Here is a 57671-nt window from a genome sequence, read left to right as displayed (position 1 = left end):
TAACTATATGGACTGCACCCAGCTCAGCCAGCTCCTGCTCCAGAAATACTTGTGAGGCCGTACCAAATCCGATAACGAACGTTACACGTACGCCCCGTTTTTTGAGCTCTTTACCAAGGTAATATAACGGCGGAACACCAATGCCGCCTCCGACGAGCAGCACGTGCTCGCCAGCTTTTCGTCCTTCTATCGGAAATCCTTCTCCCAACGGACCAAGAATGTCTAGCGGCTGACCCGGTACGTATTGGCTTAATACATGTGTGCCGTGACCTTCCGCACGATATATCATCGTCATTCTGCGGCGTTCGATGTCCACATCACAAATACTGATAGGGCGGCGTAATAAAGGATCGATGCCTGTGCCGCACTTAACGTGTACGAACTGGCCGGGCTGCGTCATGCAGCCCACCAGCTCTCCTTCCACTTCCAATCGGAAAATCCGTTCGGCAATACTCAAATTAGAAATGACGTTCAACACGCCCTTATTCATGCACATATGCCCCCTCTGATGCTGCAAAGCGCGGCATAGACTCTGCGCTGAACGTAATTGCTTCGAGCACACGGAGCAGCGCTTGTGCCGTATCAAGCGATGTCAGACAGACGACGCCGTTCTCCGCTGATTCACGACGAATACGGAATCCATCACGTTCAGGCGTTTTACCTTTCGTCAATGTATTCAATACGAAGCTTGCTTCTCCTTCACGGATAATATCGAGCATATTCGGCGAGGCTTCGTTTACTTTGCGCACACACGTTACGTTCATTCCTTTGCCCTCCAGGTAACGCGCCGTTCCTTCTGTTGCCAGCAATTTAAAACCGAGTCGATGGAAGCTTTGAATAATATCGACCGCTTCTTCTTTGTCTTTGTCGGCAACCGTCACCAGCAGCGAACCGTGTGTCGGAATGCTCATACCGGAAGCAATAAGTCCCTTATATAGTGCTTTAGCTAGATTTGTATCGCGCCCCATGACCTCGCCCGTCGACTTCATTTCCGGTCCAAGCGTTGTATCAACCCGACGCAGCTTGGCGAAGGAGAACACCGGAACTTTTACGGAAACATGATCCGCTTCCGGATGGTACCCCGGAGTGTAACCAAGTTCTGGAATCGTATGGCCGAGAATCACTTTAGTAGCAATGTTGGCCATCGGCAGGTTAGTGATTTTGCTTAAGAAAGGTACGGTACGGGAAGAACGCGGGTTAACCTCCAGCACATATGCCTTATTTTTATGGATGACGAATTGAATGTTAAGCAAGCCTTTGATTTGCAGGCCCCGCGCGATGCGGGTCGTCATATCAATCAATTCTTCTTTTAGTTGGCCCGGAATGGTCTGCGCTGGATATACAGCGATCGAATCGCCCGAGTGAACCCCGGCCCGTTCGATATGCTCCATAATCCCGGGAATCAGCACATTTTCGCCATCACTAATCGCATCCACTTCCACTTCCGCACCCATCAGGTACGTATCGACAAGCACTGGATGATCCGGATTGATTTTAACTGCTTCACGCATGTATGTTAGTAATTCCTGCTCGTTATAGACGATTTCCATGGCGCGGCCGCCCAATACATAGGACGGACGAACAAGTACCGGATATCCGAGAGAATCCGCAGCTTCTACCGCTGCTTCTACCGTCGTTACCGTTTTACCCGGCGGCTGTGCAATATCAAGCGAACGAAGCAGCTTTTCGAATTTCTCCCGATCTTCTGCCGCATCGATATTGGCTAGGTCGGTTCCGAGAATTTTCACACCGGCCTCTTCAAGGTCAGCCGCTAAATTAATGGCTGTCTGGCCTCCGAACTGTACGATAACACCTTCCGGCTTCTCCTTCTCGATGATATGCAGTACATCTTCAATGTAAAGCGGTTCAAAGTAGAGACGATCCGAGGTGCTGAAGTCGGTCGAGACTGTCTCTGGATTGTTATTAATAATAACCGCTTCATAGCCCATTTCTTTTAATGCCCAAACGGCATGCACTGTCGAATAGTCAAACTCAATGCCCTGTCCGATACGAATCGGACCAGAGCCAAGTACAATGACGCGCGGTTTGCCCGTCTCTTCTCTCTCATCCTCATCTTCATAAGTAGAATAGTAATACGGTGTTGCCGCTTCGAATTCCGCAGCGCATGTATCTACCATCTTGTAAACAGGGGTGAGGCCGGCTTCTTTGCGTCGGGCTTCAACGTCCGAGGAAGCAAGCCCGGTCACCTCTGCGATTCGACGATCTGTAAAGCCCATGCGCTTAGCCTGGCGCAGCATTTGCATATCGAATGTGCGGGAAGCTATTGCTTCTGCCATTTCCTTTTCGAGATGAATAATATTTTTAAACTTCGCAAGGAAGAAGTAATCAATTTTGGTTAATTCATGAATCTTCTCCTCAGTCATACCACGGCGCATTCCCTCCATGATAAGGAATAAGCGCTCATCATCCGCTTTTACTAGACGGTGTTCCAGCTCTTCCTGACTGAGTTCTTTTGCTTCTGGCAATTCGAGGCTATGCAGGCCGATTTCGAGCGAGCGCACAGCTTTATGCAGCGACTCTTCCAACGTACGGCCAATAGCCATAACCTCGCCGGTTGCTTTCATCTGCGTACCGAGTTTACGGTTGGCGGAGATGAATTTATCGAACGGCCAGCGCGGAATTTTCGTGACAATATAATCGAGCGTCGGCTCAAAGCATGCATATGTCTGCTCTGTTACTGGGTTTTTCAACTCATCCAGTGTGTAGCCCACTGCAATTTTTGCTGCCATTTTCGCGATGGGATAGCCAGTTGCTTTGGAGGCCAGGGCAGATGAGCGACTTACACGCGGGTTTACCTCAATGATGTAATATTGGAAGCTGTCCGGGTCAAGCGCCAGCTGTACGTTACATCCGCCTTGAATGTTAAGCGCCCGAATAATCTTCAATGAAGATGAACGCAGCATTTGATATTCACGGTCTGACATCGTCTGGCTCGGCGCTACGACGATACTATCGCCGGTGTGAATGCCGACCGGGTCAATATTCTCCATATTACATACGACGATGGCATTATCAGCTGCATCACGCATAACTTCGTACTCGATTTCTTTAAAACCCGCAATGCTTTTCTCTACAAGGCACTGAGTAATCGGGCTGTATTTCAGACCGCTGGCAACAATTTCTCGCAGTTCTTCTTCGTTCGTTACAATACCGCCGCCTGTACCACCCAGTGTATAAGCCGGACGGACAATAATCGGGTATCCGATACGTTCAGCGAACTTCAACGCTTCTTCTACCGTGTGAATAATATCGCTCGGCGGTACCGGTTCACCGATTTCCTGCATCAAGCTACGGAACAAATCGCGGTCTTCCGCTTTTTTAATGGCTTCAAGGTCTGTTCCAAGCAACGCTACGTTCTCTTCCTCCAGAATGCCGGCTTCATCCAGTTCCATCGCAAGATTTAGCCCTGTCTGCCCCCCAAGGGTAGCCAACAAACCGTCCGGTTTCTCCTGGCGGATGATGCGTGTGACGAACTCTTTCGTCAGCGGTTCGATATACACTTTATCGGCCATATTCGTATCGGTCATAATCGTCGCTGGATTACTGTTGACCAGAATGACTTCGAAGCCTTCTTCTTTTAAGGCCTGGCAAGCCTGGGTTCCGGCATAATCGAATTCTGCGGCCTGTCCGATGACAATCGGGCCTGAGCCAATCACAAGGATTTTCTTGATGTTATCGAGTCGTGGCATGCGCTTTTTCCCCCTTAACAAATGTGGCTACCTGCTCTAGGAAGCGGTCGAATAAGTAATTGGAATCGTATGGTCCCGGCGCAGCTTCTGGGTGGTACTGCACAGAAAACGCCGCATGTTTTTTATGAATAAGGCCTTCTACTGTCCCGTCATTAAGTGCGATATGGCTAACTTCAAGCTCAGTGTTTGCCACTGAATCAGCGGATACAGCATAGCCGTGGTTTTGCGAAGTAATATGCGTGCGGCCGGTAACAAGCTCTTTCACCGGGTGGTTGCCTCCCCGATGACCAAACTTCATGCGCTCCGTATCAGCACCGCAGGCCAGTGCAAACAATTGATGACCGAGACAGATACCGAACAGTGGATATTCCCCAAGAATCTCTTGAATCATGCGGATTGCTTCCGGAACATTCTTCGGGTCTCCAGGTCCGTTAGATAACAGAATTCCGTCGGGACGAATGCGGCGAATTTCATCAGCGGTAACATTATACGGGGCAACAATAACGTCACAGCCTCGGTTAGTTAGCTCTCGCAGAATACCGTACTTGGCTCCGAAATCGACCAATACGATACGCGGCCCTCGGCCTGGCACCGGAAAAAGATTTTTCGTGGAAACCCGAGCTACCTGATCCTCCATAAGCGGAGCTTTCAGCTTTTCAAGCAGTGATTCTACGGATTCACCTGATGTGGTAATTACACCTTTGAGCGTACCGTGCTGACGAATAATGCGTGTTAATTTGCGTGTATCCACTTCTGCAATGCCTGGAATTCCATACTCCTTCAGCATTGCATCAACTGTTTGCTCATTGCGCCAGTTGTTTGGCACTTCGCAATGTTCACGTACAACGAATCCGTGTAAAAATGGACGCATGGATTCAAAATCGTCACGGTTAATCCCATAGTTTCCGATCATAGGATAGGTCATCGTAACAATCTGTCCGCAATACGACGGGTCGGACAATACTTCCTGATAGCCCGTAATCCCGGTATTGAATACGACCTCGCCGAGCGACTCTTCTTCCGCTCCGAACGACTTTCCAATGAATACTGTACCGTCTTCCAATACGAGTCTCGCTTGTTTTACCATTATTGTCTCGCTCCTTCGCTGTTCATCTCATCTGCCTGCCATACCACTTGACCTTCTAGCATGGTCAATACCGGCCAACCTTTTAATCTCCAGCCAGTGAATGGCGTGTTGTGTCCTTTGCTTGCAAAATCTTCAGGATTTACCTCTTTTTCTGTTTCCAAATCAATGACCGCAATATCGGCAATTGCGCCTTCCTGCAAAGTACCCCATGGCAGATTAAATACGTCCGCCGGCACTTTTGTCATGCGTTCAACAATCTCTTGCAGCGTGAATGAACCTTCAAGTACTAGCTTAGTGTAAAGGAGCGGAAAAGCCGTTTCCAGGCCGACGATGCCGAATGGCGCAAGCTCCATGCCACGCTGTTTTTCTTCTGCTGTATGCGGTGCGTGGTCGGTAACAATCATATCGATAGTACCATCTTTTAATCCTTCAATAAGCGCGTCACGGTCGCGGCGAGAGCGCAGTGGCGGATTCATTTTATAATTGGCATCTAAGGCTGGAATATCTTCATCGCATAGCAAGAGGTGATGCGGACATACTTCCGTTGTCACTCGTGCGCCACGCTGTTTTGCTTCACGTACCAGACGTACTGATTCAACCGTACTGATGTGACATACATGGTAGTGTACGCCTGTCGCTTCGGCCAGCAGGATATCACGGCCAACATGAATGGATTCTGCTTCGGACGGAATTCCTTTTAACCCGTGCTTTTCACTAAATACACCTTCGTGTACGCAGCCTCCTTCAGCCAAACTATCATCTTCGCAATGTGCAATAACTGGCAGGCCCAGCCCTGTTGCCACTTTCATCGCATCTTTCATCACTTGACTTGTCTGTATACCTACCCCATCATCAGATACTGCGATAACTCCTGCTTCCTTCAATGCTGACATGTCCGTCAGCTCTTTACCGAGTTCTCGTACTGTGATTGCGCCAATCGGCAGAACGCGGGCACTGCCTTCCGCCTTTGCTTTGCTGAGAATTTGTTTTACCGTTTCCGGCGTGTCAATGACAGGACGAGTATTCGGCATACATGCTACCGTAGTAAATCCGCCGCGCGCTGCAGACGCCGTTCCTGTAGCAATCGTCTCCTTCGCCTCGAATCCCGGCTCCCTCAGATGAACGTGCATATCAATAAAACCTGGTGTAACCAGCTTGTCTGTTGCATCAATTACTTTGTGGTCAGCAATTTCTAAACCGTCCCCAATTTTTTCAATGGTGTTTCCCTCGATTAAAATATCTTTTATTACTAATTCTCCGTTTACTAGCAATCGACCATTTCGTAAAATTGTACCCATCGTATTCTCCCCTTTATCATAAAATCATGTTCAATTTGCACTGTTTTGGTATACGCCAAGCAAAAAGGGCTTCCTACCGTCCCGTTCGGTAAGAAGCCCTTTTGTATATGCACTCGGAAAAAAGGAGCCTGTCTTTCCCAATCATCCGTCTTTGCGACCAGATGAAGGCTGCTTTCTCCTGTTTCATATACACCACGGCATCCTTACCAGGCTCACGGGACTGTTTTAAAGGATGATTATGATGCTTGCTTATGCAATTGTTCATTTTTTTTACCGTTGTTTCCAAAAGCGACCTCTTTATTCGGCAATACTGCGTGCAGCAGCATGCCGAGGAAGGTAGCCATTGCAATATTATCGACAGTCAAGTGTGCTATGAAATTGCTGAACGTTATTTCGTGGAAGTCCAATTTGAACCCTCCAATTCCAGTTACGAGCACAATTGCTGCAACCACCATATTTCGCTTATGAGCAAAGTCAATATTATGTTCAACATACATGCGCATACCTTGTACTGCGATAATACCGAACAGCACAATGGTGACACCGCCTAATACCGGCTTTGGAATCGTCATGAGCAGGGCACCGATTTTACCTACGAAGGCGAACAAAATCGCGAAGCAGGCCGCACCACCAATAACCACGCGACTGTACACTTTCGTCATGGCCAAAACTCCCATGTTCTCTCCATATGTTGTGCTCGGCGGCCCTCCTAGAAAGGAAGCGAAAATAACCGCTACACCATCGCCTGCAACCGAGCGGTGCAGGCCCGGGTCGCGCATCAAGTCACGATTCATAATATTGGCTGTCACCAGTAGGTGACCGATATGCTCAGCCAGTGTAACGAAGGCTACAGGTGCAATAATAAGTGCAGTCATCCATGCAGTTGGAGACGTAAACGCATCAAGCACCTGGCCTGTAACAAAATGTTCTTTCATCCACATACTCGGTGTAATAAAGAGCGGCGCTGCCGCTACGCTTTTAAAGTCAATCCATTCCGGATGACGAATGTACGTATAGATATAACCAACAACCATTCCCATTAGAACCGGAAGTACAGATAAAAAACCACGGAAGAACAGATTAGCGATTACTGTCATCGCTAATGTCACAAACGCTACTTCTACTGCAGCAAGTGAGTATGCGGGCTTAGCCGGGTCACTTAGCGGGTCATTCAATGCCCAGCCGACCGCTACACCGGAAATGCTCAGACCGATAACGATAATAATCGATGCGATAAGCACAGGCGGAAGCAGACGATTGAGCCAATTAATCCCTGCCATTTTGACAACCAGCGCTACCACGAGGTAGACCAGACCTGCAATGAAGCAGCCAAGCATGGCCGTTCCAACTCCCTGACTTGCGCTTACGGTAATAATCGGACCGATGAAAGCGAAGGATGAGCCGAGATAATTCGGTAGCTTGCCCCTTGTAATCAGCAAAAACAGGAGCGTGCCGATCCCACTTGTCAGCAGCGCGACAGATACATCAAGCCCAGTCAGAAGCGGTACCAGCACAGTTGAGCCAAACATGGCGAACAAATGCTGCAAGCTCAGCGGTATAAGCTTCTGGATAGCAGGCGTTTCGTGTACATCAATATAGTCCTTCTTGATCATTTTGTTTTCTCCTTCCTTACCAGTCTCACAGGACTGAGTTAAAGGGTATGTTTGGATTGACTTATCTTAATTCTTTTACTTGCTTTTCTCTAAAATTGTGACACATTCACGATTATCGACTTCCGCAAGCTCTACAACAATCATCTCTTCCTTAGAAGTCGGCACATTCTTACCAACATAATCCGGGCGGATTGGAAGTTCGCGATGTCCACGATCGATAAGTACCGCTAGCTGAATCATTTCTGGACGTCCAATATCCATCAACGCATCCAGTGCAGCCCGTACCGTACGACCGGTAAAAAGTACATCATCAACAAGAATAACTTTCTTATTCGTAATATCCTCGCTAATCTCACTGCCTTTAATCGTCGGCTGTTCCTGTTTACGAGTCAAATCGTCCCTATAAAGCGTAATGTCCAGCTCTCCAACCGCGATTCTCTGGCCTTCGATTTGCGCAACGCGCTCTGCCAAACGTTGCGCCAAGTAAATTCCTCTTGTGCGAATGCCGATAAGAACACAGTTTTCTACGCCTTTATTTCGTTCGATAATTTCATGGGCAATCCGGGTCAGCGCCCGGCGCATAGCAGCTTCATCCAAAAGTACGTTTTTTTCTTTCCATTCACTCATCGTCGTCACGCTTCTCTCCTTACGCACATAAATTTATTTTGTCCGTAAATAAAGTAATCAGGCATAAAAAAAGCTTTCTGCGAGAGGCAGAAAGCTTTTCAAGTTCAGGAAAAATGCAGGAGCTATACAACTCTCCCCTTTTTTCACCAAACGTGTCCGATTTCCTTGCCAGCCTCACAGGACTGAATTAAAGGTTTCTTTGTAATTAAATGAATTATGACATGAAATCGGGAAACTGTCAACATCATTTATTCAAGTCTAAGCTGAGCTAGAATTGCTTCTATATCATGCGGCAACTGTGCATGGAACTCCAGGTGCTCCCCTGTTGTAGGATGATTAAACCCGAGCGTTTTCGCATGCAGCGCCTGCCCTTCGATAGAAAACAAATTCTTCGGTCCATATTTCGGATCACCAACCAATGGATGCCCGATATATTTCATATGCACACGAATCTGATGCGTTCGCCCTGTTTCCAGCTTCATTTCAACAAGCGTATGTTCTTTAAAACGCTCCAGCACAACGAAGTGCGAAATCGCAGGCTTGCTGTTTTCAAATACGACCGCCATTTGTTGACGGTTCTTCGGATCGCGGCCTATCGGTGCATCAATGGTTCCTTTTTCATGCGAGATAACCCCGTGTACCAGCGCAATATAGCGCCGGGTAACCGTATGGTCTTTCAATTGATTAGCCAACGACTCATGTGCCTTATCATTTTTGGCTGCCATTAGTAAACCGGATGTATCTTTATCGATTCGGTGTACAATACCTGGACGAAGTACGCCATTAATGCCTGATAAATCCTGACAATGATACAGCAGCGCATTGACCAATGTGCCCGAATAATGGCCTGGTGCTGGATGAACGACCAGTCCACGCTGCTTGTTCACAACAATAACGTCACTGTCTTCGTACACAACATCAAGCGGAATATTCTCCGGCTGAATATCGACTTCGCGAGCCGGAGGTACCATCAGCGTTACTTCATCGTCCCCCTGGAGGCGGTAATTTCCTTTAATCAGCTTTCCGTTTACCGTAAGCAATCCAGCTTTAATCCAGCTCTGGAGCTGGCTGCGAGACCATTCTTCCTGCATAGTGGCAAGGAATTTATCTACACGCTCTCCGATATCTTCCGGCTCTACTAGCCAATCGTGGCGTTCATAACGTTCTTCGTTATTCATATTTGCGATCCCGTCCGTTCATCAATAACTCCCGTATGCCATCGATTACAAATAGACTGACACCGATGACAATGGCCGAATCGGCGATATTAAAAATCGGGAAGTTAATTAGCGTAAAGTCCAAAAAGTCGACCACTTCTCCTGTTAGCACACGATCATAGAAATTGCCGATCGCGCCCCCTAGAATAAGTGCCAGTGCTAAGGAGACAAGCTTGCTCTCCTTATATGCCTTCCGCAAATACCATATAATCCCGACGATAATCGCTATGGTAATGACAATAAAGAAACCGCGCTGATTCTCTAAAATTCCGAATGCTGCCCCTCTATTTCTGTGAGAAGTCAGATGAAATACTCCTTCCCACAAGGGGATGGACTGGCCAAACTCCATATAAGTCACGACCAGCCATTTCGCTATGCGATCGGCAAAAAATACGAGCAGCGCAAGCACATAATAATAAATCAAAAGACTTCCTCCCGCCTCCGCGCGTCGCTACGCATTTACTTCCTGTTTAACAACCGATGCGCAGCGCGAGCACAATGTTGGATGGTCAGCATCGCTTCCCACTTCAGGCGTGATGATCCAGCAGCGTTCGCATTTCTCCCCGTCCGCCGGCTTCACCGCAACTGCAAGTCCTTCAAGCTGTACAGCAGTCTCTGGCGCCTTTTCGGAGGAAGGGTAAAGCGTGACATGCGAAGCGATAAACAGTTCTTTCAAACGAGCTTCTGCTTTCTTCAACGCTTTTTCTGCCGCTTCCCCCGGATAAATCGCTACGGAAGCGGAGAGCGATTGACCGATGACTTTTTCACGGCGCGCTTCCTCAAGCGCTTTGTTCACTTCATCACGAATTTCCACCAGACGGTCCCATTTCACTTCAAGCGCTTCATCCAGTTGCTTCATATCAGCTTCAGGCATATCCGTCAATTGTACGCTTTCAACGTCTGTACCCGGGATGTAGTTCCATACTTCATCCGCCGTGTGCGGAATGATAGGAGCAACCAGCCGGACAAGATCCAGAAGAATATCATACATAACGGTCTGTGCCGAGCGGCGACGCAGCGACTTTTCTGCATCTGCATACAAACGGTCCTTAGAAATATCAAGATAGAATGAACTAAGCTCAATCGAGCAGAAATTATGGATTGTGTTATACACTATATGGAATTGATATTCCTCATATGCTGTACGTACCTTCTGAATCACCTTCTGGTTTTTCAAAACCATGTAACGGTCAAGCTCATCAAGCTGTTCATATGACAAACGATCCGTCTTCGGATCGAATCCCTCCAGATTGCCGAGCAGGAAACGGAATGTATTGCGGATTTTACGGTATGCTTCTGCAATTTGCTTCAGAATAGCATCAGAGATGCGCACATCCGACTGGTAATCCACAGATGCTACCCACAGACGCAATATATCTGCACCAAGCTGATCCATGATTTTCTTCGGCACGATAACATTGCCCAGAGATTTGGACATTTTACGTCCTTCTCCGTCCAGCGTAAAGCCATGGCTTAATACGGCTTTGTACGGCGCGCGTCCATATACGGCTACCGCAGTCGACAAGGACGAGTTGAACCAGCCACGGTATTGGTCCGATCCTTCCAGGTACAAGTCAGCCGGCCATGCCAGCTCTTCACGTTCTCTTAATACCGATTCATGACTAGAACCCGAGTCGAACCAAACATCCATAATGTCCGTCTCTTTGCGGAAGTGCTTGCCACCACAGTGCTGGCATGTCATGCCTTCCGGTAGCAGTTCATCAGCTTCCTTGGCGAACCATACAGAAGAACCTTCACGACGAAATAAGTCAGAAACATGATTAATCGTATCATCATTAATCAGTGCCTCATTGCAATCCAGGCAATAGAAAATCGGAATCGGAACACCCCAGACACGCTGACGGGAAATGCACCAGTCTCCACGATCAGCAATCATATTATGCAGACGTTGTTCACCCCAGTGCGGCATCCATTTTACTTCCTTAATAGCAGCAAGCATCTCCTGGCGGAAGCCATCTATGGATGCAAACCATTGCTCAGTCGCACGGAAAATAATCGGCTGCTTTGAACGCCAATCATGCGGATATGAGTGTGTAATGAAATTCATATGCAGAAGAGCGCCGACTTCTTTTAACTTTTCCGTAATTAGCTTATTGGCGTCATCATAAAATACGCCCTCAAAACCTGGTGCTTCCTTCGTCATGACTCCTTTGCCATCTACTGGACATAAAATATCAAGTCCGTACTTCTGTCCAAGATAGAAGTCATCTTCCCCGTGTCCTGGGGCAGTATGAACACAACCGGTACCAGCTTCAAGCGTAACATGCTCACCTGGCAGAAGCGGGGATCTGCGATCATAGAATGGGTGACGACATACGACACCTTCCAGTTCGGCACCTTTATATTCAGCTACGACCTCATATGTTTCCCACCCGATCGTTTGTGCCACATTTTCTAGTAAACCGGAAGCGATCAGGAACTTTTCCCCGCCTGTTTTAACAAGCGAGTATTCCAGCTCAGGATGGATAGCAACTGCCAGATTAGCCGGCATGGTCCAAGGTGTGGTCGTCCAAATTACAACTTTGTCGCCTTCCGCCAGTTTGCCGTTCCCCTCAATAACCGGGAACGCCACATAAATCGAAGCAGAGCGCTTATCTTTATATTCAATTTCGGCTTCTGCCAGTGCTGTCTCAGATGAAGGAGACCAGTACACAGCTTTAAGCCCCTTGTAAATATAGCCTTTTTTCGCCATCTCTCCGAAAATTTTAATCTGGCGTGCCTCATACTCAGGCTTTAGTGTAATGTATGGATTGTCCCAGTCGCCACGTACGCCAAGACGTTTAAATTGCTCTTTTTGCTTCTCAACATATTTGTAGGCATAGTCCGCGCAGCGTTCACGAAATTCAACGATGCCAACTTTGTGGCGGTCAATTTTTTCGTTTTTGATAATGGCATGCTCTATCGGAAGACCATGGGTATCCCACCCTGGAACATACGGAGCGTCAAAACCTAACATCGACTTGGAGCGAACGATAAAATCCTTCAGCACTTTATTCAGCGCATGCCCGATATGAATATCACCGTTAGCATACGGCGGTCCGTCATGCAGAATGAATTTCGGACGCCCATTAGTACGAGCTTGCACTTTTTTATAAATATTATTCTCTTCCCATTGGGCCTGCATCTCAGGCTCACGGGTTGGCAGACCTCCCCGCATCGGGAAATCCGTCTTTGGCAGTTTCAAGGTTTTACTGTAATCCATCCTCGTTTCATCTCCCACAGTGAATATACTAAATAACAAAATAGCCTCCCCAGCCCATCTAGACGGGACGAGAAGGCTACTAAATATCCCTTTTGAAGAAACCTGGTTATCTTAAGAATTATAGACCAGTTATTACCCTAACGTCAACTAACACGGGGCGTGCGCGGTATTACTCTGTCATATTTTTTGCAAGGTCTTCCTCAATTTTCTCGAAGTTCTCCCAATCGCCATTATCAAGCATTTCCAGTTGCGCTTCTAAAATGGAACGAAAACGCATGCGATATACGGAAGCCCGGCGTTTAAGCTCGTCAATCTCGGAGACAAGCTTACGTGATTTTGCGAGCGCATCATTAATAAGGCGATCCGCGTTCTTCTCCGCTTCCTTAACGATAAGCTGTGCTTCTTTACGTGCATTGGCTTTTAATTCATCCGCCGTTTCCTGTGCCATGATAAGCGACTTCTTCAACGTCTCTTCAATGTTGGCGAACTGTGAAAGCTTTTCATTCAGCGTTGCGACCCTCTCTTCGAGCTGACGCTTTTCTTTCAGCATAATATCAAATTCTTTAATAATTTGATCAAGAAACTCATTTACTTGATCTTCATCATATCCGCGGAATACGCGGCTAAATTCCTTATTATGAATATCCAATGGTGTTAACGACACACCGGTCCACCTCCTATAAAGTGAAACTTCATTACGTGATTCAATCAAAAACCGCAACTTCCATTTTTATTCGCCCTTTTTTCGTTTCTCCGCCAATCCCGCTCACCTTAAATCTGCCAAAACCTTTGAACGAGACAACATCTCCTTCTTCAAGTCGAAACGCAGGATCATTGACCTCTCGCCAATTCACCTTCGCCCTTCCATTCTGAATGGGTGCGATAACTTTTGCCCGTGAAAGGCGGTATACATCTCCAATTACAGCGTCAAGCCTTGGGGATTGCACGGTAAACGAAAGCGGGCGAAACGACTGCTCGGGTACATTCACCTCATCAAGCAGTTTAGACTCCACTGTAACATGAATCCGGTGAACCTGGGTCATATGTAAACGCACATACTCGGCAATTTCTTCTGCAACAATAAGCTGTGCGCTGTCCTTATGGACAAGTATATCTCCAAATTTTTCCCTTTTTATACCTAGACCGAGCAACGAACCAAGATAATCGCGATGCTCAAGTGAAAGAAACTCATTGCTTCCCTTTACTTCAAGCAGCTGTACTCCAAACTCTTCTCGCTCCGGCTCCATATACTCTGGATGGAGGATTCCGCGTACGCGCTCGGCCCCTTCATATCCACCGCATAGTGCAAAATATACGCCGACTTCCCGACCTGCGAGCGCCCGTACGATAAATGCCTGACGCGGATCAAGAAAATCCGTGCGAATGACTTCGTATCGGTCGCTGACACGGCTTGTCCACTCCAGCACCCGTTCCACGAACGGATGCTCATCCCGCCGGAAATGCTGATGTAAATCCATTTATACTACACCAGTGAATACAAGATGCTTAAAAGTCCACGTTGCGCAAAATGCAAAGCAAACAGTGCAACAATCGGCGAAATGTCAATCATGCCAAGGGGCGGAATAAAGCGGCGGAAAATCTGTAAATACGGTTCCACCAATCGGCCCAGCATTTCCCCAAACGATGTCTCACGTAATTGGGGAAGCCATGACATTAAAATATAAATAATGATCATGTAATAATAAATATTAAATGCAAATCCTATAATCCCAGTAAGTTGAACCATTTTTTCACCTCGGCTGCTTAACCTCTATCATCAAACATCATTTCTGTAATGTTGCCCTGCACCTCCATATACTCGGGCAGGCACAAAAACGTCTTATGCCCAATACGCTGAATCGTTCCATTAATAGCGTACACTGTACCGCTCAAAAAGTCGATAATTCGCTTTGCCTGTTCTGCTGGGACACGCTGCAAGTTAATGACGACCCCTCGTCTGGAGCAAAGATGGTCCGCAATCTCCTGAACCTCTTCATAAGATTTCGGCTCCACCAGCATGACACGGGGCGCCTGTTCTTTGACGGCATGCAGGCTAACAACATTATTACCCTGACGGTTTTTGCGCGGCTTTACGTATGATTCTTCCTCTTCTTCATACTCTGTACGTTCGTCGATGACTTCTTCCTCATAATATGCCGCATCGCCACCAAGCCCCAAAAACTCCTTGATTTTGTTAACGACGCCCATGTACATCGCTCTCCTTACATAAGTAATCTCAATTTCGTTCGTCACCAACCAACGTAGAGCCCAACCGAATGAACGTAGCTCCTTCTTCCACGGCAATATGATAATCGTTCGACATGCCCATGCTCAAATGTTCCAGCGAAAGCTTCGGATATTGCTGTTGCATACGTTCACGAAGCTCGCGAAGTTCCCGGAAAACCCATCTTACCTCTTCAGGATCTTCCACATACGGCGCCATTGTCATGAATCCATTCGCCTTGATGTAAGGCATATCATGAATAGCTGCAAGAAAGTCCGGTACCTCCTGTGGTGTGAGACCATGCTTGGTCTCTTCTCCTGAGATGTTAACCTGAACCATACAATGGGTTATACTCTGCTGCTGTTCACTGCGCTTGTTCAATTCCTTCGCTAAAGACAGGCGATCAAGCGAATGAACATATGCAAAACGACCAATCATATCCCGTACTTTATTTGTTTGCAAATGGCCAATAAAGTGCCATGTGGCTGCCTTTTCACCAAGCGCTTCCCACTTAGGCACAGCATCCTGCGTACGACTCTCTCCAATATGGCGAATGCCAGCCTCAAGTGCTGCACGCGTCGTCTCTAATGATACATATTTAGTCACTGCCACAATTTGCACTTCCGATGAAGAGCGTCCTGCTCGTTCACAGCTAGATTGAATGGTTGCTTGTACTTGTCGCAAATTTTCTGTAATATATGACAACGTCCTTCCTTACCCCTCTTTCAATGCGATAAAAGCTGCCATCCGACCTGTCTTTCCATTTTCTTTTCGATGAGAGAAGAATAAGTCTGTTCGACAACTTGTACATAAATGACTCACTTCGATATGCGCAGGTGAGATTCCTGCCTCTTCAAGCAAAATTCGATTTGTTTCCTGTAAATTCAACATATATTTTCCAGCTTCAATTCCTGGTGCCAGAACGTGTGCAGCTTTATCTCCCACCACCTCTTTCACCCGATCCGACACCGCATCATTCACTTCATAGCAGCATGAACCAATGGATGGACCAATGGCGGCATAAATATCTTCCGATTTGATGCCCCATGTCCGCCTCATCGTCTGTACCATTCCGGGACCGATGCGCGCCACCGTTCCCCGCCACCCGGCATGGGCTATCCCGAGAATCTGCGCGCTCGGTGCATAAAAGAAGAGTGGTACACAATCAGCATAGAAAGATGCCAGAAACACATTCGGTTTATCTGTAAGTAATCCATCTGTCTGCCTAATCGCTTCATCATGCGCCGCTCTGCCTGCTCCTATATCTTCTCCCGCAATAATGCGAATCCCGTTTCCGTGCACCTGATCCGCACACGTAAAAACGGTGTAGGAAAATCCGTTCTCACAGGCGAGCTTTCGTCTATTCTCAATCACATGCTCTGCGGTATCACCTACATGCAATCCACAGTTAAAACTGGCGAACTCATTCCGGCTCGCTCCGCCCTTTCGTGTGGAAAAGCCGGCCACAAGCTGAGGCCACCTGCGCTCCCAGCTTTCAAGATGCAGCATGAATTCCCGCTCCCGCATGATAAATGGTTCCATTCTCTTCCCTCCTCATAAGAATCTTACCATTCTCTTTCCTATAAGAAAAGGAAGAAAGGAACACGGGTGTTACGGACGGTATCCTCCTTCCACAGCTTCCGGTTTCGTAAGTGGCATCATATCATCCAAACGAACAAGAATGACATCTTTGCCAATTTTGACAATGTTACGCCACGGAATAATGATATCTTCCCCTCCGCCAAAAAAACCAAAGAATTTGCCATTTCCTTTACCAGGCACGACAATTGCCTCCACTTGTCCCGCCTGCAGGTTAATTTCCAAGTCGGTCACCTGTCCTAGATTTTTCCCATCTAATATATTTACCACATCTTTTTCCTGAAATTCAGAAACTTTAACCATATCCTGTTCACCTCGCTTTGTACGTATATGCCGTTTGATATTTCAATAGCAACCCGCTTGTATTCAGTATATGAAGAAACTTTGAGAAATGTCCTAAAAGGCCCTCTTATATTTTCAGGACTTGTCAGAATAAGCACTCGGTTGTATACTTATTCGCGTATGTTTATGAATAAACAATATGGTTACTAAGCAATGGAGGTCAACATACACATGAAAAAGAAGTTCTCATTGTTGTTTCTTGCATGTTTGTTTGTCTTTGCTCTTGCTGGATGCGGAGGTGGAGCAAAAGAAGGAAGCACATCCGCAAGCGGAAAAAAAATTACGGTCGGAACCGACGCTTCCTTTCCACCGTTTGAATTCATGTCTCCAACAGGAGAGCCTCAGGGATTTGATATCGACCTAATTAAAGCGATTGCCGAAACACAAAATATCGAGGTTCAGGTCAAACATACCGGATGGGATGCTATGATGGCCGGACTTGAGGACGGCTCCGTCGATGTAGGAATTGCAGGTATTACAATTACAAAGGAACGTAAAAAATCATTTGATTTTACCACGCCGTATTTTACCGCAAAACAGGTCATTCTTATGAAGAAAAACGCTCCTGCTGTAAGTAAAGTCGCTGATTTGAAAGGCAAAAAAATTGGTGTGCAATCTGGAACAACCGGGCAGTTTCTTGTGGAGAAACATCTTGGTAAAGGATATAGCGGACTGAAAGGCTTCGAAGAAGTAGCAGGCGCTATTGAAGATATGAAAAATGGCCGTATTGATGCTGTAGTCGCTGATAATGCGGTAGTAAAGAAATTTATGGAACAACTAAAACTCGATAATGTAAACATCATCGAGGATACATCAGCTGAGCAAGAGCAATATGGTATCGCTGTAAAAAAAGGGAATAAAGAGCTGCTCGATAAACTTAATAAGGGTCTTGCCACTGTAAAAGAAAACGGAAAATACGATGAAATCTATAATAAGTATTTAGGAAAATAATCCTCAAAGGAAAAGCTGCCCTGCGCATAACGCAGGGCAGCTTTTCTTTATAGTTGTCTCTCTATCGTCTATACTTTGAAACGAATTTTCATTATCTTTCGCATTAGCACCAGTGTTACCAGTCCGCCCCCAATAAATCCTAGATAATATGATAAAAGTAACACTGACCGATTGCTATCAAAATCAACAGTCAGCACCGTTAAAAACATTCCGAGAGATAAAGCAAAACATAAGGCAACGCCAACTTTGAATACGGGCTGTAACTGTGGAAATAAAATGATGCATCCATTGTACTCTAGCCGATTGTTACGGTAGCAATACAGTCCGAGAGGCAAAAACACCACGATATACGATAGCGGTCCCCATATGTGAATATATTCACCTGCGACTATCTCTCTTCCTCCCACCACGTGGAAAAATAGAGTCGAGTTAATCACTAAATTAAAAATAGGTGCATTAAATACATGAACTACATTACCTATGTCTCTTCCGAGATTTACATAAACAAAGAACGTAACAATGGCCATAAATCCAAGCGGGAAGACGCTGAAAATTCCCGTCAAAATTGTTTGCGCCGCTGCGCTTCCTGTAATCGTCCCTATAAACAATGCAAATGTATAAATTCCTGTTATAATAATGACAGTAAAAACTACATCTTTTATGTGATAGGATCCGTTCAAATGATCGGCAAAAGGGGAGAACAATATAATAAGAACATCAATGATTGTATTGCTTAAAAGCGCTCCTGCGAGAAAGACAACACCAATCCCCCACTTGATCAAAAACACATGCGCCCTCGAAAACGGCAACGAAAACGTAAAATCATTTTGTAAATTTCGCCGCTCCACCCCGATAAGTGAAGCAGCCAATATGACCATCAATAGGGCGAGAACAACATTACGCATAAGAAACAGCCAATCTATCACCGTGTAGAACGACTCCGCACTTACATCATGGTTATACGTATGTTCATAGTATGTAAGCCAATTCCAGATAAGAAATCCTTGCGCCACTCCCATAAATAGCAGGCAGACAATAGGAATTAACCAAAGCAGCAACTTCGCCTGCCGATACTCCTTCTTCCATAATGCATGCTTAAACATGTCTCTCTCCTCCTAATTTAAAGACGTATACATCTTCAAGTTGAATCGGCATCTTCTCAAGCAGGAGCGGCTGCTCCACTTCAAATAGACGCACTGTATCTGTTCCGCTTTCTTCAATTAAAACCGTATATACACGCCCTACTTTACTAATTACTCTCACATTCGGCATTTCAAGCAAAGCAGCAGGTGCTTCGTCTTTAAATACAATCTGCAATTTATGTAACGAATTTTTTAATTGTTCAAGCACCATTACCTCTTCTATTCGTCCGTTCTTCAGCCAGATGACCGTATCAGCAATACGCTCAATTTCTTCCAGATGGTGCGAGGAAATAATGAGTGACACACCTGTATCCGCTACTTCTTCCACTAGGTAGGCAAGTACCTGCTTCTTCACAATCGGATCGAGTCCGTTTGTCGGTTCGTCGAGCAAGATAAGTCTCACTCGTGCAGAGAATGCCATAATCATTGCAGTGAGCGCCTTCATTCCCTTAGAGAAGTGTTTGATTTTTTTTCGCCGCGGCAACTCAAACCGTTCCATAAGCTGACCATAATATGCTTTATCAAATGCTGGATATATCGCTGCATAGAAATCCGCCCATTCATCAGGCGTGTAGCCAACAAATACTTCGGTTGAGTCGGGAACATACAAAAATTGACGTCTATATTCCGGAAAACGGTGTACATCCTTCCCCTCAAACTCGACGCATCCTTCCTCTGGATCCAAAATTCCTGTCATCGTTCGTAGCAGCGTTGTTTTCCCGGCTCCGTTGCGTCCGAGCAGTCCAACAATCGAACCCTGCTCAATTTCAAATGAAACTTCGCATAATGTGGGCCGGCCATCCATCTCTTTTGACAAGCGTTTTACACTAAGCATGCTTATCCCTCCCTAGTTCTCTCATATATTCATCCACCCAATCCTTAAATTGCTTGGTGCTAATTCCAAGATAAAACGCCTCTACTGTCAGTTGCCTGAGCGACATTTGAAACTGTTCGAGCCGCTCTTGTTCCATCCTCGGCGAGGTTCTTTTAGAGACAAATGTTCCTTTGCCACGCAGTGTTTCGATTACACCTTGGCGTTCCAATTCTTGGTACGCTTTACTGACCGTATTTGGATTCACTAAGAGACTGGCCGATAACTCCCGTACGGATGGAAGTTTTTCCCCTCCTTGCAGCATCCCTTTAAGAATCGCTTCTTTCATTTGCTGGATAATTTGCTCGTAAATAGGTAGCGTACTTCGTTCATTAATCGTAATCAATTTTTCGCCTCCTTTCTTTAATCTTATGTGTATTAAGTGTATCATCTTATATAGTACACTTAATACATTAAACAACACATTCGCTTCTGTCAATGATTTTCTCCGTAACTGTGATTCTTTATATAAAAACAAGCGTCCATCATCAGGTGGACGCTTGTGCTTCATGTTATCTTTTCTATTTATTCTATTGTACATGCTTGTGCATTTGTGAAATAGCCGCCTTCTCCAGCCTAGATACTTGGGCCTGAGAAATCCCAATTTCCTCTGCTACTTCCATCTGCGTCTTGCCTTCAAAAAAACGCATTGATAAGATCAATTTCTCCCTATCCGTTAGTCGATGCATTGCTTCCTTGAGTGCAATCTCTTCGGTCCACTGGCTATCACGGTTCCGTTCGTCACTAATTTGATCCATTACAAAAATCGGATCGCCACCATCCTGATATATCGGCTCAAACAACGACACCGGATCTTGGATGGCATCAAGTGCAAAGACCACATCCTCCTTTGGTACATTCAATTCCTCAGAAATTTCCATGATAGTCGGCTCACGCGAATTTTTATTTGTTAGCGTATCCCTCACCTGCAACGCTTTGTATGCAATGTCTCGTAAAGAACGGGAGACGCGGATGGGATTGTTATCCCTGAGATACCTGCGAATTTCTCCGATAATCATCGGAACAGCATACGTGGAGAATTTAACATTCTGGCTTAAGTCGAAATTATCAATGGCTTTCATTAGCCCTATACATCCTACCTGGAACAAATCATCCACATATTCTCCGCGATTGTTAAAGCGCTGGATTACACTTAACACCAGGCGTAAGTTGCCATTTACCAATTGCTCTCTTGCTGCGTACTCTCCGCTTTGCAGTTGGACAAACAGTTCCCGCATCTGCGTATTAGTCAGTACGGGTAGCTTGGAAGTATCCACTCCGCAGATTTCTACCTTATTGCGTGTCACGTATTTTTCCCTCCTGAAGGAGCCAGCGTTACTGATAAGTATCTCCGTGAAGGGAAAAATTATGCAGTGACTATTATGAGACATTCGCTTTCGAATCATCAGGCAATTCAAGCGATTTACAGCATTTTATTGAACTCTTTTTTTAGCCTTTTAATAATGCGTTTTTCCAGACGTGAGATGTAAGACTGGGAAATTCCCAGAATGTCAGCGACATCTTTTTGTGTTTTTTCTTCCTCTCCATTGAGACCAAAGCGCATTTCCATAATTACACGTTCTCTCTCTGATAACTTATCAAGCGCCTTATACAGTAACTTTTTATCCACCTGCTCTTCAAGATCACGATAGATGATATCATTTTCAGTTCCCAGCACATCGGAGAGCAGTAGTTCATTTCCATCCCAATCAATATTAAGCGGTTCATCAAACGATACTTCAGATTTGACTTTGCTGTTACGGCGCAAAAACATGAGAATCTCGTTCTCAATACAACGGGAAGCATATGTGGCCAGTTTGATTTTTTTCTCCGGATCAAATGTGTTTACAGCTTTAATCAATCCAATCGTCCCGATGCTTACCAGGTCCTCAATATTAATGCCCGTGTTCTCAAATTTACGGGCAATATAGACGACCAGACGTAAATTACGTTCAATGAGAATGGAACGAATCGCCGGATCTTTCGTATGAAGACGGCCTAACAAATATTCTTCTTCTTCCCTGTTCAGCGGAGGCGGGAGTGCTTCACTGCCGCCAATATAATGGATTTCTTCCGCCTTTGCTCCAATACGAATCAGCAGACGATACCACCATAATTGAACAAGTAAGCGTAGCTTTGCAACCATCCAATCACTCCTCTTCGGTAAAATAGTAGCTATTAAGAGGCCATCTCATGCCTTTCTTCTATTGCTGACGGATGTACAATCGCTTGATAGCTTCCATCAGCTGTAAGTCTCACAGTACGTAATCCGATAAGCATTCGAGTCAGGCGATAGGCTTTATCGTCCGTATATATGCGTACTTCATCCGGACGAATAGCAACCAGAAAACTGGATTGACTTGATACAGTACGATAGGGAATAAATCTCATTCTTTCAAGCCAGCAACTCTCTTCTTCTGGTATATTCAACTCATCCACTTGCATGTCCCCGTCCAACTGCTGCATCAATTCTTTAGGCAAGATACCTTCCCAGATTTGTGCTTCCATAACAGTGACTGGCGTCCGCGATAACGGGTCATAGAGTCGATTTCCCGTATCAATGAAACCCTGGCAACTAATGGTATGACCGAACACGTCCACTTCAAGCCGAACGTGCTGCATATCGGCCTGACGATTGGCTTTCAAGCTATAATAGCCACGCCGTGTACACCACCATAATAATGGGAACCCAATCACAATAAACCAAAGCGTCGGATCTGTTCCTGATGAGCCAGTATGTGTAACGACAATACCGTTAACGATTTCACTCTTCTCTTTCAACATCAGATGAATCCCCAGAAGCCCTCCGCCAATAAAAAAGGAAACGGCGTAAAATACGCCAAGAAGTCGGAGATGGTTCCAGATTCTTGTCCAGCGAAATGCAAGCAAAAGCATAAAACAGGAGAATAAAAATTTCGCTAAGAAAGTAAATGCGAAAGATAAGGGCGGAAAAAATAAAAAAACGGTATACGCGGCCCCAACCAGAGAAGCAAGCAGAAGCCTTCGTTTTCTCAGCGGCTGGCGGCAGATATGCCCGGTTATATACAGAAGCATATAATCAATGATGGCATTCGTCAGAAACACGACGTCAGCATACATCGTCACATTCGTTCCAGGCCTCCTTCCTTCTTTTTTCCGTGCTCTTATTATCACATAGAAAAAGATGGGAGTGTCCTTAAATCGTATGAAAAATTAAGACAAAATATGAGGGGAAATTTAGACAATGTGCGACACTATATTTCAAACGTAAAAGAAAGAGATTCAATGAGACAGCTTGAACCAGCTCATAATCAAGCTTGCAATTCACGAACATAAGTTCTATAATTATACTAAAGTAAAAAAGAGCCCTAAGCAGAGCGCTCAGGGCTTCTTTGTTTATTTTTTACGTCTACGATTGCGTAGAAAAGTCGGAATATCAAGATTATCTAGACCACCGCCATTAGCCTGACGGGGTTCCGGACGCAACGGCATTTGAGGCTCTTCAATTTCCCGTTCGGCCTCTACCTGACTCACACGGCGAGCTGTTCTCACGTTTTGCACGCCCATTTGCTTTTCACGGCCCGTATCCATTTGTGGACGACGTGCCATTTGCTGCTGTGATTCTTCAAATCCAGTCGCAATTACAGTAACGACAATTTCGTCCTTCAAATTCTCATTAATCACGGCACCGAAGATCATATTTACTTCCGCATCAGAAGCGGAAGCTACAATATCAGCTGCCTCATTCACTTCATATAAGCTTAAATTCGTACCACCGTTAATACTCATCAACACACCGCGGGCGCCGTCAATTGATGTCTCAAGTAACGGACTGCAAATTGCTTTCTTTGCCGCCTCAGCCGCTCTATTCTCGCCTGTAGCAATTCCGATTCCCATCAGGGCAGAACCACGCTCTGTCATAATCGTCTTCACATCAGCAAAATCCAAGTTGATAAGACCAGGAACGGCGATCAAATCGGAAATACCCTGTACCCCTTGGCGCAGCACATTATCCGCTTCACGGAACGCTTCAAGCATCGGGGTATTTTTATCGACAATTTCCAACAAGCGATCATTCGGAATGACAATTAACGTATCTACTTTTTCTTTTAATCCACAAATCCCCTGTTCTGCCTGTACCTGGCGTTTACGTCCTTCAAACGTAAAAGGACGGGTCACGACTCCTACAGTCAACGCGCCAATTTCTTTGGCGATTTCTGCAATAACAGGCGCAGCACCTGTTCCGGTTCCTCCACCCATTCCTGCCGTAACGAATACAAGATCCGCTCCGCGCAAGGCTTGCTCGATTTGTTCACGGCTCTCTTCTGCTGCTTTCTTTCCGACATCCGGATTTGCACCTGCTCCAAGTCCCCGTGTTAGTTTAGCACCAATTTGCAACTTGTGCTGCGCCTTTGACAGATTCAGCGCCTGGTAATCCGTGTTTACAGCGATGAATTCCACGCCCTGGATGCCGCCATCGATCATACGGTTCACGGCGTTGCTACCGCCACCGCCGACACCGATAACCTTTATCTGCGCTAGTGTATCCATTTCCAAATCGAATTCCAACATGTATTAAAGTCCCCCTCACTTATCATGCAAACAGTCTAAATAAATTCGCTAAACCAGTCTTTAACCTTTCTGATAACCCCCCCATGCTCCCTAGGCTCTTTCGGCACTTTAGGTGCACTACTAGGCTTTCGGTTACTTTTCGGTTGAGGTTGTTTCATCTCGAGTTGCTGTGGCATCTGATGCATGTAATATTTGGACGCATACTTGATTAAACCGACCCCCGTCGTATAAGCGGGATCGCGTACTCCGATGTAATCCGGAATAGCAATTCGCACCGGCGCCTGCAATTCGTAACGCGCCAACTCCAGCAAGCCCGGAATATTAGCGACACCCCCGGTCAATACAAAGCCATTCGGTATGCTCGTATCATAACCGAGGAGGTGCAGTTCATCTTCTACTAAATTGAAAATTTCTGCAGCGCGGGGCTCAATTACACTGGCCAATTCAACTTGCGTAAATTCCTTTTCTACATCGCTTCCAATTCGTTTAACCAGAAAGCATTCATCTTCACTTGCTTCTTCAATTAGCGCACATCCGTTATTCAGCTGGATTTGCTTTGCTTCCTCCGTAGTAGTACGCAGTCCGATGGCAATATCATTCGTAATGTAATCCCCACCAATCGGAAGTACGGAGAATGAGCTTAACATACCCATCTCAAAAACGGACACCGTGGTAGATCCGGCGCCGATATCTACAAGCACTACACCTAAATTTTTTTCATCCTTCGTCAACGCAATTTCACTGGATGCAAGCGGCATAAGATACATTCCGACAATAGATAAGCCTGCCCGTTCTACGCAACGCACTAAGTTATGTATGACAGTCTTGGCCCCTGTAATGATTGTGCCTTCCATTTCCAGACGCACACCCATCATACCTCTCGGATCACTAATCTCTCCAAGGCCATCGACAATATATTGAACGGGAACCACGTCGATAATTTCTTTTTCTGGCGGGATAGCAACCACTTGTGCAGCCTTCATCACTCGCTCGATATCTTCGTCGGCGATTTCTCGATTCTCGCTCGATACGGCAACCACGCCATGACTGGATTGAAGCTGAATATGATTACCGGAAATCCCCACGACAACGTGACGAATCGGCAAATCGACCATCCGTTCCGCTTTCTCTATAGCTTCGCGAATCGCTTGTACGGTTTCATCGATATCAACGATGGCGCCTTTTTTTATTCCTTGCGAATCCGCAGTTCCAACCCCGATAATATTGATGGTTCCGCTGTTAATTTCTCCAATGATTACTCTGACTTTGGATGTACCAATATCTAAGCTGACTATATATTCACTGTTGTTCAAGTTTGGCACCTCCTCTTTATTTTATTTTTGTAACCAAGCGCTAAAAATGAGTTACTGTATTTACTTCCACATTATACGGTGTTTCCCTTTTTTTTCAGCGTGAAAAATTATAAAAAATATGCACTAAGACAATGGTTTTTCTTCCTTATCGCCAAACCAGCGCCCAATGAGGATACGGCGGATTACGGCGATGTTGTTAAACAGGCGAACCCCGAACGCAAAAATCGCCGCTAAATACAAATCCACACCCATATATACACCAAGAAAAGCCAGTCCAGCTGCAAGAAGCGTGTTAAAAAAGAAGCCTGACATAAACACTTTAATGTCAAAGTAGTTATCCAGATGGGCCCGCAAGCCACCGAAAATCGTATCCAGAGCAGCTAGCACAGCAATAGAGAGATAGCTGCTATACTCTTCCGGCACGCGGAATTCAAACGACAATCCGAGAACAACACCAATAATCAAACCAATGACAGGTAACCACATCCGCTTATGACGCTCCTTTTTGCTCCAGAGGTTTCATATATTTCACTCCACCTGCCCCCTTATGGGCAGGAACCGTGATGCTTTCCGACTTCTGGATGGTAAATTTCTTGTTCAAAAAATGAAACCAGTCCTCCATCGACTCACGATCCGAACCGGGAAGGCGCAGAGCTGCTTCCAGGCTTTGTGGATCACCTATGGCCTTCACGATATAAGGCATATCAATAGGCTTGGTATCTACCTGAATACCCTCGCCAACGCTGCGAATGGAGCTATTGACAATTAAACGATTTCCATTCACCGCAATTGCCTTTGCACCATTTGCAAACAACAGGCTCGTCAAGTCAGTTAAATCCTGGTCAATAACAGGGGATTGCAACCTGTCTGCACCAGGAGCAGAGGGCTCATCTTCTATAGTAACAATGATGCCGGAACCCGCTATATCCGCAAAGCCGTGTTCTTTCTCAAGACGAATGAGCTCGTCCTGCATCACGGAAGGACCGCTGCCTTCATTTATTGATGTTTCATATTCACTTAATAGCTTTTCATACTTTGATATATCATTTAGTAGCTTCTGATGGTGTTCCATTTCCTTTTGTACATTCTGCCGTAGCTGAAACGTATCTTGTCGTTCAGTAGCGAATGTTGACTGATTTGAACGAAACTGAAGCGTTAGCATGAAACCAATAATAATGCTTATGGTCGTGATAATGAATGGGACCTGCCGATTATTTTTCATATTGTTTTTCCACCGCTTCTACCCCTGGTTCACAGGAGGTTTAACCCCTGCTTTTGTTTGTGTTTCTCCGACGTGTGCCGGCAACTCAATTTTATCTGAGCTATTAATGGAGATTTCTAAAGTTCGTTGCTTTAGTATATCAATGACACCGCCTGGCATCCGCAGAGCGCTCACTAGCGTATCCTTATCACCAATTGCCTCAATTACAAAAGGCGGGGCCAGCTTCGTATCATTTACAATAACCGTCGGACCTACGCACCGTATACTGGAACCACCGATTAAACGCTGTCCATTCACCGAAATTCCCTCTGCTCCTGCTGAGAACAATTCGTTTACTACATCGCGAATATTCTGATCATGCACAATCCCTTCCGCGACATTATCAAATGTATGAGCAGATTTGCTATCATCAAGCGTGACGGCAACACCGGGACCTGTTACCGGAATTAAGCCGGCTCTCATTCGCAACTCTTCCAGGCGGCTCAACATCTGTTTCGAGACTGTCTGCCTCTCCGACAGCTCTTTTTCCTTTGCGGTAACTTCCATGCGAAGTTTTGCGAGCCGCTTTTCCAGATTCTCATTCGTCTCTTTTTCGTTAATCAGCTTCTCATTTAACCTTACTTTTTTCTCCCATTCGTTATCCTTCGTTGAAGAAGGAAGATTGCTTGCCCCTGACATCGTCAATTGAACTGAATATGCAACGATAAACCCGAATACAAGAAGCACAAGTGTTAAATACACATGGATTTTACGGACTCTTAGACTGTTTTTCACTGTTTGTCGGCTGCTGTTTGTACGGTGCAAACCATTTCACCTCTGATAGATTGATAATCCCTTCCGTTTTTCCTTCCTGCTTCAGGCTCTGTACAAAGGAAGGATACCACGCCATATTGCTGGCGAAGTTCTGTATAGTGGTATGCACTTCAAATCCGTCCTTCATAAATAATACAAGATTTTCGGGATTATTCTTGGTTGGTTCGTGTCGAATCTCGGAAATTTGCTGACGGATACCAGGGTCAAGCTTATTCAATTCACCGGCAAACCTAGGAAGAAGCTGCTCCGTTCCCCACCGTCGAATAATCGGCTTGTCCACTGCTCCATCCCCTGACGGATATTGTTTTAACACACCGCCTTTATCCGTGATAGGGTACATCGCTCCCTGACTGTTCATCAATAGCGCCACCCGAGGTCGCTCTGTTACCACAAGTTCGACCTTACCAGGGAATTTTTTTCGAACATCCACGCTTTCGATTGCCGGAAGTGCGGCAATAATCAACTGCTCCACATTCTGCTTGTTAACGAACAAATACTGCATATCAAACGTAAGTTGCGAGTATTTGATTACTTCCTCAGGCGGTACAAGCTTGGCTCCAGTAACAGATATGTCCTGTACTCGACTAATAGATGACTGAAAAAAAAGAACTATAAGCAGTACTGTAAAAAACAACAGCATCAGGATGAGCAACTGACGATTGGTTTTCTTTTTCCGATTCTCTTTTCGTAGATGCGGGATTTTCTCTATATTTGCCATTCCGTATTCCTCCGCTATTGAACCTGTAAACTTGCAAAAGCGGCATACTCTCATATGCCGCTTCACATGCACAAAATATACGTAATGGAAAGTGTGATCTGGTTATACCCTTCGAATACGGGCTCCCAGACTTGCAAGCTGCTCCTCAATCCGGTCATAGCCGCGATCGATATGATACGCTTGCGTCACCTTCGTCTCTCCTTCCGCAGCAAGCCCTCCAATGATGAGCGCCGCACCAGCACGTAAATCGGTCGCTTCCACTACCGTCCCGGATAAACGTGGTACCCCCCGAATAAAAGCGGTGTGTAAATCCACATAAATATCGGCACCTAGACGACACAACTCATTCACATGCCTAAATCTTCCATCAAATACCGTTTCTTTAATGATGCTACAACCTTTTGCCACAGAAAGAAACGCCATCGTCTGTGACTGCATATCCGTCGGAAACCCAGGGTATGGGGCTGTAATAATACGGTCGACAGCACGGAATGGTCCGCTTGCCTTTACCGTAATTATATCATGCCCATAGTCGATTTCAACACCGCATTGTTTAACAACATCCAGTATTGCTACCACATGCATTGGATTAACGTTTCGCAAGACAATTTTTCCCTGGGTAATCGCTGCAGCCAGCATCATCGTTCCTGTAACAATACGATCGGGAATGACCTGATAATCCGTAGCTTGCAGGTGAGAGACTCCCTCAATTACGATACGGTCCGTTCCTGCTCCGCACACACGGGCCCCCAGACAGTTAAGGAAGTTCTGTAAGTCAATAATTTCAGGCTCGCGTGCCGCATTAGACAGAACAGTTTCTCCCTGAGCTAGCACAGCAGCCATCATAATATTTTCCGTCGCTCCCACACTTGGATAGTCGAGAAAAATCATACCACCTTTTAGCTTATCAGCTGTGCAGCGGATATATCCGTCCTGAGCAATAATACGTGCACCGAGTGCTTCCAGCCCCTTAAGATGAAGATCGATTCTTCGCTCCCCAATCGCGCAGCCGCCCGGACGGGTAAGAATGACTTCGCCGAACCGAGCCAGAAGCGGCCCCATAAGAAAGATAGAAGAGCGCATCTGCCCCATCAAATCCTCTGGAACGGTCGAAGAGGCAAGCGCTGTTGTATCCACATGAACCGTCGTCCCCTCGTGCGAACATACAGCGCCTAATTTCGTTAAAATTTTGAGCATAACATCAATATCAGAGAGACGGGGTACATCGTAGATGGTATAGGAACCTCCGGTAAGCACGGTAGCCGCCAAAATGGGGAGGGCAGCGTTCTTCGCGCCCTGAATACGCAGTTCTCCCGAAAGAGGGGTTCCTCCCTCAATCACGAATGACTCCAAGATTTCACCTCCGTTTACCCCTCGCCCACCACCAATACTTCCGGAACAAGTCGTACCTGATAACGTTCATCAATGATTTCAATAACCCGTTCCATGAGGTCGAGGACATCCTGAGCCGTCGCGTTCCCCCGATTTACGATGAAATTAGCATGCTTCTCCGAAACCTGCGCACCTCCGATTGTAAGACCTTTAAGCCCGGCGCTCTCAATCAAGCGCCCTGCGTGGTCTCCCGGCGGATTGCGGAATACGCTGCCTGCACACGGCATAGATAACGGCTGTGTCTGACGCCGTCGGTCTTTATATGCCGCCATATGGCCAGCAATTGTTTTACGGTCGCCGTATTGGAGCCTAAATACGGCACTCACCACAACACCCCTTCGCTCCTTCTGAAGCACGGACGTGCGGTAGCTAAAACCGAGTTCTTCTGGAGAAAGCCAAACTAACTCCCCATTTTCGAGTAACACTTCAGCCGATTTAAGAATGCGTGAAACGTCAGAACTATGCGCACCTGCATTCATATAAACTGCGCCGCCCACTGTACCTGGAATACCGCCGGCAAATTCAAGCCCGGTCAATCCCTCTTTCCCGGCCATCACTGCTAATCGTATAAACGAATAGCCAGCTCCCACCTCTACCTCTTCCCCGTTAAAGGTAAGGTGATCAAATCCTTCAGCCAGTTTAAAAACAACGCCGCGAATTCCTTTATCCCGTACAAGCATATTCGAACCTCTGCCCAGCACTTGCCATGGCACATTATACTTGTGAACGAGCTTCATACTATGAGCTAACGCCATTTTATTAGTCGGTTCAACAAGAATATCTGCCGGCCCGCCGATTTTCCACGTTGTGTGGTTCGCCAGCGGTTCATTAATAAGCACTGTTCCGATGTTAGCTTCTTTCAGCTCTGTAATCAGCTTCTGCATATATAGAACCTCCTCTATGAATCCCTGCCTGGTATGCAACGCCCTATGGGTCACGCGCCTAGGATAATGTATGCTCGCCCCGCCCACTATGTTACAGTCAGGCGCGGGCAATCGCTTTTAATTCATTATAGACAAGCGTGGCCGCATCAGGCTGCCCGAGCGCCTTTGCCGCACTGCGCATCGTTTCTATCCGCTTACCGTCTTTAAGCACTTCATCAATTTCTGCCAGCATGGCTGAGCCACTCAGCTCTGATTCAATAATGACGCGTGCTGCACCTTTCGCCTCCAGCCACCTTGCATTCTTCTCTTGATGATTGTTCGTTACATAAGGTGAAGGAATGAGAATGGAAGGCAGACCAAGTGCCGTAATCTCGGCAAGAAACGAGGCTCCGGCACGGTTTACGATTAAATCAATGCCTGCCAATACTTCCGGCATATTATAAATAAACGGACGCACGGTCATATTTGTAGGCAGTTTTCCATTTCGTTGCAGCGCTTCTAGCGTTTTCTCGTAATGCACTTCCCCGGTCACATAAATAAAATGATAATCTGGATAATCAGAAAATGAAGCCGCCATGTCGACTACCGCCTCATTAATCGCTCTAGCTCCACGGCTTCCCCCCACGATTAATACATATCGCTTGCCCTCAGGCACATTCAACGAGGCAAGACCTGCATCCTTGTCTGCCAGAGCCACCTCTGTCGCACGGGGATTGCCGGTTACTACTGTTTTCCCTTGTGGAAAGTAGGTGGCCGAACCCGAAAATGTTACGGCTACCCGACTTGTATAACGGGACAAAAATTTATTGGTTAATCCGGGAATCACATTCTGCTCATGAACAAGCGTCGGTATGCCAAGCGCACTTGCAGCGTATACAACCGGACCGCACACGTAACCGCCAGTGCCTACAACAACATCCGGTTTAAAATCATGGATAATCCGCTTTGCCCTACGGGTCGCCTTGAGAAATCTGGCTACAGTTTTTACGTTATCAAACGAAAGACTTCGCTTGAATCCGGTAATGTACACCGATTCAAAAGCAATGCCCTCCTTTGGTATAATTTGAGCTTCCAGTCCTTTTTCTGTTCCGATATATAAAATGCGAGAATCGGGTTCATGCCGCTTAATTTCTTTAATAAGTGCAAGAGCAGGATATATGTGGCCACCTGTCCCTCCTCCGCTAATAACAATATTCATATGAACCTGGCTCCTTTTATATCAAACTATTGTATTTCCGTTATCGACGTATGTTGCAAAATAATATCGAAATGCAGGGCACGCGCCGAGCTGGTTTCTTTTCTGCCTACAAAAGCAGCACCGTCCATATACATGCACCCAAACAAGAGCCGTGGAAGCACATATACTAGACTAAAAAGAAAAGCTATGGCTTTGCGCCCTGCATCCCGACATAAAAACTACATCATTCTCAGCACCAAAACTACCGTTTTCTATTGTACCCTGTTCGTCTACATCTTGGAATAGCGGGAAATATTTAATAGAACACCAATTCCTGTAAGCATAAGTGTAAGCGAAGAACCTCCATAGCTAAGAAACGGAAGCGTAATGCCCGTTACCGGAAACATGCCCGTGACTACACCCACATTAATAATGACCTGAATCGCCAGCATTCCAATAATGCCAGTTGCAAGCAGGCTTCCAAATAAATCAGGTGCTGTCACTGCGGTACGCATGCCTCGCCATAATAACAGCAGAAACAGCAGAAGCACGGTCGCCCCTCCAATAAACCCAAGCTCCTCAGCCAAAATCGAAAAGATAAAATCATTATACGGTTCAGGTAAGTACAGGAACTTCTGCCGACTCATTCCGATTCCGAGTCCCATCAGCCCACCCGGTCCAATCGCATATAATGATTGAATCAATTGATAGCCAGCGCCAAGCGGGTCCGACCATGGATCGATAAAGGACGTTATTCGTTTAATTCTGTAAGGCGCAGCCAACACAAGCCCTATGAATCCAATTACCCCAAGCAGGGCCAGGCCGAGCAAGTGCTTCATCCGTGCACCTGCTACAAAAATCATCAATACAGAAGTACCGAACAATACCGTACCTGTTCCAAGATCCGGCTGAAGCATAATCATTCCGAATGCCAGGCAGACGATGCCAAGCGTAGGTACCAGCCCTTTAGTGAACGAACCGATGTCTTTCTGATTGTCTGATAGCCATTTTGCCAGAAATGCCGCCATTCCCAGCTTCATAAACTCTGCCGGCTGAATTCCAAATGCACCGATACCAAGCCAGCTTTTTGCTCCATTGACTTCTTTACCAATAATCAGAACGATAATCAGTAGAAAGAAGCAAAAAATGAGACCCGGCTTCGCCCATTTTTTCCATACCCAATAATCTACGTTCATTGTTACAAACATCGCCGCAATACCAAGTGTAGCAAAAATAAGCTGGCGCTTGGTGAAAAAGAAGGGGTCGCCTTTCTGGGCGGCGACCACAGCACTTGAGCTGTACACCATGACCACGCCAATCGCCAGCAACACAAATGTCACGACAATAATAATAAAATCAGGAGTTGAACGGGCCTTTGTCACGCAAAACACCTCTTACAGCGCAGAATTTGCCGCACCCTGCCGCCTGTCCGTTCAATCACCTGATTTTGATTAAACCTTCAAACAGCGGTTACGGGCTTGTTTTAAGCTTATGCACGGATTGCTTAAACAAGACCCCCCGCTCCTCGAACGATTTGTACATGTCCCAGCTGGCACACGCCGGCGAGAGCAGCACAATGTCGCCTTCCCGAGCAATGGACTTGGCTTCGGCAACCGCATCAATAACAGTATCGACGCGCTTGGTCCGAATAATCCCCGCATCTTCCGCCCGAGCCAACAATTTTTCTGCGGTCTGCCCGTATGTAATAACTGCCTTGACATGTCGGCGAAGCAGAGGTACCAATTCTTGGAAATCAATACCTCGATCAAGTCCCCCACCAATCCAAACAATCGGAGCAGAAAATGAGTCAAGCGCACGGCTGGCCGCTTCCGGATTGGTCGCCTTTGAATCATTATAGTATTTAACGCCATCGATTTCGTCTACGAATTCGAGTCGATGTTCTACGCCAGAAAACGTACGCAGAACATGGCGGAGCGCTTCCATATTTGCACCAGCGGCCCGAGCCACACAAATTGCCGCCAGCATATTCTCTACGTTGTGAGCACCGGGCAACGCCAGTTCCTCTAGGCGAACTACCACTTCTTCTTCTGGTGCCCCGTCTAGCTTATCTTTCAGGTTGCCTGATAAAGGACGTTTGAATACGATGGCCCCATCCCGTAGAAAGGCTCCTTGCTCTACTGTTTCTATTGTGCTAAACCAGAGAATTTGCGAACGAATTTCTGCAGCTAGATTACGGCAAATTTCGTTATCATAATTTAGTACAGCCACATTTGACTCATCCTGATTCATAAAAAGTTTACTTTTGCTATGTACGTAATCTTCTTTTGTTTTATGGTAATCTAAATGTGCATCATATACATTTAGCAGACACGCGATCACTGGATGAAATTTTCTAGTGCCTTTAAGTTGAAAGCTGCTAAGTTCAGCTACCAATACCTGACTCGCCTCCGCCTGTAATGCCTGTTCACTTAGCGGAGTCCCGATGTTGCCAGCTACGATCGGCGCAAGGCCGCCCTCTTCCAGCATGCGGCCAATCAATGTCGTAGTTGTCGTCTTTCCATTCGATCCAGTAATGCCGATAATCGGTGCATCTGACAATTCGTAAGCAATCTCCACTTCTGTGACAACCGGAATCCCGAGTGATTCCGCCTTCTGAATTGGCGCTACCGTATATGGAATACCTGGGTTTTTAATGACAATATCAACATTCGGATTTACAACATCGTCTGGATGCCCGCCACAGATAACAGAAATTCCTTCCTTCCTGAGCAACTCTGCTTCTTCGCACTCATTCTCCGGTTTTTTATCGTTGACTGTAACGGTACCCCCACACGCTTTCAGTGTGCGAGCCACGGCGACCCCGCTCTTAGCAAGGCCAAGCACAACCGCCTGTTTTCCTTTATATAACGTTCTTCCTTCTTCAATGGACATCAGCTTAACACCCCAATATATACACCCAGGCTCGCGCAAATCAATCCAGCAAACCAGAAAGTTACCACAACCCGCCATTCAGACCAGCCGCCCAACTCATAATGATGATGCAATGGACTCATGCGAAACACCCGTTTTTTACGTGTTTTGTAAGAAAGTACTTGAATAATAACAGATAAAGCTTCCATAACGAATACACCGCCGATAATGATGAGCAGAATTTCCGTCTTGGTAAGAATAGCGATCCCGGCGATGGCTCCGCCCAATGCAAGCGATCCCGTATCTCCCATAAACACTTTAGCCGGATGTGCATTGAACACCAGAAAACCAAGCACAGCCCCTACTACTGCAGCAGCAAAAATAGCAATGTTCATCTGACTCGACACCCAAGCAATAACCGCATACGCACTAAATGCAATCGCACTTGTACCTGCAAGCAGTCCATCCAGACCGTCTGTTAGATTAACCGCATTAGACGCCCCGATGGTCATGATAAGCACAAGCGGTAAATACAGCCATCCGATATCAATACTCCAATGAATTCCCGGAATAGAAATGATCGTATCATATCCGTTGCGGACAAGCACATAGTAGAATACCGCTCCAATAACGAGCTGACCGAATAGCTTTTGTTTTGCGGTCAGCCCCAGGTTGCGCTTCATTACAATCTTGATGAAATCGTCCAAAAAACCAATAAGTCCATAGCCCAGTGTAATAAAAAGAAGAAGAAAAATCTCGACCGATTGGTTAGTGAATTTAATAACGGTGAACGTAAGGGCAAGCAAAATGATAATACCGCCCATTGTTGGTGTCCCCGCTTTTTTCTGATGCCCTTTCGGCCCTTCTTCACGAATCGCCTGGCCAAACTTCAACCGTCTTAGAATAGGGATGAAGAGCGGAGCGAGAAGCACAGCAATTAAAAAAGCTGCGGCAATGGAAAAAAACAAAACCCGTACAAGCATTGTACGCCCTCCTTTCTATAATCTCCTCATCCTATTTCTTCTTTTCTAGTATGGCTTGATATGCCTCTTCCTTATCATCAAAGTGGATGGTTTTGTCTTTTAAAATTTGATACGTCTCATGGCCTTTACCGGCGATGAGTACCACATCCTTAGGCCCTGCCCTGTGAATCGTTTCCCGAATCGCTTCCCTACGGTCCACTTGAGTGAAATACCGATCTTTATCAATACCATTGGCAACAAGGCCTTCTATCATCTCGTCAATAATCGCCTGCGGATCTTCCGAACGTGGATTATCAGATGTAATAACTGCTATATCAGCATGACGCGCAGCAATGGCCGCCATGATCGGACGCTTCGTTCGATCACGGTCACCCCCACAGCCTACAACGCAGTACACCTTGCCCTCAGCAAACTCACGAACCGTTTTCAGCACATTCTCCAAGCTGTCAGGTGTATGAGCGTAGTCGACAATTACTGTATAATCCTGTCCTGCATCTACACGCTCAAATCTGCCGCGTACACCTTCTACCTGCTCCAATGTCCGCTTAATTGTCTCAAGAGGGATACCCTCCACAAGGCAAGCTGCCGTCGCCGCCAGCACATTATACACATTAAAATTACCGATCATGCGCAATGTCAAATCAATGCTGCCCACAAATGTTTCTAGCTTTAGCTTTGTACCCATGGCCGTAATCGAAATATCTCTGGCGCGTACATCGGCTTTATCCCGAATACCATACGTAATAACTTGCGCCGACGTCATCCGGGCAAAGGTCTCGCTTGCGGGATCATCTATATTCAGTATGGCGTATTTCATACGCTCCCTATCATACTCATTGCCAAGCTGGGAGAACAAGAGCCCTTTCGCCTGCAGATAATTCTCCATCGTTTTATGGTAATCAAGATGATCCTGTGTCAAATTGGTAAATACGCCCGTAGCAAATCGTACACCACGCACCCGCCCCATATCAAGGGCATGTGAGGATACCTCAATAGCCGCATATTCAGCGCCTTTATCTTTCATCCAGCGAAAGGCACGGTGCAAATCAAGCGCTTCAGGAGTCGTATTCTTTACTTCACGAACTTCATCCGCAATGCGCATCTCAATCGTACCGATAATGCCCGTTGGATGCCCAGCCGCTTCTAAAATGCGTTCAATTAAATGTGTAGTCGTCGTCTTGCCATTCGTTCCCGTTACCCCGATAACCTTCATCAGGTGCGTCGGTTGGCCGAAGAAACGATCTCCGAGCACAGCCATTGCCCGCCTTGTGTCCGGCACATAAATAACAGGAACGTCTGCTTCAATTGATCGCTGTGCTAAAATGGCTGCCGCCCCCTGAAGAACGGCTTTCTCAGCAAAATCGTGTCCGTCCACTGTGAAACCAGGCAAGCAAATAAACAAATCGCCCGGCTTCACCTTGCGCGAATCAATTTCGATCCCGGTGATTTCTGTTTTCACGTCCCCTGTCGTCCGCCACAGAGCGAGAGGTGCCAGTAACTCTTCTAGTTGCATCGTCCTTCTCCTTCTTTCCCGCGGTTCTCCCGCTTCATCTTCATCTATAAATCATAACGAATTTATTGTAATGCTCTTTGTTTTATTTGTCACCCAAATAAACACGAATTGTCGCGCCTTCTTCCACTCTCGTGCCTGGCTGCGGCGATTGATAGGATACTTTAGTACCACTACCTGCAATGTCAAGCGGGAAGGCATAGTATGAAGCAGTAATATCTTTACGCTCCATGCCGATAAGATTCGGCACCTGTACGATTTTTTTGTCGGGATATTTATATTTTTTGTCCATCTGCTGCGTACGAGGCGGCACTTTCATATAATGTAAGGATGACTCTAGAATATTGCGCACGATCGGCGCAGCCACAACTCCTCCGAACTGAATGCCTTTCGGGTTATTTATAGCCGTATAGACAATAATTTGCGGATCGTCTGCAGGCGCAAAACCGATGAACGATACGATATGTTTACTCTTCGAATACACTCCATTCTCTACTACCTGGGCCGTTCCGGTTTTTCCCCCGACACGATAGCCATCGATGTAGGCATTGCCCCCTGTACCATTGGCAACAACGCTCTCAAGCGCTCGACGCACTTCAGCAGATGTTTCTGGAGAAATAACCTGGCGGACTGGCTGCGGCTTATTCTCCTGTACCGTCTTGCCGGTTTTCGGATCGTGCCATGACTTAGCAAGATGCGGCTTCATCAGCTTTCCGCCATTAATCGCTGCCCCTACCGCCTGCACCTGCTGAATGGGAGTAACAGAAACACCCTGCCCAAACGCCGTAGTGGCCAGCTCGACCGGTCCTACCCGATTCAGCTTAAACAGCACGCCGTTTTCTTCACCCAGCAGATCGATGCCCGTCCGCTTTCCAAAACCAAATTCCTTAATGTAATGAAAGAGCCGTTCCTTACCGAGACGCTGCCCCAGCAATACAAAACCCGGGTTGCATGAATTCTGCACGCCTTCAAGGAACGTTTGCTGTCCATGGCCACCCCGCCTCCAGCAGCGCAGCGTTGCACCAGCTACCTTAATAGAGCCGGGATCATTAAATGTATCTTTATCTAGGTCGACCTTTTTATCTTCAAGGGCAGCAGCAAGTGTAATAATCTTAAATGTAGAGCCTGGTTCATATGTTTTCCAAATCGGCAAATTTCGATTGTACGTTTCTACGGGATAGTCCTTATAATGTCCAGGGTCATAATTAGGACGACTTGCCATGCCTAATACTTCCCCTGTTTTCGGGGAAAAGGCAATGGAGATCGCATCATCGGGCTGGTATACAGCCATCGCTTGATCCAGCTCACGCTCAATGATGCGCTGGATATTCGCATCAATCGTCAAATATAAATCCTGACCATCTACCGGGGGAATAAATCGTTCAGGCAGTCCAGGCATCTTTTGTCCAGCCGCGTTTGCTCCAAATGCAACATGCCCTTTCTTACCTTGAAGCTTTTCATTATATATACGCTCCACTCCGGTTAATCCTTGATTGTCTACCCCCGTAAATCCAAGCACATGCGCCGCTAGCGAGCCATTCGGATAATAGCGCTGACTATCTTCTGCTAGTTGAATACCCGGAATGTTAAGTGCCTGCACCTGTTTGGCCACTTCTTCAGAAACGCGGCGTCCTCCCGGCACACGCACAATACGTTCACGTCGGCTAATTTCCTTTAGAATTTTCTGTTCTTCGATTTTTAAAATCGGCGCTAGCTTACGAGCGGTGTCAGGTTTATCTTTAATCTGGGCAGGAATCCCCATAACAGACGGCACACTGATATTGTACGCCAGCACTTCGCCGTTGCGATCCAGAATGCGCCCCCGCTTTGCTTCGAATGGAATATTGCGGGTCCATAAGTCTTCGGCATGCTCCCTTAACCACGAGCCTTGCCAAAGCTGTACATAGCCAAGGCGTGTAATCAACAGCAAAAACAACAGGAATCCCAGCAATAGCGCAATAAAAATGCGTCGTCGAACGGTAACACCGGATACACGCAATGTCCTTCTCCTCCTCACCGAATGGGTGCGCTCACTTCATCCGCGCAATATATTCTCACCAATACCCTATTCGATGAATAAAAAAGATAGAACAGGCTTTCCTTAGTTCTCCGTTTTCCGTTTCGTTTTCTCTTTGTCTTCCGACTTCTTCGATTCTTTTTCAGAATCGGGAGTAGGAACTTCCGACTTCGGTGCTAACGTAACCGCAAGCTTGTCCCCTTTCTTTAGCATCGTACCAGGCTGGATACTCTGATTGATGACGTATCCTTCTCCGATGATGCCCGGTGCTTGAATACCTAAAAGCGACGATAGTTCCATCACTTCGCGCAGCGTTTTACCTTGTAGATCCGGCATCTTCACGCCTTCTTTGGAAGTCAGTATGTATACATTCGTTCCTTTTGTAAGCCTGGCGGTCGCCTGTGGATACTGTCCGACAACCGTTTTTCCCGATCCTAGCACCTGAGCTGTCAAGCCTGCTTCCCTTAATGCCTGCTTGCCTTCCGTGACCGTTTTTCCCGCAAGATCCGGCATAGACGTCGACTCATCCTTCGCAACTTCTACGATCTTTTCATCAGTTTTATCAGGCGACAGCTTCAAATAATGAAGGCTGCGTTCCATGACGGATTTGAAAATCGGTGCCGCAACGATTTTTCCGCCCGCTGATGGCACGTCAATATGAGGCTGGTCAACTACAACAAAGATTAGGAGCTTCGGATTATCTTTTGGCGCAAAACCAATAAATGAGTTAATGTATTTACCTGCAACATAGCGGCCTTTTTCGGCAACCTGAGCCGTCCCGGTTTTACCCGCCACCTGATAGCCCGGCAACGCGAATGGTTGTCCGGTCCCATTCTTCTCATTTACAACTGCACCTAGCAAATCCCGCGTCTGCTTGGCTGTCTCCTCAGAAACGACCCGGCGTACCATCTGGGGCTTATTCTCCTGAATCACCTGATTTGTTTTGGCATCTCTTATTTCCTTAACAATATACGGCTTCATCAGCTTTCCGCCGTTTGCAATAGCCCCCACTGCCGCTACCTGCTGGATGGCGGTTACTGATACACCCTGACCAAATGTAATAGAGGCTACGTCACGCGGATAATATTTACGCTTCGGATTGAAAGACCCCTTCGCTTCACCTGGGAGGTCAATGCCCGTCTTCTGTCCAAATCCGAACTTCTCAAGGTAGCTGAATAGCTTCTCCTGGCCAAGCATTTTATAGCCAAGAAGAACAAACGCGATATTACTGGAGCGTTTAACCCCCTCCCGATACGAAATTCTGCCCCAACCAATCCCCCGGTTATGGTCACGAATCGGCTCGCCGGGTACACCGGTATATGTACCCGACATATAATCAGCATTAGGGTTGAATTTTTTCTCTTCAATGGCAGCGGCAAGCGTTGCAATCTTAAACGTCGAACCAGGCTCGAAATTCTCTGCAATAACCGGATTGTAAAACTTCTTAATGTCCGTCGGAGCATTCGGATTGAATGTCGGCCGGGTGCCCATACCGAGAATTTGCCCGGTATTCGGGTCGGCCACCACTACGCTGACACCTTCCATCTTATACTTGGCAGTTGTCTGATTGAGTGCGTCTTCGATATAGCTTTGAATCTGGTGGTCTATCGTCAATACAACCCTATTCCCGTCCTTGGCTGGTTTATATGATTCTACCCCATCTGGCAACTGATTCCCGTGTGCATCTTTTTTGAATGTAAAGCTCCCTTTCTCTCCCTTCATTTGTCCATCGAACATACTTTCAATCCCCATCTTCGCTTCGCCTTCTAGATTAGTATAGCCGATAACGTGCGCTGCGAATGCTCCAGACGGATAATAACGACGCGATTCTTCGTACAGCCCGATGCCCGGAAGATTAAGTTCTTTTATTTTGTCCGCTGTTTCCTTCGGGATTTTCCATCCTCCTGGACGAAGCTCCACCTGCTTCAAATTTTTGGTCAGACGTTCCATGATTTTTTCCTGGGACATGTTGAGAATCGGTGCAAGCTTGGCCGCTGTCATCTCTGGATCAGCGACAAAGTTCTTATTTTTCTCATCATTAGGATATGGCTTTAAACGTGCAATAACAGTATACGCCTTGCCTTGATAAGCAAGGAGGTTCCCATTACGGTCAGTAATATCGCCGCGCTTCGGATTAATTGCATCACTTCGTTCCCATGTATTTGTTGCTTTCGCCATAATCTCGGTGTTGTCTACATATTGAATCCAAAACGTGCGCAAAATGAGCGCAAAAAAGGAGAGCGTAAATAGCCCCCCCATCAATAACGTACGCAGGTTAATCTTTTTTCTCATCTCGCATCCTCCTAATTCGAGGCTGTGCCGCCTTTAAATACCCGGACTGTATCATCAAGCTTGGTCAATCCCATTTGTTCGGCAATGCTACGAATCCGCTCCGGTTTGCTTAACTCATCGATTTGGGCATGAAGCTCCCCATTCTGCTCCGTAATCTTCTTCACTTCATGCTTTGTCTCAAGGATTTGGTAATTATAGTAAGAGATTTTTGCGTAGCGCGCGATGAGAAATGTGGATACAATAACGAGCGCAACGACAGCAAAAAAGTAAAGCAGTTTCTCTCCAGAGCTAATCCCGGGGCGAATTGTCACGCGCTTCTTCTGGATCGTACGCTGTTTCGGCTTCGGTCTCCGCTCAATTTGTGTAGCTAGATTTCCTTGGTTGTATGGCCGCAAAACATTCGTCTCCTCCTTTGCCTATTGTTCTACTTTCTCCGCAATTCGTAGCTTCGCCGAACGTGCCCTGCGGTTCTCGCTTAACTCGGCCTCTTCTGGTACGATCGGTTTGCGTGTAATGATCTTCAGTATCGGTTTGTTGCCGCAAGCGCACTGGGGAAAATCTGGTGGACATATACACCCCTTGCTGTACTCCTGGTAAGTCTGTTTGCAAATTCTATCTTCTAATGAATGAAAGGTAATGACGCTTGTCCTTCCACCTGGAGCAAGAAGTTCAATCCCTGCTTCCAGGGCTTCTTTAAAAGCATTCAGTTCGTCGTTCACCGCAATACGAATAGCCTGGAATGTCCGTTTTGCCGGGTGTGGACCGGTGCGTCTAGCCGCAGCCGGAATGCCGCGCTTAATCAGTTCAACCAATTCGCCCGTCGTAGTAACTGGATTCTTCTTGCGCTCGCCTACAATCTCTTTTGCAATACGGCGTGCGAATTTCTCTTCGCCGTATTCGAACAGGATTGAAGCAATTTCTTCCTCTGGCCATTCATTGACAACTTCATATGCAGACAACGGTTGTGTACGGTCCATCCGCATATCAAGCGGTGCATCCGCATTATAGCTAAAGCCGCGTTCTGCCTCATCCAACTGTGGTGAAGATACGCCCAAATCGAACAATACTCCATCAATCCGCGGAATACGTAACTCTTCAAGCACTTCTTTCAAGCGACGAAAATTGCTTTTTACAAGCGTAACATGTTCCATGTACGGCGCGAGGCGCTCTTCTGCATTAGCGAGAGCGATATCGTCCTGATCAATGGCAATGAGACGTCCTCCTCCGCTAATCCTTGATGCGATTAATGAGCTATGGCCAGCTCCCCCAAGCGTACAATCCACATAAATCCCGCCCAGCTTAATATCCAAGCCGTCCACTGCCTCTTGGTGCAGCACCGTGATGTGATGGAACATCATTTATCCTCCTTGCATCCTGCTACAAATCAAAATCAACAATTTTTTCTGCAATCTCATTAAAATAATCACCGGATTCGGACGTATACTCTTCCCATGCCGTCCGGCCCCAAATTTCAACTCTGTTGGATACGCCGATAACGACGCATTCTTTTTCAATTTGCCCATGCTTACGCAGAGCGAGTGGTATGCTTACTCTTCCCTGCTTGTCCGGTACACATTCGGTCGCGCCAGAGAAAAACAAGCGGGTAAATGCGCGGGCATCAGCCCTGGTAAAAGGGAGATTCTTCAGCTTGCCTGTCAGCACGCTCCATTCTTCCATTGAATAAACAAACAAACAGCAGTCCAAACCGCGCGTCATTACGAAGCGCTCCCCCAGTTCCTCCCGAAATCTAGAAGGAACTGTCAGCCGCCCCTTATCATCGAGGGTATGCTCGAACTCTCCCATGAACACGCATTTTCACCTACCTGTTTGCCTTTCCCTCCACTTTCCCCCACTTTACACCACATAACGTATTCTAGCTTATAAATCAAAATCCTTCTATAAAAATTTAGGAAGTTTTGTGGAATTAGCGCTAATTGCATAAAAAAAATGTCGAATGAGTGAACGAACCCATTCGACATTGTGATTTTTAGCCTATTCTTCTTTCCAGCTTTCCAGATATGCCTTTTGTTCCTCCGTCAAAATATCTATACCTAATCCTAAAGCTTCTAACTTTAGACGTGCTACCCGCTCATCCAATTCATATGGTACATTCAGCACACGGGCCCCGATTTCTTCATACTTCTCATTCACGTATGCGAGCGAAATGGCCTGCAGCGCGAACGTCATATCCATAATCTCTGCTGGATGGCCGTCACCTGCCGCCAGATTGACGAGACGCCCTTCTGCCAACAGATAAATTTTACGTCCATCTTTTAGCGCATATTCCTCGATGTCTTTGCGCACGACACGTTTGGATGCAGCAAGCGCTTCAAGTTCCTGTTTGTTAATTTCGATATCGAAATGGCCTGCATTGGATAAAATGGCACCGTCTTTCATTACCTCCATATGCTCGCCGCGGATAACATCGCGGTTTCCTGTTACTGTCACAAAGTAATCGCCATGCTTGGCTGCTTCTGCCATCGGCATTACCTCAAAGCCATCCATATATGCCTCAATAGCTTTGATGCCATCGATTTCTGTAACGATAACCTTGGCGCCAAGGCCTTTTGCACGCAGGGCTACGCCGCGTCCGCACCAGCCGTAACCAACAACGACAACAGTCTTGCCTGCTACCACAAGATTTGTCGTACGATTGATGCCATCCCATACGGACTGCCCTGTACCGTAACGATTATCAAACAAATATTTGCAGTATGCATCGTTCACTGCGATCATCGGGAATTTTAATTCGCCCGACTTTTCCAGCGCACGGTTACGAATCACACCCGTTGTCGTCTCTTCGCAACCGCCACGTACTTGCGCCAATAAATCCGGACGCTCAGAGTGCAGAATCGTTACAAGATCACCGCCGTCATCAATAATTAAATCCGGTTTTATCTCAAGTGTTTTAATCATGTGTTCTTTATACTCAGCCGGTTCTGGATTGTACTTGGCAAACACCGTAATACCATCTTCTACAAGAGCGGCCGCTACATCATCCTGGGTGGAAAGCGGATTGCTGCCTGTGATCGTTACGTCCGCGCCCCCTGCTTTTACTACCTTCGCGAGATATGCCGTTTTCGCTTCCAAATGAAGAGAAATAGCCACTTTCAGCCCTTTGAACGGCTGTTCTTTTTCGAACTGTTCACGGATGCGGTTCAATACCGGCATATGTTCTTTAACCCAATCAATTTTCAGATGTCCGCTCGGCGCAAGGCTCATATCGCGCACAATACTTTTTTCCGTTTTATTCAAAATGTCAGCCTCCCATTTTTAATCAATGGATACCGCATAGTGGTCAGGTGAGATTTCGTACGGATACGAAGCAAACTCTCTAAACCAATCCATGCCGTACTTGTTAAGATAACCAAATATATTGTAAACGCGTTCCTGTGGTTTGTCCAATGGAAACAATGAAAGAGCAACCTTATCGAATTGGCGCAAGGCAGCTTCGTGCTGTTTAATAAATGCTGCCTGAGCTTTATGCTCGTAATAAGTCACCTGTTCTAAAATTTTTTCCAGATTTTTCTCACCCAACTTTTGTAGCCCGCGCTCAATATGTGTCGCTTCCTGAATAAGAGGTTCATACAGTTGTCTGATCCTCTCCCTTGCATTCCCGAATTTTTGTTCAAGATGATGCGTATCCTGCGCGATTAAGAACTGTTCCCTTTTTTCTACAAGTCGCAGCAATGCATCTTCTACACTCAACTCGTATTTGCGCATATTTTTTTGAACCGCACCCTCCAGCAAGCTGAATGACAACCGTGGGATAAGCGGCGGCATTTCATAACCCATGCACCGGAAGTATTCTGCGTAAAGCCCCCAGTAGGCAATTTCCCCCGGACCGCCGACAAAAGCAAGCGTTGGCAGCAAATGTTCCTGCATCAAGGGACGGGTAACCACATTCGCGCTGAATCGTTCTGGTTGTTCCTTCAATAAAGTCAACAAATCTTCCTTAGCGTATGTCTCGCTGCCATCACGTGTCTGGAACGTACCGTCAGAAAGACGTATCATGCCAATCCGTTCTCCTGCTCGATACATAAAAAACTGTGCGTTAGTAGCATCCGTTTCAACCTGCTTACGATAACCTAGTGCTTCCAGTTTTTTTCCTTGCCTGGCGACTGCCTCGTTTAGCTCTGCATTCTGTTCAATGATTTGTGTAAACACTGGAACTTCAAGGCGCCGTACAAACGGGAGGGCGGCGTCCATTAACACGAGCCCCTGCTCACCAAACAGCCACGCCATCGTTCGAGCAAAGAAGCCGGTCAGCGTATCAGACTGTTCAGCAAATCCATACAGCCTCTCTTTAATCTCTCCCGTAAACTCCGTTTCAATTTGCTCTGCAAAGTATTCATTAACCAATGCCTGCATCTCATCTGTATCTATCTTAAAATGCGAGATAGAAGATCGTCCTTCTGATTCGACCGCCAGCTTTACTTTTTTTACCTGTGAATCGCGTGTCTGCGTGTACACATGATTAACCTCTTCATAGTCATGGTCTTCTCCAGCAATCCAAAATATTGGAACGATCGGCTTGCCCAGTCTGTTTTCTTGCTCAGCGGCAAGGCGGATAATCGTAATCGCCTTGTGGATCGTGTAAAGCGGTCCGGTCAATACACCTGCCTGCTGTCCCGCTACTATCACATATGCATCCGAACGGCGCAGTTTTTCAATATTTTCTGTAGCTCGTGCATGATTGCCTATCTTCTGATTAAATGCGAGCAATCCGTCTGCTAACTCCTCCCGATGCTGCACTGCATGCGATTCAAGCCATGTAAGACGCTTTGCAAAACTTGCTTGCTTGTAAGGAGTATATGAATAGAAATCCCTTACTATCCCGTAATTATGTATATAATCGTGTACAAGCATTTGGCCGGATGGCAGTTGCACCTGTTCTATCTGCACATGGTTCATCCTTTCTTTCTCTTATTTTAAATAAGTATAACATACAAAGCAAAACTTCACTCAGTGAGGATTTTTTCTACCTGTCCTCCCTTGATTTATACAAGGTTATTATCACATGTATGATCCGGAAGGCAAAAAAAAGATAGACAGGAAATATGTCTCCCATCTATCTTATCTCTGTTCAGTCTTGAATATGTTCAACTATATCAGTTTCAGCCCTCGACAAACTAAGCATACGTTGAACCAGCCCCCTTACATATCTCTGGTTTTCTTCCAGTTGATCAGGAAAAAATACTCCTATATGTGTTACCGCCGCTATATACGTCAATACATGACGCTCAATCCACAAGGACTCCTCGGAAGATTCCGCAAACACATTGAACAGATGCTTTTTTAGTTGCTCATGCGCCCGCATTTGCGCTTTATGTCCTTCATCATGTATTTCTACATTTCGCTGTGGGTCCTCAACAATCTCACGCCAGAAACTGGAATGGCGAACCACAAAAGCAAGCAGCAAATCCGTAATAGATTGTAACTTTTCAGCGGTATGCTGGTTCTCATCACGTGTAATCTCAAAAATACGAAAATCAAGCTCATCTGATTGCTGAACTAGAATGGCCTGGTACAGTACGGCTTTATTCGGATAATAGTTATAAATCGTACCGACCGCAATTCCTGCCTCTTTAGCAATAGACCGCATATCCGCTTGCCGGTATCCTTTTTCGATAAAAATCTTATGCGCAGCCGCCAGAATACGCTGCCGAAAAGAATGACTCATGTTCCTGCTCCTCAATTGCTATCATTATGTTTCATCATAGCATATCCATGCGTATTCTGGAATGTCAATCAAGGAGCCGCATGCATCCGGCATGTCACCATGCGGATTATACTGGATAAACCGGATGCTTGCGGTGCGAAAAGGTCAATTGCTTGCTGCTGTAGGCTGCAAGGCGCCCGATAAGCTCCTCTCGCAACCTGCTTCCTTCCACAATTCCGTCGATGATAAGCTCAGAAGCCAGACGATAAATATCGATATCTTCCTGGTATTCTTTTCGTTTTTCCATTACAAATTTCTGGCGTTCCTGCGCATCCTCAATGGCATTAATTTTATTACTATATACAGCATTAACAGCGGCTTCCGGTCCCATAACCGCGATTTGTGCGGTAGGCAATGCCAAGCAGCAGTCAGGCTCAAACGCAGGGCCTGCCATCGCATACAAACCGGCACCATATGCTTTACGCACAATAACCGAAATTTTTGTGACGGTTGCTTCCGACATCGCTGAAATCATTTTGGCTCCATGACGAATAATACCGGCGCGTTCCACCTTTGTGCCAATCATAAAGCCGGGAACGTCAGCAAGGAACAACACCGGGATACCGTACGCGTCACACAAATTAATAAAACGTGCAGCTTTATCTGCTGAATCGACGAACAGTACGCCGCCTTTTACGCGCGGTTGGTTTGCAATAATTCCTACAGGTTTGCCGTCCATACGGGCGAATCCAGTAATTAACTCTGCCGCAAACAGCTTCTTCATCTCATAAAATGAATCTTCATCTACAATGGCCTCTATTAATTCATGCATGTTAAACGGAGCATTTTGATTCGTCGGTACAATTTCTTCTACACTACGAGCTTCCGCTTTCGGCGCTTTCGCTTCGCGCACTGGTGGATTCTCCTGAAAATTAGCTGGAAAATAAGATAGATATTGACGTGCCGATTCGATCGCCTCTTGTTCAGAGGAGGCCAACACATCGCCGCAGCCGCTGACAGAGCAGTGCATACGCGCACCACCCATCTCTTCGAGCGTAACTTTCTCCCCAATTACCATCTCAGCCATACGCGGAGAGCCAAGATACATGCTGGCATTACCTTCTACCATAACAACAATATCGCAGAACGCCGGGATATATGCGCCGCCTGCTGCAGAAGGGCCAAACAATACACATACTTGTGGAACCATACCGGATAGCTTCACTTGATTGTAAAAGATACGCCCTGCGCCACGACGTCCCGGAAACATCTCAATTTGGTCAGTAATACGTGCACCTGCCGAATCTACAAGATAAATCATCGGTACACGAAGTTTTTCGGCTGTTTCCTGGATACGAATAATTTTCTCTACCGTTCGAGCTCCCCAAGAACCAGCCTTAACTGTGGAATCGTTCGCCATGACGCATACGGTTTGCCCATTCACTTTACCAATGGCGGTCACAACACCGTCCGCCGGCAAATCCCCAGCCATAAAGTTAGCAAACAACCCATCCTCCAGTTGAAACTCATCATCGAACAACAACTTCAGCCGATCACGTACAAACAGCTTATTATGCTCTTTATTTTTCGAATGATATTTCTCTGCGCCGCCACGCTGAACCCGCTCAATCCGTTCGTGAAGCGTCTCCTCTAACGTTTTATTTACCTGTTGTGTATCACTCATTCGCACTTTCCCCTTCCATACATGTTGTCTTCATTGCCTGCAGCACCCGCGAAGGCAACGTGCGGTTCAATATCTTCTCCAAGAACGCACCTGCTTCCACGACTTCCTCCAGTTTTACTCCTGTCTCCATGCCCATGCCATGCAACATATAGAGAACATCTTCTGTAGCGATATTGCCAGATGCACCAGGCGCATACGGACAGCCGCCAAGTCCGCCAACGGAGCTGTCAAATGTGCGAATGCCTGCTTCAAGTGCTGCATAGACATTGGCAAGCCCGGTTCCGCGCGTATCATGGAAATGACCGGCGAGCCTCTCCTTACCGAACAGCTCAATAAGCGAGGTGAAGCGTTCTTTTACCTGTCCGGGTGTCCCGACACCAATCGTGTCTCCAATAGACACTTCATACACTCCCATGTGCAGCAGCTCTTCCGTCACACGGGCCACTGCTGAAAGAGGCACATCTCCTTCATATGGACAGCCGAATGCAGTTGATACATAGCCACGCACCTTTATGCCTATCGCCGTTGCCGTTTCGGCCACTTCCCGTAATACAGGGTACGTTTCTTCTATCGTTTTATTAATATTGCTCTTGTTATGCGATTCACTAGCTGACATGAAGACCGCAATTTCCTTGATTCCGGTCTGCTGCGCACGTTCCAATCCTTTCAAATTTGGCACAAGCGCACTATAGACAACGCCGTCTTTTCGCCGAATTCCATTCAGCACATCTATGGCATCCGCCAATTGCGGAATCCACTTTGGATTAACAAATGAAGTGGCTTCAATCCTGCGAATACCCGAACTGACTAATCGCTCAATCAGTTCAATTTTAAGAGAGGTGTCAATAATTTCCTTCTCATTTTGAAGTCCGTCACGTGGACCGACTTCAAATAGGGTAATCCGGTTTGTCATACTTCTTCCTCCTTACCCTTCAAGCTCGATCAGCACATCTCCTTCGTTAACGAAATCCCCTACATTCACTTTTATCGCTGTTACCCTACCGGACGTCTCGGCCGCTACAGGTACTTCCATCTTCATTGATTCAAGCATGACCACATCAGCTCCACTTCTCACCTCGTCCCCTTCATTGACCAATACGTTGATTATTGTACCTGCCATGTTTGCTACGATTTGTTTCATTTTATATTCCTCCCGTATTGTATTATTTATTGGTCGTCCGCTTCATTTGTTGAACGAATTGTGTTGTGTATGTTCCCGCAACGAACGCTTCATCACGCAGCACATCACCAAGCATAGGAAGATTTGTTTTAATGCCGTCGATTACATACTGTGCGAGTGCTTCCTCGGCACGGGCGATCGCTTCGGCACGCGTGTTTCCACTGACGATTAACTTGCCTATCATTGGATCATAGTACGGTGTAATGGTTGAGCCTGACTCAACAGCATCATCAACACGAATCCCTTTCCCTTCCGGTTGTTCATATCTTGAAATCGTACCCGGAGACGGCATGAACGTAATTGGATCTTCAGCATAAATTCGAAGTTCTATCGCATGTCCACGCTGTATTACCTCTTCTTGCGAAATTGTGAGCGCTTTCTCTTCGGCGATCATTAACTGCATCTCCACAAGGTCAAAGCCTGTTACCGCCTCAGTAACGGGATGCTCTACCTGAAGGCGCGTGTTCATTTCCAAAAAGAAAAACTCCTGTTCTCCATTCATAATAAATTCAACAGTTCCGACTCCCGTATAACCAACCGCCTGTGCAGCCTGAACGGCTGTCCGACAAATTGCCTCTCGCGTCACATCATCCAGGAACGGAGACGGACTTTCTTCAATCACCTTCTGATGACGTCGCTGAATCGAGCACTCCCGCTCAAACAGATGGATGATGTGACCATGCTCGTCACCAGCAATCTGCACTTCAATATGGTGTGGTTCTTCAATGTACTTCTCAATAAACATATCATCGTTGCCAAAATACGCTTTTGCCCGCCCTTTGGCAGACTGAAACGCTTTTCGCACTTCTTCCTCATTTTCACACACTTGCATGCCGATCCCGCCACCGCCCGCGCTTGCCTTTAACATGACTGGATATCCTATATCCGCTGCAATGCTGCACGCTTCTTCCGCATCCGCAATGCTACCGTTATATCCCGGAACTACCGGTATCCCGGCTTCCATCATTCGTGTTCGCGCACGAATTTTATCGCCCATATCTTCCATGACTTCAGGACGAGGACCGATAAACACAATACCTTCTTCAGCACACCTTCTCGCAAAATTCCCGTTCTCCGAAAGCAAGCCGTAACCTGGATGAATTGCGTCAACCCCATGGTCTTTAGCAGCCTGTATAATCGCTTCCATATTCAAATAGCTCTTCACTACCGGCGGCGGACCAATAACGACCGCAGCGTCCGCTTCACGCACAAAAGGCATGGGTGCATCCGCTTCAGAATGAACCGCAATCGTGCGAATTCCTTTTGCTTTGCATGTCCGTATGATTCGACGGGCGATTTCGCCCCGATTCGCAATGAGAATCGTTTTGATCTTCATTTGCTCACCCTTTCATGCACAATATGTAAAAATCAATCACTCTATAAATGACATTTTCTACAAAGGATTAAAAATCCCCTTCTTAATTTCAAAATTTTTTTAATTAAATGTCATAAAAAAAGACGGAGAAAATCAGAGACTAGAAAAAGACACACTGGTCTTTCTTCTGCCGGAGCGCAAGGCGCATCCAACCTCTTCTTTTTTCCGAATTTCCTACTTCCAACCACGTGATCATGTCAAAATATCAAGTGTAACTTATATAGTGTTGCCTGCGCGCTAGTTTGGCACCAGCGAAGTTTTCTTTATTCCCTGTGGAGCACGTGACACGGCGGGTGAAAAAGACCGACATGTCACAAAGCGGCCGTTCGACTTCGTTGTGAAAAAAAGACGAACGGCACTGTCTGCAAGTTTTTCTTATTTTTTATCTGTAATCGACACGCTCAAGATTTCCATTAGCATCCATCTTAAAACGAGGTTTCACATCAACCTCTTCTTCTCCACCGAGAAATGCCATTTTACGCGCACGATCCATAATTTGAATCAAAGCTTTATAATCATCGTTAACAACTTGATAGTCCGACTTCATCAAAGACAATTCTTCTCTTAGACTCTCATTCTCGGTGCGAAGCTCTGCAAGCTCCTTGCGGCTATCAGCTACTTCCTTTTCCAGCTGCTTCATACGCTTATATGCATCTTTCTGTCCACGCAAAAAACGAATGACAACATCGAGAGAAATTTCTTCCTGCATCTCCTGCTGTCTTACAGCAACTGCCTCATCCATTTCAGCCTGAGAGGTTTCTTCTGCTAGACTTGCCTTTTCCATAAGAGGAACCGAAGAAATGCCTTTCAGCCTCCGTTTCGCTTTCTTGCGCTCCTGGCGATGCGCCTTAGCGATTTGTATGGCATCTTCATAACGTTTACGCACAGCACTGTTCCAGCGAAATCCACATGCAGCCGCCGTCCTGCTGAGGCGCTCACCTACTTCTTCAAATGCGCACAGTTGGGTACTTCCTTCGCGAATATGTCGTAGCGTCACTTCTGCTAGCAGCAAATCATCATCCGGCGTCCATGCATCTTGACGTGTTACAGTCATATATAAATCCCTCCGTTTAATTCCAAATGGCCTTGTTACCACTATTTTTATGCACTTACTAGAGTTCATAGAATGATTTTCTAGTAAAATAGTATGTCCAGCAGCTAAAAGATTTAAACGGAAGAAGAGTGTTTTTTTCGTTTATTTTTTTTGCAAAAACTTCTGAACAACACCGTAATGAGCTTCTGATCCCCAGAGCGAGGAGCATAAATCGATTTCTTCTTCGATACATACCTCCCCTGCCAGGCCGGAATCCACCATCTTGGCTATTTTCATATACGCCTCAATACCTGCAAGCGGCTTATCTGCAATCCGTCCTGCAAACTTCATCACTTCGTCATGCAATGCTTCATGTGGGAATACACGGTCGATAAATCCGATTTCCTTGCCGTACGCTGCATCAAACAATTCTCCAGTTAACAGCAACTCCAAAGCGTTGTTCGTACCTATTTTCTCCATCAAACGGGTACCGCTGCCCCAGCCTGTAATAATATGCATGCCGATTTGCACAAAGCCCATCCTTGCCTTGTCACTTGCAATACGAAACCGGCACGCGGCTGCGAATTCACAGCCACCACCGATGGCAGCACCATTCATCATCGCGATTGTTGGCTTTGGATAGCGATCGATTTTACTCAGCAGGCGGGCCACACGCATAAGCATAGGATATGATTTATCCTTTGTACGCACCGACAAAAATTGATCCAGGTCGCCCCCAGATACAAACGCTTTATCTCCCGCTCCCGTGAAAATGAGCACTTTCACCTCTTTATCAGACGCAAGCTCATCCAAACAAACGTCCAACTCTTCTATCATTTCGAAGCTAATGGCATTTCGGACACTCGGACGGTTCAACGTAACCAGTGCGATTCCATCCTGTTTGTCTAGTAAAACCGTATTCACTTTATTCCCTCCTTTATCCTCCTGAACGTATGTATTCGCAAGCCTGTATACGTTATCTAGCCGTATCCGTATATTCAACTAATCTGTTCAAAAGACGATGAATCTCGTATTCGGCAAATTTCTGGTGCGCATGCTCCATATCGATGCACCAAGCACAACCATCAAGTGTCATCTCGTGTTGGACATCGCAGGCAATCGTCGCCAGTTCACGGGATAGATGAAGCATATCGATATTTTCTGTAATTTTTTTGCGTAATGCAGGCGTAAGCTTGTCTACATTAGCAAGCAAATTCTCAATCGTTTCATATTCAGTAATCAATTTAATAGCTGTCTTCTCGCCTATTCCTTTAACTCCCGGATAATTATCCGAAGCGTCTCCCATAAGACCTTTCACATCAATCATTTGAATCGGGCTTAGCCCCTTCTCAGCATGCAATACGTCCAGCGTGTACACTTTATAATTAGACAAGCCTTTTTTCATAATCGCCACATGCACGTTCTCTTCAATAAGTTGAAGCGCATCATGATCGCCGGTCAAAATAATAATCTGTGCTTCCTTTGCAAACGTACGACTAAGCGAACCGATGACATCATCAGCTTCGTAACCCGGCACACCTATATTACGTACTCCGAGCGCTTCTACCATCTCTTTGACCAGTTCAAACTGTGGCAGCAGATCATCGGGAGCTTCTCCTCGGTTCGCTTTATAGTCCGGGAACTTTTCATTACGGAATGTCTTCGCTCCCATATCCCAGCAACAAATGATATGAGTCGGAGCGAAAGTTCCTATCGCATCAAAAAAATACTGCATAAATCCGTAGATAGCATTTGTCGGGTATCCATTCTTTGCATACATCGGCCCCCGATTTACTAGCGCATAGTACCCGCGAAATAGCAAACTCATGCCATCTACGAGCATAATTTTATGTGGTTGCAACGTCATCTCCTCCATCCATATTGTAGCACAAAAAACCGACGGGAACGCCCGTCGGCTTTTTACTTGACAAGTGTATGTAGCGCTATGCTAACAAATCTTGCATGGCGGTACGATTATAGCCGATGATTAAATTCTCTCCGTCAAAAATAATCGGCCGGCGAAGCAACCTCGGCTCTTCGCTTACCATCTCCAACAGTTCGGAGACAGTCATGTCTTCAATATCCTTGTCCAATTCTTTGAACTTGCGGCTGCGTGTCGATAAAATATCATCGGTGCCATTGTTAGTCATTTTAATAATTTCTAACAACTCCTCAGCCGAAGGAGGATTTTTGAACAGATGACGTTCATCATATTCAACTCCCTTCTCTTTCAGGAACGCTTTGGCTTTACGGCAAGAGGTGCAGCTTGGATAAGTAAAAAATGTTAGGTGATGCTCACTCATCCCCGGTCATCTCCTTGTCAACTATTCGCATGTTATCTATATAAATTAGCTTGATACATTGACATTTTTACGGACCGAAGTACGACAAGAGAAAGGAAGGGGGCTGGATCTACATATAGAACCTCCCAATGCCCTACTTCTTTCCCACCTCGCACCACGATATAATAATTGAAAAGTCAAATCATGTTCATATGTAACAAATATATAGCTTATAAATAATGTAAAGTGAATAGAGAATAGGAATACCTACTATCTTTAATTTATTTAATTATATTATTGGATTTATTTCTATGTCAATAGTGTTTACAAAAGTTTCATTTACCCTTTCCTTTATTTGTACTATAATTAACCCCAGATATAAGAAATAATGAGGGGGACTACCAGTGGAAAATGAAACTTTGAAATTGACCAGCGTGCTTGCTGATCCAACCCGTTTTTCCATTTACCAATACATTGTAGCCAACCACCGGGCCGTTACTGTACAGGAAATTGCTGACCAATTTGATATTCACCCAAATGTTGCGCGTCTTCACCTGACGAAGCTTGAAGATGTGAATTTGTTGAATTCCGCTTCGGAAAAAACCGGCAAGGGCGGTCGCCCGAGTCGTTTGTACTCTTTATCTGATCAGGTCATCAGCCTACAGTTCCCGCCACGTGACTATCAATTGCTCGCCAATATTGCTATTGAAACATTGATTTCTCTGGGGGAAGCTGGGCAGAAAGCACTTTACGAAATGGGACGTAAATTCGGACATGAGGCGGCAAGACAAGCGATTGAAAAAGAGCGGACAAGCATTAGCGAAATGAATACAGAGGAGAAAATCGCCTCTATTCACCGTCTAGTGCTGGCACAGGGACTCAATCCTGAAATTGAGCTTATCGGTGAACAAAATCTCCGTTTTCGTGTATACAATTGCACGTTCAAAGAAGCTGCATCAAAAAATCCCCAAAGTATATGCCGGATGCACCACGCACTTCTGCTTGGTATTTTCGAGACATACTTCGGCGAAAATATTTCATTAATTGAAGAGAACTCGATGTTAACAGGATGTAAGTCCTGCGACTATACGATGTTGCGTCTTTCCTAATGATGTGTCATACAATAGACAAACCTTCGCGTTTACAGTCTTTACCTATTAGATTATAATAATAATGATTAATAGGGTTATCTACAACAGCAGTAAAAGGAGGGGATTTAGAATGGCACGCATGTACCGCGTCTTGGCATTTTTTTGCCTGGTCATTGCACTAATGGGGTTATGGGGTGACTTACAAGCAATGGCACTGTTATTTTTCGCTCAAACGGGCATGTTTCTTGCCTTAAGCTTTGTTGAGCTTTCTGAAAGAACGTACATGATGATTTTTATGACTTATCTGCTGTTAGCGTTTACGGGCTTCATGTTTTACGCTTTCTTCGGTAACTATCCGACGAATCTTGAAGGTGATCATGCAAGCGCAATCGTAAACACGGTGTCCTCATTCTTATAATACATGCAAAAACGGAGTGGAACCCCGCTCCGTTTTTTCTATGCTTTCGCTTTGCTTTTATCTTTGCAGTGTCCAGGGGGTACAACTTGCAAGCTTCTTCTCAGCATGTTTCACCTGAACTAGTACGCGGAATACGCTGCCCATTCCCTCTGCCATAATGAGCTGCCGAATAGCACGATTTCGTTTTGCCGCCTCATTGCGGAACGGATCGCCTCCTGTATGTTCCTCAAGCTTTTGCAATATTCCCGCCTGCATTAAAAATTGCTGCTGCGTATAAAAACCTATCGTCTCAAGCTCCTTCCCTTCTGCTGCATCCATCAGTGCCGAGAAATTCACATGGGTTGTTATATCCTGTGTACCGGGTTCTTCATAAGGATTTTCGTTCATTGTATGTTCTTTATAGCATAGAAGGGTTCCTTTTTTTCGAGAAGGTGTATATAATACGCCCCTCTCATATCCATAGTCAACGGTAAGTACATAGCCTTTGACCAGCCATTCCGCCACACTTTCCATCCAACGTATACTGTCTAAATTTATTTCTGCTCGATAACCTTCCAACGGAGGAATGCCCTGTTTTTTGATATAATCTGCAAGCATACCGGTAGAAAGCGGCCCTAATCGCTCAGTAAACGGCTTACCTCCCTCTTTATTCTCTATTACATACACTTCATACCAACTACCATCCCGGTATTCAACAATGTGAACAGGGAACGCATCCAGCAGTTCATTAGATAGCAGTATTCCACGCAATTCTGGCCATACAGCTTTCGCCTCATCCACGCTGCTGTACCATTGTACGTCAATGCTATTCCGAAAGGGGCGAAGCGCTTCCTCCTGGAGCACACGATGATATGCACTTGCTTCGATCATTACATATGTCAGGGATGATGTACATGTAGCTAGGCGATCCGTCTCCCGCAAAGAACGAAGAATTTGTGCACTTAATTGCCCGTTTCCTCCTCCCATCTCCACAATCGCAAGCTCGGTAGAAGGAAGCTTGTTTATCATTTCCCATAGCGTATCAGCCAGTATTTCTCCATATACAGAGCCAACTGAAGCGTTCGTATAAAAATCTCCCCGCTTGCCGATTTTCGGTCTTTCTTGCTGATAGTATCCGCCTTCCGGCGAATACAGCGCATATTCCATATAGTTACGAAATGAAATCATGCCTTCCGCTGTTTCTTGAATCGCCCGTTGAATCGCTTTCGTTACATTCATCGTATCCCTTCCTCTCCGATATACACCTGATTTGATAAACCGACACATTGGCCTTTCTTCTGCCGGAGCGCAGGGCGCATC

General features: G+C 46.2%; 55 protein-coding genes (1 of these 55 only partly in view). 3 read left to right on the top strand and 52 right to left on the bottom strand.

Annotated features, from left to right (window positions below):
- From HMPREF0083_RS24420 to HMPREF0083_RS24345, 16 genes are all read right to left on the bottom strand, one after another.
- On the bottom strand, positions 1–490 hold the 5' portion of the coding sequence (locus tag HMPREF0083_RS24420) for a dihydroorotate dehydrogenase electron transfer subunit (RefSeq protein WP_021624627.1). Its footprint begins 308 nt before the window's first position; the window shows 490 of its 798 coding nt (coding positions 1–490); the start codon lies at positions 488–490; its stop codon lies beyond the left edge, outside the window.
- Positions 483–3710 carry a carbamoyl-phosphate synthase large subunit gene (carB, locus tag HMPREF0083_RS24415; protein ID WP_021624626.1) on the bottom strand — a complete coding sequence of 1076 codons (3228 nt, stop codon included), beginning with the start codon at positions 3708–3710 and terminating at the stop codon, positions 483–485. Before carB ends, HMPREF0083_RS24420 begins: the two co-directional genes overlap by 8 nt.
- A complete protein-coding gene (locus HMPREF0083_RS24410) occupies positions 3694–4797 on the bottom strand; it encodes a carbamoyl phosphate synthase small subunit (protein ID WP_021624625.1) in 1104 nt (367 codons plus the stop codon). Before HMPREF0083_RS24410 ends, carB begins: the two co-directional genes overlap by 17 nt.
- Positions 4797–6095, bottom strand: a complete 1299-nt coding sequence (locus HMPREF0083_RS24405; protein ID WP_021624624.1) for a dihydroorotase — start codon at positions 6093–6095, stop codon at positions 4797–4799. Before HMPREF0083_RS24405 ends, HMPREF0083_RS24410 begins: the two co-directional genes overlap by 1 nt.
- Positions 6096–6331: 236 nt before the next feature.
- The gene (locus HMPREF0083_RS24400; RefSeq protein ID WP_021624622.1) at positions 6332–7708 is read right to left on the bottom strand and encodes a uracil-xanthine permease family protein; all 1377 of its coding nucleotides are present in this window, start codon (positions 7706–7708) and stop codon (positions 6332–6334) included.
- A gap of 75 nt (positions 7709–7783) precedes the next feature.
- Positions 7784–8335 (bottom strand): bifunctional pyr operon transcriptional regulator/uracil phosphoribosyltransferase PyrR, encoded by a 552-nt coding sequence (pyrR, locus tag HMPREF0083_RS24395; protein WP_021624621.1) that lies wholly within the window; start codon positions 8333–8335, stop codon positions 7784–7786.
- Between the two features lie 248 nt (positions 8336–8583).
- Positions 8584–9513: an RluA family pseudouridine synthase gene (locus tag HMPREF0083_RS24390; RefSeq protein ID WP_021624620.1), complete on the bottom strand. Its 930-nt coding sequence runs from the start codon at positions 9511–9513 to the stop codon at positions 8584–8586.
- Positions 9506–9973, bottom strand: a complete 468-nt coding sequence (gene lspA / locus HMPREF0083_RS24385) for a signal peptidase II (protein ID WP_040304925.1) — start codon at positions 9971–9973, stop codon at positions 9506–9508. Before lspA ends, HMPREF0083_RS24390 begins: the two co-directional genes overlap by 8 nt.
- Before the next feature lie 30 nt (positions 9974–10003).
- Entirely contained in the window at positions 10004–12775 is a 2772-nt protein-coding gene (gene ileS / locus HMPREF0083_RS24380; protein WP_021624618.1) for an isoleucine--tRNA ligase, read from the bottom strand.
- Positions 12776–12944: 169 nt separating this feature from the next.
- On the bottom strand, positions 12945–13439 hold the full coding sequence (locus HMPREF0083_RS24375; protein WP_040304870.1) for a DivIVA domain-containing protein: 495 nt from the start codon (positions 13437–13439) through the stop codon (positions 12945–12947).
- A 40-nt stretch (positions 13440–13479) separates the two neighbouring features.
- Entirely contained in the window at positions 13480–14253 is a 774-nt protein-coding gene (locus HMPREF0083_RS24370) for a YlmH family RNA-binding protein (protein ID WP_021624616.1), read from the bottom strand.
- 5 nt (positions 14254–14258) lie between these two features.
- A complete protein-coding gene (locus HMPREF0083_RS24365; protein ID WP_021624615.1) occupies positions 14259–14522 on the bottom strand; it encodes a YggT family protein in 264 nt (87 codons plus the stop codon).
- Positions 14523–14539: 17 nt separating this feature from the next.
- Positions 14540–14983, bottom strand: a complete 444-nt coding sequence (locus HMPREF0083_RS24360) for a cell division protein SepF (protein WP_040304868.1) — start codon at positions 14981–14983, stop codon at positions 14540–14542.
- A 28-nt stretch (positions 14984–15011) separates the two neighbouring features.
- Positions 15012–15704 carry a YggS family pyridoxal phosphate-dependent enzyme gene (locus HMPREF0083_RS24355; protein WP_040304865.1) on the bottom strand — a complete coding sequence of 231 codons (693 nt, stop codon included), beginning with the start codon at positions 15702–15704 and terminating at the stop codon, positions 15012–15014.
- Between the two features lie 9 nt (positions 15705–15713).
- The gene (gene pgeF, locus HMPREF0083_RS24350) at positions 15714–16541 is read right to left on the bottom strand and encodes a peptidoglycan editing factor PgeF (RefSeq protein WP_021624612.1); all 828 of its coding nucleotides are present in this window, start codon (positions 16539–16541) and stop codon (positions 15714–15716) included.
- 69 nt (positions 16542–16610) lie between these two features.
- Positions 16611–16901 carry a YlmC/YmxH family sporulation protein gene (locus HMPREF0083_RS24345; protein ID WP_021624611.1) on the bottom strand — a complete coding sequence of 97 codons (291 nt, stop codon included), beginning with the start codon at positions 16899–16901 and terminating at the stop codon, positions 16611–16613.
- A 210-nt stretch (positions 16902–17111) separates the two neighbouring features.
- Here HMPREF0083_RS24345 and HMPREF0083_RS24340 point away from each other — a divergent pair, with 210 nt between their 5' ends.
- Positions 17112–17891, top strand: coding sequence for a basic amino acid ABC transporter substrate-binding protein (locus HMPREF0083_RS24340; protein ID WP_051354794.1), 780 nt, complete (start codon positions 17112–17114; stop codon positions 17889–17891).
- A 68-nt stretch (positions 17892–17959) separates the two neighbouring features.
- Here the strand turns inward: HMPREF0083_RS24340 and HMPREF0083_RS24335 are convergent, their stop codons facing one another.
- The 35 genes from HMPREF0083_RS24335 to HMPREF0083_RS24165 all read right to left on the bottom strand — a co-directional run bounded on the left by HMPREF0083_RS24335 (position 17960) and on the right by HMPREF0083_RS24165 (position 54884).
- Complete coding sequence (locus HMPREF0083_RS24335) at positions 17960–18994, bottom strand: hypothetical protein (protein WP_021624608.1); 1035 nt, start codon at positions 18992–18994, stop codon at positions 17960–17962.
- A complete protein-coding gene (locus HMPREF0083_RS24330) occupies positions 18987–19868 on the bottom strand; it encodes an ABC transporter ATP-binding protein (RefSeq protein WP_021624607.1) in 882 nt (293 codons plus the stop codon). Before HMPREF0083_RS24330 ends, HMPREF0083_RS24335 begins: the two co-directional genes overlap by 8 nt.
- Positions 19861–20250, bottom strand: a complete 390-nt coding sequence (locus tag HMPREF0083_RS24325) for a GntR family transcriptional regulator (protein ID WP_040304862.1) — start codon at positions 20248–20250, stop codon at positions 19861–19863. Before HMPREF0083_RS24325 ends, HMPREF0083_RS24330 begins: the two co-directional genes overlap by 8 nt.
- Positions 20251–20434: 184 nt before the next feature.
- Positions 20435–21211 carry an RNA polymerase sporulation sigma factor SigG gene (gene sigG / locus HMPREF0083_RS24320; protein WP_040304859.1) on the bottom strand — a complete coding sequence of 259 codons (777 nt, stop codon included), beginning with the start codon at positions 21209–21211 and terminating at the stop codon, positions 20435–20437.
- 116 nt (positions 21212–21327) lie between these two features.
- Positions 21328–22050: an RNA polymerase sporulation sigma factor SigE gene (sigE, locus tag HMPREF0083_RS24315; RefSeq protein ID WP_021624604.1), complete on the bottom strand. Its 723-nt coding sequence runs from the start codon at positions 22048–22050 to the stop codon at positions 21328–21330.
- Positions 22051–22082: 32 nt separating this feature from the next.
- Positions 22083–23003 carry a sigma-E processing peptidase SpoIIGA gene (spoIIGA, locus tag HMPREF0083_RS24310; protein ID WP_040304921.1) on the bottom strand — a complete coding sequence of 307 codons (921 nt, stop codon included), beginning with the start codon at positions 23001–23003 and terminating at the stop codon, positions 22083–22085.
- Positions 23004–23279: 276 nt separating this feature from the next.
- Positions 23280–24455 (bottom strand): cell division protein FtsZ, encoded by a 1176-nt coding sequence (gene ftsZ, locus HMPREF0083_RS24305; RefSeq protein ID WP_021624602.1) that lies wholly within the window; start codon positions 24453–24455, stop codon positions 23280–23282.
- Positions 24456–24490: 35 nt separating this feature from the next.
- Positions 24491–25768: a cell division protein FtsA gene (gene ftsA / locus HMPREF0083_RS24300; protein WP_040304856.1), complete on the bottom strand. Its 1278-nt coding sequence runs from the start codon at positions 25766–25768 to the stop codon at positions 24491–24493.
- 123 nt (positions 25769–25891) lie between these two features.
- Positions 25892–26254 carry a small basic family protein gene (locus tag HMPREF0083_RS24295; protein WP_021624600.1) on the bottom strand — a complete coding sequence of 121 codons (363 nt, stop codon included), beginning with the start codon at positions 26252–26254 and terminating at the stop codon, positions 25892–25894.
- Positions 26255–26258: 4 nt separating this feature from the next.
- Positions 26259–26990: a DUF881 domain-containing protein gene (locus HMPREF0083_RS24290; RefSeq protein WP_021624599.1), complete on the bottom strand. Its 732-nt coding sequence runs from the start codon at positions 26988–26990 to the stop codon at positions 26259–26261.
- Between the two features lie 18 nt (positions 26991–27008).
- Positions 27009–27794 carry a DUF881 domain-containing protein gene (locus tag HMPREF0083_RS24285; protein WP_148316060.1) on the bottom strand — a complete coding sequence of 262 codons (786 nt, stop codon included), beginning with the start codon at positions 27792–27794 and terminating at the stop codon, positions 27009–27011.
- Positions 27739–28521, bottom strand: coding sequence for a cell division protein FtsQ/DivIB (locus tag HMPREF0083_RS24280; RefSeq protein ID WP_040304852.1), 783 nt, complete (start codon positions 28519–28521; stop codon positions 27739–27741). The genes HMPREF0083_RS24285 and HMPREF0083_RS24280 overlap by 56 nt, the downstream gene beginning before the upstream one ends.
- 102 nt (positions 28522–28623) lie before the next feature.
- The gene (gene murA / locus HMPREF0083_RS24275) at positions 28624–29874 is read right to left on the bottom strand and encodes a UDP-N-acetylglucosamine 1-carboxyvinyltransferase (protein WP_040304850.1); all 1251 of its coding nucleotides are present in this window, start codon (positions 29872–29874) and stop codon (positions 28624–28626) included.
- A gap of 14 nt (positions 29875–29888) precedes the next feature.
- On the bottom strand, positions 29889–30797 hold the full coding sequence (gene murB / locus HMPREF0083_RS24270) for a UDP-N-acetylmuramate dehydrogenase (protein ID WP_040304848.1): 909 nt from the start codon (positions 30795–30797) through the stop codon (positions 29889–29891).
- A 97-nt stretch (positions 30798–30894) separates the two neighbouring features.
- Positions 30895–31995 (bottom strand): undecaprenyldiphospho-muramoylpentapeptide beta-N-acetylglucosaminyltransferase, encoded by a 1101-nt coding sequence (gene murG / locus HMPREF0083_RS24265; RefSeq protein WP_021624594.1) that lies wholly within the window; start codon positions 31993–31995, stop codon positions 30895–30897.
- A 269-nt stretch (positions 31996–32264) separates the two neighbouring features.
- Positions 32265–33356, bottom strand: a complete 1092-nt coding sequence (gene spoVE / locus HMPREF0083_RS24260) for a stage V sporulation protein E (RefSeq protein ID WP_021624593.1) — start codon at positions 33354–33356, stop codon at positions 32265–32267.
- Positions 33357–33444: 88 nt separating this feature from the next.
- Positions 33445–34866, bottom strand: coding sequence for a UDP-N-acetylmuramoyl-L-alanine--D-glutamate ligase (gene murD / locus HMPREF0083_RS24255; RefSeq protein ID WP_021624592.1), 1422 nt, complete (start codon positions 34864–34866; stop codon positions 33445–33447).
- Positions 34866–35828 (bottom strand): phospho-N-acetylmuramoyl-pentapeptide-transferase, encoded by a 963-nt coding sequence (gene mraY, locus HMPREF0083_RS24250; protein WP_021624591.1) that lies wholly within the window; start codon positions 35826–35828, stop codon positions 34866–34868. Before mraY ends, murD begins: the two co-directional genes overlap by 1 nt.
- A 31-nt stretch (positions 35829–35859) precedes the next feature.
- Positions 35860–37341, bottom strand: coding sequence for a UDP-N-acetylmuramoyl-L-alanyl-D-glutamate--2,6-diaminopimelate ligase (locus HMPREF0083_RS24245; RefSeq protein ID WP_021624590.1), 1482 nt, complete (start codon positions 37339–37341; stop codon positions 35860–35862).
- An 82-nt stretch (positions 37342–37423) separates the two neighbouring features.
- On the bottom strand, positions 37424–39337 hold the full coding sequence (locus tag HMPREF0083_RS24240) for a stage V sporulation protein D (protein WP_040304846.1): 1914 nt from the start codon (positions 39335–39337) through the stop codon (positions 37424–37426).
- A 102-nt stretch (positions 39338–39439) separates the two neighbouring features.
- Complete coding sequence (locus HMPREF0083_RS24235) at positions 39440–41647, bottom strand: penicillin-binding transpeptidase domain-containing protein (protein WP_021624588.1); 2208 nt, start codon at positions 41645–41647, stop codon at positions 39440–39442.
- An 11-nt stretch (positions 41648–41658) separates the two neighbouring features.
- A complete protein-coding gene (ftsL, locus tag HMPREF0083_RS24230) occupies positions 41659–42042 on the bottom strand; it encodes a cell division protein FtsL (RefSeq protein WP_021624587.1) in 384 nt (127 codons plus the stop codon).
- Positions 42043–42063: 21 nt separating this feature from the next.
- Entirely contained in the window at positions 42064–43005 is a 942-nt protein-coding gene (rsmH, locus tag HMPREF0083_RS24225; protein ID WP_021624586.1) for a 16S rRNA (cytosine(1402)-N(4))-methyltransferase RsmH, read from the bottom strand.
- Between the two features lie 19 nt (positions 43006–43024).
- Positions 43025–43456, bottom strand: coding sequence for a division/cell wall cluster transcriptional repressor MraZ (mraZ, locus tag HMPREF0083_RS24220; protein WP_040304840.1), 432 nt, complete (start codon positions 43454–43456; stop codon positions 43025–43027).
- Between the two features lie 183 nt (positions 43457–43639).
- Positions 43640–44902: an adenosylhomocysteinase gene (locus HMPREF0083_RS24215; protein ID WP_040304837.1), complete on the bottom strand. Its 1263-nt coding sequence runs from the start codon at positions 44900–44902 to the stop codon at positions 43640–43642.
- Between the two features lie 18 nt (positions 44903–44920).
- Positions 44921–46561, bottom strand: a complete 1641-nt coding sequence (gene bshC / locus HMPREF0083_RS24210) for a bacillithiol biosynthesis cysteine-adding enzyme BshC (protein ID WP_021624582.1) — start codon at positions 46559–46561, stop codon at positions 44921–44923.
- Positions 46562–46733: 172 nt separating this feature from the next.
- Positions 46734–47330 carry a TetR/AcrR family transcriptional regulator gene (locus HMPREF0083_RS24205; protein ID WP_021624580.1) on the bottom strand — a complete coding sequence of 199 codons (597 nt, stop codon included), beginning with the start codon at positions 47328–47330 and terminating at the stop codon, positions 46734–46736.
- A gap of 106 nt (positions 47331–47436) precedes the next feature.
- Positions 47437–48993 carry an acyl-CoA carboxylase subunit beta gene (locus HMPREF0083_RS24200; protein WP_021624579.1) on the bottom strand — a complete coding sequence of 519 codons (1557 nt, stop codon included), beginning with the start codon at positions 48991–48993 and terminating at the stop codon, positions 47437–47439.
- On the bottom strand, positions 48986–49906 hold the full coding sequence (locus HMPREF0083_RS24195) for a hydroxymethylglutaryl-CoA lyase (protein ID WP_021624578.1): 921 nt from the start codon (positions 49904–49906) through the stop codon (positions 48986–48988). Before HMPREF0083_RS24195 ends, HMPREF0083_RS24200 begins: the two co-directional genes overlap by 8 nt.
- A gap of 12 nt (positions 49907–49918) precedes the next feature.
- A complete protein-coding gene (locus tag HMPREF0083_RS24190; protein ID WP_021624577.1) occupies positions 49919–50134 on the bottom strand; it encodes an acetyl-CoA carboxylase biotin carboxyl carrier protein subunit in 216 nt (71 codons plus the stop codon).
- A 22-nt stretch (positions 50135–50156) separates the two neighbouring features.
- The gene (locus HMPREF0083_RS24185) at positions 50157–51503 is read right to left on the bottom strand and encodes an acetyl-CoA carboxylase biotin carboxylase subunit (RefSeq protein WP_040304912.1); all 1347 of its coding nucleotides are present in this window, start codon (positions 51501–51503) and stop codon (positions 50157–50159) included.
- 427 nt (positions 51504–51930) lie between these two features.
- Positions 51931–52602 (bottom strand): RsfA family transcriptional regulator, encoded by a 672-nt coding sequence (locus HMPREF0083_RS24180; RefSeq protein ID WP_040304833.1) that lies wholly within the window; start codon positions 52600–52602, stop codon positions 51931–51933.
- Positions 52603–52743: 141 nt separating this feature from the next.
- Positions 52744–53505 carry an enoyl-CoA hydratase/isomerase family protein gene (locus HMPREF0083_RS24175; RefSeq protein ID WP_040304831.1) on the bottom strand — a complete coding sequence of 254 codons (762 nt, stop codon included), beginning with the start codon at positions 53503–53505 and terminating at the stop codon, positions 52744–52746.
- 52 nt (positions 53506–53557) lie between these two features.
- Entirely contained in the window at positions 53558–54448 is an 891-nt protein-coding gene (locus HMPREF0083_RS24170; protein WP_040304829.1) for a 5'-3' exonuclease, read from the bottom strand.
- Between the two features lie 76 nt (positions 54449–54524).
- The gene (locus HMPREF0083_RS24165) at positions 54525–54884 is read right to left on the bottom strand and encodes a Spx/MgsR family RNA polymerase-binding regulatory protein (protein ID WP_021624572.1); all 360 of its coding nucleotides are present in this window, start codon (positions 54882–54884) and stop codon (positions 54525–54527) included.
- 383 nt (positions 54885–55267) lie between these two features.
- Between HMPREF0083_RS24165 and HMPREF0083_RS24160 the strand changes: the two genes are divergently transcribed.
- Together HMPREF0083_RS24160 and HMPREF0083_RS24155 are read left to right on the top strand one after the other, a co-directional pair.
- Positions 55268–55972: a helix-turn-helix transcriptional regulator gene (locus HMPREF0083_RS24160; protein WP_021624571.1), complete on the top strand. Its 705-nt coding sequence runs from the start codon at positions 55268–55270 to the stop codon at positions 55970–55972.
- Positions 55973–56084: 112 nt separating this feature from the next.
- Entirely contained in the window at positions 56085–56372 is a 288-nt protein-coding gene (locus HMPREF0083_RS24155; protein ID WP_148316059.1) for a DUF2626 family protein, read from the top strand.
- Positions 56373–56429: 57 nt separating this feature from the next.
- Here the strand turns inward: HMPREF0083_RS24155 and HMPREF0083_RS24150 are convergent.
- Positions 56430–57671 (bottom strand): class I SAM-dependent methyltransferase (locus HMPREF0083_RS24150; protein WP_209421098.1); only part of this gene is annotated, 1242 nt, incomplete at its 5' end.

Source organism: Aneurinibacillus aneurinilyticus ATCC 12856 (assembly GCF_000466385.1).
GTDB lineage: Bacteria > Bacillota > Bacilli > Aneurinibacillales > Aneurinibacillaceae > Aneurinibacillus > Aneurinibacillus aneurinilyticus.
The sequence above is the reverse complement of the archived record's forward strand: the minus strand, read 5'-3'. Positions and strand labels throughout refer to the sequence as shown.

Excerpts from the sequence above, each read along its gene's own strand:
- carB (WP_021624626.1), bottom strand. The coding sequence starts at position 3,710 with ATGCCACGACTCGATAACATCAAGAAAATCCTTGTGATTGGCTCAGGC.
- HMPREF0083_RS24410 (WP_021624625.1), bottom strand. The coding sequence starts at position 4,797 with ATGGTAAAACAAGCGAGACTCGTATTGGAAGACGGTACAGTATTCATT.
- HMPREF0083_RS24405 (WP_021624624.1), bottom strand. The coding sequence starts at position 6,095 with ATGGGTACAATTTTACGAAATGGTCGATTGCTAGTAAACGGAGAATTA.
- HMPREF0083_RS24400 (WP_021624622.1), bottom strand. The coding sequence starts at position 7,708 with ATGATCAAGAAGGACTATATTGATGTACACGAAACGCCTGCTATCCAG.
- pyrR (WP_021624621.1), bottom strand. The coding sequence starts at position 8,335 with ATGAGTGAATGGAAAGAAAAAAACGTACTTTTGGATGAAGCTGCTATG.
- HMPREF0083_RS24390 (WP_021624620.1), bottom strand. The coding sequence starts at position 9,513 with ATGAATAACGAAGAACGTTATGAACGCCACGATTGGCTAGTAGAGCCG.
- ileS (WP_021624618.1), bottom strand. The coding sequence starts at position 12,775 with ATGGATTACAGTAAAACCTTGAAACTGCCAAAGACGGATTTCCCGATG.
- HMPREF0083_RS24370 (WP_021624616.1), bottom strand. The coding sequence starts at position 14,253 with ATGGATTTACATCAGCATTTCCGGCGGGATGAGCATCCGTTCGTGGAA.
- HMPREF0083_RS24365 (WP_021624615.1), bottom strand. The coding sequence starts at position 14,522 with ATGGTTCAACTTACTGGGATTATAGGATTTGCATTTAATATTTATTAT.
- HMPREF0083_RS24360 (WP_040304868.1), bottom strand. The coding sequence starts at position 14,983 with ATGGGCGTCGTTAACAAAATCAAGGAGTTTTTGGGGCTTGGTGGCGAT.
- pgeF (WP_021624612.1), bottom strand. The coding sequence starts at position 16,541 with ATGGAACCATTTATCATGCGGGAGCGGGAATTCATGCTGCATCTTGAA.
- HMPREF0083_RS24345 (WP_021624611.1), bottom strand. The coding sequence starts at position 16,901 with ATGGTTAAAGTTTCTGAATTTCAGGAAAAAGATGTGGTAAATATATTA.
- HMPREF0083_RS24340 (WP_051354794.1), top strand. The coding sequence starts at position 17,112 with ATGAAAAAGAAGTTCTCATTGTTGTTTCTTGCATGTTTGTTTGTCTTT.
- HMPREF0083_RS24335 (WP_021624608.1), bottom strand. The coding sequence starts at position 18,994 with ATGTTTAAGCATGCATTATGGAAGAAGGAGTATCGGCAGGCGAAGTTG.
- HMPREF0083_RS24330 (WP_021624607.1), bottom strand. The coding sequence starts at position 19,868 with ATGCTTAGTGTAAAACGCTTGTCAAAAGAGATGGATGGCCGGCCCACA.
- sigE (WP_021624604.1), bottom strand. The coding sequence starts at position 22,050 with ATGGTTGCAAAGCTACGCTTACTTGTTCAATTATGGTGGTATCGTCTG.
- spoIIGA (WP_040304921.1), bottom strand. The coding sequence starts at position 23,003 with ATGTATGCTGACGTCGTGTTTCTGACGAATGCCATCATTGATTATATG.
- ftsZ (WP_021624602.1), bottom strand. The coding sequence starts at position 24,455 with ATGTTGGAATTCGATTTGGAAATGGATACACTAGCGCAGATAAAGGTT.
- HMPREF0083_RS24295 (WP_021624600.1), bottom strand. The coding sequence starts at position 26,254 with ATGTGGTTACCTGTCATTGGTTTGATTATTGGTGTTGTTCTCGGATTG.
- HMPREF0083_RS24290 (WP_021624599.1), bottom strand. The coding sequence starts at position 26,990 with ATGAAAAATAATCGGCAGGTCCCATTCATTATCACGACCATAAGCATT.
- HMPREF0083_RS24280 (WP_040304852.1), bottom strand. The coding sequence starts at position 28,521 with ATGGCAAATATAGAGAAAATCCCGCATCTACGAAAAGAGAATCGGAAA.
- murB (WP_040304848.1), bottom strand. The coding sequence starts at position 30,797 with ATGCAGAAGCTGATTACAGAGCTGAAAGAAGCTAACATCGGAACAGTG.
- murG (WP_021624594.1), bottom strand. The coding sequence starts at position 31,995 with ATGAATATTGTTATTAGCGGAGGAGGGACAGGTGGCCACATATATCCT.
- murD (WP_021624592.1), bottom strand. The coding sequence starts at position 34,866 with ATGTCCATTGAAGAAGGAAGAACGTTATATAAAGGAAAACAGGCGGTT.
- mraY (WP_021624591.1), bottom strand. The coding sequence starts at position 35,828 with ATGCTTGTACGGGTTTTGTTTTTTTCCATTGCCGCAGCTTTTTTAATT.
- HMPREF0083_RS24245 (WP_021624590.1), bottom strand. The coding sequence starts at position 37,341 with ATGCAACTAGAAGAGTTACTGGCACCTCTCGCTCTGTGGCGGACGACA.
- HMPREF0083_RS24235 (WP_021624588.1), bottom strand. The coding sequence starts at position 41,647 with ATGAGAAAAAAGATTAACCTGCGTACGTTATTGATGGGGGGGCTATTT.
- rsmH (WP_021624586.1), bottom strand. The coding sequence starts at position 43,005 with ATGATGTTCCATCACATCACGGTGCTGCACCAAGAGGCAGTGGACGGC.
- bshC (WP_021624582.1), bottom strand. The coding sequence starts at position 46,561 with ATGAACCATGTGCAGATAGAACAGGTGCAACTGCCATCCGGCCAAATG.
- HMPREF0083_RS24205 (WP_021624580.1), bottom strand. The coding sequence starts at position 47,330 with ATGAGTCATTCTTTTCGGCAGCGTATTCTGGCGGCTGCGCATAAGATT.
- HMPREF0083_RS24200 (WP_021624579.1), bottom strand. The coding sequence starts at position 48,993 with ATGAGTGATACACAACAGGTAAATAAAACGTTAGAGGAGACGCTTCAC.
- HMPREF0083_RS24195 (WP_021624578.1), bottom strand. The coding sequence starts at position 49,906 with ATGACAAACCGGATTACCCTATTTGAAGTCGGTCCACGTGACGGACTT.
- HMPREF0083_RS24190 (WP_021624577.1), bottom strand. The coding sequence starts at position 50,134 with ATGAAACAAATCGTAGCAAACATGGCAGGTACAATAATCAACGTATTG.
- HMPREF0083_RS24180 (WP_040304833.1), bottom strand. The coding sequence starts at position 52,602 with ATGACTGTAACACGTCAAGATGCATGGACGCCGGATGATGATTTGCTG.
- HMPREF0083_RS24170 (WP_040304829.1), bottom strand. The coding sequence starts at position 54,448 with ATGACGTTGCAACCACATAAAATTATGCTCGTAGATGGCATGAGTTTG.
- HMPREF0083_RS24165 (WP_021624572.1), bottom strand. The coding sequence starts at position 54,884 with ATGAGTGAGCATCACCTAACATTTTTTACTTATCCAAGCTGCACCTCT.
- HMPREF0083_RS24155 (WP_148316059.1), top strand. The coding sequence starts at position 56,085 with ATGGCACGCATGTACCGCGTCTTGGCATTTTTTTGCCTGGTCATTGCA.